General features: G+C 40.6%; 50 protein-coding genes and 1 tRNA gene. 41 read left to right on the forward strand and 10 right to left on the reverse strand.

Translation table 11 applies throughout. From position 1 onward, the window contains the following. Positions 1 to 134: 134 nt before the first annotated feature. The 36 genes from B3O12_RS06035 (at position 135) to B3O12_RS06210 (ending at position 37,142) form a co-directional block, all read left to right on the forward strand. Entirely contained in the window at positions 135 to 1,916 is a 1,782-nt protein-coding gene (locus tag B3O12_RS06035) for an ABC transporter ATP-binding protein (RefSeq protein ID WP_286755656.1), read from the forward strand. A gap of 6 nt (positions 1,917 to 1,922) precedes the next feature. Further along, positions 1,923 to 2,510, forward strand: a complete 588-nt coding sequence (locus tag B3O12_RS06040) for an acyltransferase (protein ID WP_286755657.1) — start codon at positions 1,923 to 1,925, stop codon at positions 2,508 to 2,510. Next, positions 2,507 to 3,457, forward strand: coding sequence for a Gfo/Idh/MocA family protein (locus B3O12_RS06045; RefSeq protein WP_286755658.1), 951 nt, complete (start codon positions 2,507 to 2,509; stop codon positions 3,455 to 3,457). The genes B3O12_RS06040 and B3O12_RS06045 overlap by 4 nt, the downstream gene beginning before the upstream one ends. Positions 3,458 to 3,472: 15 nt before the next feature. Further along, positions 3,473 to 4,459, forward strand: coding sequence for an NAD-dependent epimerase/dehydratase family protein (locus tag B3O12_RS06050; protein ID WP_286755659.1), 987 nt, complete (start codon positions 3,473 to 3,475; stop codon positions 4,457 to 4,459). After that, a complete protein-coding gene (locus tag B3O12_RS06055; RefSeq protein ID WP_286755660.1) occupies positions 4,459 to 5,601 on the forward strand; it encodes a DegT/DnrJ/EryC1/StrS family aminotransferase in 1,143 nt (380 codons plus the stop codon). The genes B3O12_RS06050 and B3O12_RS06055 overlap by 1 nt, the downstream gene beginning before the upstream one ends. Beyond that, positions 5,601 to 7,478 carry an asparagine synthase (glutamine-hydrolyzing) gene (gene asnB, locus B3O12_RS06060; protein WP_286755661.1) on the forward strand — a complete coding sequence of 626 codons (1,878 nt, stop codon included), beginning with the start codon at positions 5,601 to 5,603 and terminating at the stop codon, positions 7,476 to 7,478. The genes B3O12_RS06055 and asnB overlap by 1 nt, the downstream gene beginning before the upstream one ends. Then, positions 7,447 to 8,520, forward strand: a complete 1,074-nt coding sequence (locus B3O12_RS06065; RefSeq protein ID WP_286755662.1) for a DegT/DnrJ/EryC1/StrS family aminotransferase — start codon at positions 7,447 to 7,449, stop codon at positions 8,518 to 8,520. Before asnB ends, B3O12_RS06065 begins: the two co-directional genes overlap by 32 nt. Next, on the forward strand, positions 8,495 to 9,520 hold the full coding sequence (locus tag B3O12_RS06070) for a peptidoglycan bridge formation glycyltransferase FemA/FemB family protein (protein WP_286755663.1): 1,026 nt from the start codon (positions 8,495 to 8,497) through the stop codon (positions 9,518 to 9,520). The genes B3O12_RS06065 and B3O12_RS06070 overlap by 26 nt, the downstream gene beginning before the upstream one ends. After that, complete coding sequence (locus B3O12_RS06075; RefSeq protein ID WP_286755664.1) at positions 9,517 to 10,278, forward strand: methionyl-tRNA formyltransferase; 762 nt, start codon at positions 9,517 to 9,519, stop codon at positions 10,276 to 10,278. The genes B3O12_RS06070 and B3O12_RS06075 overlap by 4 nt, the downstream gene beginning before the upstream one ends. Positions 10,279 to 10,283: 5 nt before the next feature. Further along, on the forward strand, positions 10,284 to 11,465 hold the full coding sequence (locus B3O12_RS06080) for an N-acetyl sugar amidotransferase (RefSeq protein ID WP_286755665.1): 1,182 nt from the start codon (positions 10,284 to 10,286) through the stop codon (positions 11,463 to 11,465). Further along, positions 11,462 to 12,088, forward strand: coding sequence for an imidazole glycerol phosphate synthase subunit HisH (hisH, locus tag B3O12_RS06085; RefSeq protein ID WP_286755666.1), 627 nt, complete (start codon positions 11,462 to 11,464; stop codon positions 12,086 to 12,088). Before B3O12_RS06080 ends, hisH begins: the two co-directional genes overlap by 4 nt. Then, entirely contained in the window at positions 12,075 to 12,857 is a 783-nt protein-coding gene (locus tag B3O12_RS06090) for an AglZ/HisF2 family acetamidino modification protein (protein ID WP_286755668.1), read from the forward strand. The genes hisH and B3O12_RS06090 overlap by 14 nt, the downstream gene beginning before the upstream one ends. Continuing rightward, positions 12,850 to 14,103 carry a glycosyltransferase gene (locus B3O12_RS06095; RefSeq protein ID WP_286755669.1) on the forward strand — a complete coding sequence of 418 codons (1,254 nt, stop codon included), beginning with the start codon at positions 12,850 to 12,852 and terminating at the stop codon, positions 14,101 to 14,103. Before B3O12_RS06090 ends, B3O12_RS06095 begins: the two co-directional genes overlap by 8 nt. A gap of 281 nt (positions 14,104 to 14,384) precedes the next feature. Beyond that, positions 14,385 to 15,527: a glycosyltransferase family 4 protein gene (locus B3O12_RS06100; protein WP_286755670.1), complete on the forward strand. Its 1,143-nt coding sequence runs from the start codon at positions 14,385 to 14,387 to the stop codon at positions 15,525 to 15,527. A 5-nt stretch (positions 15,528 to 15,532) separates the two neighbouring features. After that, entirely contained in the window at positions 15,533 to 16,345 is an 813-nt protein-coding gene (locus B3O12_RS06105) for a glycosyltransferase (protein ID WP_286755671.1), read from the forward strand. Continuing rightward, positions 16,342 to 17,235, forward strand: a complete 894-nt coding sequence (locus B3O12_RS06110; RefSeq protein WP_286755672.1) for a glycosyltransferase family 2 protein — start codon at positions 16,342 to 16,344, stop codon at positions 17,233 to 17,235. The genes B3O12_RS06105 and B3O12_RS06110 overlap by 4 nt, the downstream gene beginning before the upstream one ends. Beyond that, entirely contained in the window at positions 17,232 to 18,284 is a 1,053-nt protein-coding gene (locus B3O12_RS06115) for a glycosyltransferase family 4 protein (protein WP_286755673.1), read from the forward strand. Before B3O12_RS06110 ends, B3O12_RS06115 begins: the two co-directional genes overlap by 4 nt. Beyond that, complete coding sequence (locus B3O12_RS06120) at positions 18,274 to 19,026, forward strand: cytidylyltransferase domain-containing protein (RefSeq protein ID WP_286755674.1); 753 nt, start codon at positions 18,274 to 18,276, stop codon at positions 19,024 to 19,026. Before B3O12_RS06115 ends, B3O12_RS06120 begins: the two co-directional genes overlap by 11 nt. A 49-nt stretch (positions 19,027 to 19,075) precedes the next feature. Next, positions 19,076 to 20,116 (forward strand): N-acetylneuraminate synthase family protein, encoded by a 1,041-nt coding sequence (locus B3O12_RS06125; RefSeq protein ID WP_286755676.1) that lies wholly within the window; start codon positions 19,076 to 19,078, stop codon positions 20,114 to 20,116. A gap of 109 nt (positions 20,117 to 20,225) precedes the next feature. Beyond that, on the forward strand, positions 20,226 to 20,603 hold the full coding sequence (locus B3O12_RS06130) for a GxxExxY protein (RefSeq protein WP_286755677.1): 378 nt from the start codon (positions 20,226 to 20,228) through the stop codon (positions 20,601 to 20,603). Positions 20,604 to 20,718: 115 nt separating this feature from the next. Continuing rightward, positions 20,719 to 21,207, forward strand: coding sequence for a KdsC family phosphatase (locus B3O12_RS06135; RefSeq protein WP_189630650.1), 489 nt, complete (start codon positions 20,719 to 20,721; stop codon positions 21,205 to 21,207). 119 nt (positions 21,208 to 21,326) lie between these two features. Then, positions 21,327 to 22,526: a polysialyltransferase family glycosyltransferase gene (locus tag B3O12_RS06140; RefSeq protein ID WP_286755678.1), complete on the forward strand. Its 1,200-nt coding sequence runs from the start codon at positions 21,327 to 21,329 to the stop codon at positions 22,524 to 22,526. Positions 22,527 to 22,547: 21 nt separating this feature from the next. Beyond that, complete coding sequence (locus B3O12_RS06145; protein WP_286755679.1) at positions 22,548 to 23,564, forward strand: N-acetylneuraminate synthase family protein; 1,017 nt, start codon at positions 22,548 to 22,550, stop codon at positions 23,562 to 23,564. Next, positions 23,551 to 24,720 (forward strand): UDP-N-acetylglucosamine 2-epimerase, encoded by a 1,170-nt coding sequence (gene neuC / locus B3O12_RS06150; RefSeq protein ID WP_286755680.1) that lies wholly within the window; start codon positions 23,551 to 23,553, stop codon positions 24,718 to 24,720. Before B3O12_RS06145 ends, neuC begins: the two co-directional genes overlap by 14 nt. Positions 24,721 to 24,730: 10 nt before the next feature. Then, entirely contained in the window at positions 24,731 to 25,510 is a 780-nt protein-coding gene (locus B3O12_RS06155) for a hypothetical protein (protein WP_286755681.1), read from the forward strand. Positions 25,511 to 25,536: 26 nt separating this feature from the next. Then, positions 25,537 to 26,226, forward strand: a complete 690-nt coding sequence (locus B3O12_RS06160; RefSeq protein WP_286755682.1) for a cytidylyltransferase domain-containing protein — start codon at positions 25,537 to 25,539, stop codon at positions 26,224 to 26,226. Positions 26,227 to 26,308: 82 nt separating this feature from the next. Further along, complete coding sequence (locus B3O12_RS06165) at positions 26,309 to 27,769, forward strand: hypothetical protein (protein WP_286755683.1); 1,461 nt, start codon at positions 26,309 to 26,311, stop codon at positions 27,767 to 27,769. A 148-nt stretch (positions 27,770 to 27,917) separates the two neighbouring features. Continuing rightward, positions 27,918 to 28,772 (forward strand): glycosyltransferase family 4 protein, encoded by an 855-nt coding sequence (locus tag B3O12_RS06170; protein ID WP_286755684.1) that lies wholly within the window; start codon positions 27,918 to 27,920, stop codon positions 28,770 to 28,772. A 303-nt stretch (positions 28,773 to 29,075) separates the two neighbouring features. Continuing rightward, positions 29,076 to 29,300: a hypothetical protein gene (locus B3O12_RS06175; protein WP_286755685.1), complete on the forward strand. Its 225-nt coding sequence runs from the start codon at positions 29,076 to 29,078 to the stop codon at positions 29,298 to 29,300. Next, a complete protein-coding gene (locus B3O12_RS06180) occupies positions 29,297 to 30,439 on the forward strand; it encodes a glycosyltransferase family 4 protein (RefSeq protein ID WP_286755686.1) in 1,143 nt (380 codons plus the stop codon). Before B3O12_RS06175 ends, B3O12_RS06180 begins: the two co-directional genes overlap by 4 nt. A gap of 217 nt (positions 30,440 to 30,656) precedes the next feature. After that, the gene (locus B3O12_RS06185) at positions 30,657 to 31,802 is read left to right on the forward strand and encodes a hypothetical protein (RefSeq protein ID WP_286755687.1); all 1,146 of its coding nucleotides are present in this window, start codon (positions 30,657 to 30,659) and stop codon (positions 31,800 to 31,802) included. Then, complete coding sequence (locus B3O12_RS06190) at positions 31,780 to 32,922, forward strand: glycosyltransferase family 4 protein (protein ID WP_286755688.1); 1,143 nt, start codon at positions 31,780 to 31,782, stop codon at positions 32,920 to 32,922. The genes B3O12_RS06185 and B3O12_RS06190 overlap by 23 nt, the downstream gene beginning before the upstream one ends. Continuing rightward, positions 32,915 to 33,523, forward strand: coding sequence for a sugar transferase (locus tag B3O12_RS06195; RefSeq protein WP_189630822.1), 609 nt, complete (start codon positions 32,915 to 32,917; stop codon positions 33,521 to 33,523). The genes B3O12_RS06190 and B3O12_RS06195 overlap by 8 nt, the downstream gene beginning before the upstream one ends. Next, positions 33,520 to 34,128: an acetyltransferase gene (locus B3O12_RS06200; protein ID WP_189630660.1), complete on the forward strand. Its 609-nt coding sequence runs from the start codon at positions 33,520 to 33,522 to the stop codon at positions 34,126 to 34,128. Before B3O12_RS06195 ends, B3O12_RS06200 begins: the two co-directional genes overlap by 4 nt. Next, a complete protein-coding gene (locus B3O12_RS06205; RefSeq protein ID WP_286755689.1) occupies positions 34,115 to 35,257 on the forward strand; it encodes a DegT/DnrJ/EryC1/StrS family aminotransferase in 1,143 nt (380 codons plus the stop codon). The genes B3O12_RS06200 and B3O12_RS06205 overlap by 14 nt, the downstream gene beginning before the upstream one ends. Continuing rightward, a complete protein-coding gene (locus B3O12_RS06210) occupies positions 35,247 to 37,142 on the forward strand; it encodes a nucleoside-diphosphate sugar epimerase/dehydratase (protein WP_286755690.1) in 1,896 nt (631 codons plus the stop codon). Before B3O12_RS06205 ends, B3O12_RS06210 begins: the two co-directional genes overlap by 11 nt. Positions 37,143 to 37,285: 143 nt before the next feature. Here the strand turns inward: B3O12_RS06210 and B3O12_RS06215 are convergent, their stop codons facing one another. From B3O12_RS06215 to sucC, 3 genes are all read right to left on the reverse strand, one after another. Continuing rightward, positions 37,286 to 38,239, reverse strand: coding sequence for a hypothetical protein (locus B3O12_RS06215; protein ID WP_189630663.1), 954 nt, complete (start codon positions 38,237 to 38,239; stop codon positions 37,286 to 37,288). A 124-nt stretch (positions 38,240 to 38,363) separates the two neighbouring features. Further along, a tRNA-Arg gene (locus B3O12_RS06220) sits at positions 38,364 to 38,437 on the reverse strand. Between the two features lie 23 nt (positions 38,438 to 38,460). Then, on the reverse strand, positions 38,461 to 39,672 hold the full coding sequence (gene sucC, locus B3O12_RS06225) for an ADP-forming succinate--CoA ligase subunit beta (protein WP_189630664.1): 1,212 nt from the start codon (positions 39,670 to 39,672) through the stop codon (positions 38,461 to 38,463). Positions 39,673 to 39,788: 116 nt separating this feature from the next. On the opposite strand from sucC, the gene B3O12_RS06230 reads away from it, so the two are divergent. Beyond that, the gene (locus B3O12_RS06230) at positions 39,789 to 40,457 is read left to right on the forward strand and encodes an ABC transporter ATP-binding protein (protein WP_189630665.1); all 669 of its coding nucleotides are present in this window, start codon (positions 39,789 to 39,791) and stop codon (positions 40,455 to 40,457) included. On the opposite strand, the gene B3O12_RS06235 is transcribed toward B3O12_RS06230, so the two are convergent. Together B3O12_RS06235 and B3O12_RS06240 are read right to left on the reverse strand one after the other, a co-directional pair. Then, entirely contained in the window at positions 40,441 to 41,313 is an 873-nt protein-coding gene (locus B3O12_RS06235) for a hypothetical protein (RefSeq protein ID WP_286747495.1), read from the reverse strand. The genes B3O12_RS06230 and B3O12_RS06235 overlap by 17 nt on opposite strands. A gap of 60 nt (positions 41,314 to 41,373) precedes the next feature. Beyond that, positions 41,374 to 41,817 carry a peroxiredoxin gene (locus tag B3O12_RS06240; RefSeq protein ID WP_286755691.1) on the reverse strand — a complete coding sequence of 148 codons (444 nt, stop codon included), beginning with the start codon at positions 41,815 to 41,817 and terminating at the stop codon, positions 41,374 to 41,376. 38 nt (positions 41,818 to 41,855) lie between these two features. Here B3O12_RS06240 and B3O12_RS06245 point away from each other — a divergent pair, with 38 nt between their 5' ends. Continuing rightward, complete coding sequence (locus B3O12_RS06245; RefSeq protein WP_286755692.1) at positions 41,856 to 42,716, forward strand: DMT family transporter; 861 nt, start codon at positions 41,856 to 41,858, stop codon at positions 42,714 to 42,716. Further along, entirely contained in the window at positions 42,697 to 43,491 is a 795-nt protein-coding gene (locus tag B3O12_RS06250; protein WP_286755693.1) for a PhzF family phenazine biosynthesis protein, read from the forward strand. Before B3O12_RS06245 ends, B3O12_RS06250 begins: the two co-directional genes overlap by 20 nt. A gap of 45 nt (positions 43,492 to 43,536) precedes the next feature. Here B3O12_RS06250 and pulA read toward each other — a convergent pair whose 3' ends face one another. From pulA to B3O12_RS06265, 3 genes are all read right to left on the reverse strand, one after another. Next, the gene (gene pulA / locus B3O12_RS06255) at positions 43,537 to 45,528 is read right to left on the reverse strand and encodes a type I pullulanase (protein ID WP_286755694.1); all 1,992 of its coding nucleotides are present in this window, start codon (positions 45,526 to 45,528) and stop codon (positions 43,537 to 43,539) included. A gap of 12 nt (positions 45,529 to 45,540) precedes the next feature. After that, a complete protein-coding gene (locus B3O12_RS06260) occupies positions 45,541 to 46,839 on the reverse strand; it encodes an MFS transporter (protein WP_189630670.1) in 1,299 nt (432 codons plus the stop codon). Between the two features lie 122 nt (positions 46,840 to 46,961). Next, on the reverse strand, positions 46,962 to 47,876 hold the full coding sequence (locus B3O12_RS06265; protein ID WP_189630671.1) for a chromosome segregation protein SMC: 915 nt from the start codon (positions 47,874 to 47,876) through the stop codon (positions 46,962 to 46,964). Between the two features lie 92 nt (positions 47,877 to 47,968). Between B3O12_RS06265 and B3O12_RS06270 the strand changes: the two genes are divergently transcribed. Further along, a complete protein-coding gene (locus tag B3O12_RS06270; protein WP_286755695.1) occupies positions 47,969 to 48,589 on the forward strand; it encodes a methyltransferase domain-containing protein in 621 nt (206 codons plus the stop codon). Here B3O12_RS06270 and B3O12_RS06275 read toward each other — a convergent pair. After that, positions 48,558 to 49,328, reverse strand: coding sequence for an O-methyltransferase (locus B3O12_RS06275; RefSeq protein WP_286755696.1), 771 nt, complete (start codon positions 49,326 to 49,328; stop codon positions 48,558 to 48,560). The genes B3O12_RS06270 and B3O12_RS06275 overlap by 32 nt on opposite strands. Before the next feature lie 2 nt (positions 49,329 to 49,330). Next, positions 49,331 to 49,720, reverse strand: a complete 390-nt coding sequence (apaG, locus tag B3O12_RS06280) for a Co2+/Mg2+ efflux protein ApaG (RefSeq protein ID WP_370299093.1) — start codon at positions 49,718 to 49,720, stop codon at positions 49,331 to 49,333. 181 nt (positions 49,721 to 49,901) lie between these two features. On the opposite strand from apaG, the gene ung reads away from it, so the two are divergent. Beyond that, positions 49,902 to 50,564 carry a uracil-DNA glycosylase gene (ung, locus tag B3O12_RS06285; RefSeq protein WP_286755697.1) on the forward strand — a complete coding sequence of 221 codons (663 nt, stop codon included), beginning with the start codon at positions 49,902 to 49,904 and terminating at the stop codon, positions 50,562 to 50,564. The last annotated feature ends 178 nt before the right edge of the window (positions 50,565 to 50,742 follow it).

The raw sequence follows: 50,742 nt of genomic DNA on the forward strand, positions 1-50,742 counted from the left end.
GGCTACGGTAATTATGGTGGAGGCTACTATTCGGATGAGGATAATGTAAAAGGAAAAAAGAATCTATTTAGGTTGATTAAAAAGTCTTAGGTTACATTTTTCTTGTGATACAAATCGATTGTTAAACCTGCGGAGTGAGAAAACTTCATCTAAAAATATTTTTCAAAATAGTCGGATTTCGGCTGTTTTTGATGCTTATCGCTAGTGTTCTGGTTGGCTTTCTCGATGGTTTAGGGCTGACAATGTTTCTACCTTTAATAAGCCTGGCCGATAATGGCAACCCCTCCAGTAGTACGAATGAGTTAGGGGATTTAGAGTTTCTGGTAAACTGGATGGAGCGGGCAGGCCTATCCTTTGATTTAGTAACCATATTATTGGTTATATGCTTTTTCTTTTTAACTAAGGGCTTTTTTAAGTTTTTGGAAGCAGCTTATAAGGTTGTTGTTTTTCAGTACTTTATTCGAAAACTTCGGCTAGAAAATATTGACCTGCTTTCCTCTCTAAATTATCGGGCATTTGTGAGCATGGACGCGGGTAGAATTCAAAATACTTTGAGTGGAGAAATGGCTCGAGTGTCTTCTGCATTTGGCTTTTTTCAAAGTGCGTTACAGTCTGCTACCATGTTGACTGTTTATATGTTTCTTGCTTTCTTAGTTAATGCTCAGTTTGCTCTTTTAATATCCTTGGGAGGGCTTCTATCCAACTTAATTTTTCGGTTCATTTATAAAAGAACAATTGAACTTTCTAGAAAAATAACCTCTGTAGGTCATGAATATCAGGGGTTGTTAATTCAGGCTGTTTCTTTCTTTAAATACTTGGTGGCAACCGGCCAAATGAGTATCTATTCCTTGAAACTTAAAGATTCTGTGGAAGATTTTGTAAGGAATAACAAGAAGGTAGGTTTTTATAATGCTGTCTTGTTATCAGTAAGAGAGCCCGTGGTCATTATTGTAGTGCTAGGGGTTATCCTAATTCAGGTTAAGTTCATGGGACAAAGCTTGACACCAATTCTACTGGCTCTTCTCTTCTTTTATAGAGCTCTGAATTATGTAATGAATCTACAAACGCAATGGAATGGATTCTTAAATTCGGTTGGAGCCTTAGAGAATGTTAAAGAGTTTCAAGAGTATTTATCGGATAATAAGTCAAACTATGTTGATACAGAATTCGATAGGATTAAAGGCGATATTCTATTAAAGGATATCAGCTTTAGCTATGGCAATAATCCTCTTTTGCGAGGTGTTAACCTAAGAATTCCTCATAAAGAAACAGTGGCTATAGTAGGTGAGTCAGGTTCTGGAAAAACCACATTGGTTAATGTAATAACTGGGCTTCTCCACCCCGACCAGGGAATGGTTATGGTAAATGGAAAGCCACTTGAAAGCCTCAATTTGAGTTCGTATCAAAGAAGAATAGGTTATATTACTCAAGAGTCTATCATTTTTAATGACACGATATTTAATAATGTTACTTTTTGGGCTAAGAAAGACCAACTAAGCGTTTCTCGTTTTTGGGAAAGTGCAGAACAGGCCTCTATTGATGATTTTATAAAGGGATTAGATCGGGCCGAGGAGGCATTATTGGGAAACAATGGGATAAACCTAAGTGGTGGACAAAAACAAAGAATATCGATAGCCAGAGAGCTTTATAAGGATATTGACCTTTTAATCATGGATGAAGCAACTTCTGCCTTGGATTCAGAGACAGAGGAGGCTATAAAGAGTAATATCGATAAACTTAAAGGTAAATACACTATCGTCATGGTAGCGCATCGTCTTTCAACAATTAAGAATGCTGATGTAGTGGTTTTGATGGAGTCAGGTCGCGTGGTTGATTTTGGAGCTTATGATGTGCTACTGGAGCGTTCTACAAGATTTAGAAGAATGGTTCAATTACAAGAACTTGTTACCAATTGATTGACAATGAAGACCAAGGAGATGGAGTTTTTTGCCCACGAAACAGCAATAATAGATGAAGGCTGTACTATTGGCTCTGGGACTAAGATTTGGCATTTTTCTCATATAATGAAGAACTGTGTGATTGGAGAGTCTTGTAATTTGGGGCAAAATGTGGTGGTCTCGCCAGGGGTGGTATTGGGAAGAAATGTAAAAGTACAAAACAATGTCAGTATCTACTCGGGGGTGATCTGTGAGGACGATGTGTTTTTGGGTCCCTCAATGGTCTTTACTAATATAATCAACCCCAGGAGTGCAATTGTCAGACGCGATCAATACACCCAAACCTTGGTGAGAAAAGGAGCTTCTATTGGGGCCAACGCTACAATAGTTTGTGGGAATGAGATTGGAGAATTTGCCCTAATCGGGGCAGGGGCTGTGGTTACAAAACCGGTCGCGTCTTATGCATTGTTTGTAGGTAATCCGGCCAGGCAGATCGGCTGGGTGAGTGAATATGGTCATAGATTGATATTCAATGATGATGGGTTGGCTGATTGCCCTGAATCACAACAGAGATATCAATTAAATCAGGGAAGAGTTAGAAGGGTATCATGAAGAAGTTTGCATTAATAGGAGCGGCTGGCTATATAGCTCCCAGACATTTTAAGGCTATTAGAGATACAGGTAACGAATTAGTGGCTGCTCTGGATAAGTTTGATAGTGTAGGTATCATTGATTCCTATTTTCCTCGGGCCGATTTCTTCACGGAATTTGAAAGGTTTGACCGTCATTTAGAGAAAAAAAGGCATAACAATGAAAAAATAGACTATGTAAGTATTTGTTCTCCTAACTACTTACATGATGCTCACATAAGATTTGCTCTTAGAAGCAATGCAGATGCCATTTGTGAAAAACCCCTGGTGCTTAATCCATGGAATATTGATGCTCTTGAAAAAATCGAGACCGAAACACAGCGAAAAGTTAATACAATTTTACAGTTGAGGTTACACCCTTCGGTAATTTCACTGAAAGAGAGAATAGAGACCCAGCCTAAAGGTCATAAGTATGATATAGATTTGACCTATATTACATCTCGTGGGCATTGGTACTTCATCTCGTGGAAAGGCGATGTGTCTAGATCGGGAGGAATTGCTACCAATATTGGGGTACATTTTTATGACATGTTGGGGTGGCTTTTTGGCAGGGTTCAGGAGAATATTGTGCATATCCACGAAGCAGATCATGCCTCAGGCTATTTGGAGTTTGAGAAAGCCAGGGTAAGGTGGTTTTTGTCCATTAATTCAGAACATTTGCCAGAAAGTGCCAAATCGCAAAATTTAACTACATACCGCTCTTTGACTATAGAAGGTGAAGAGTTTGAATTTTCAGGAGGCTTCACAGAGCTTCACACAGAATCGTATAAACAGATACTTGCCGGAAATGGTTTTTCATTGGCTGAGAATAGACAAGCCATTGAAATCGTACATCAGATTAGGGATAAGAAAACGGTTTCTTTAACAGGAGACTATCATCCTTTGGCAGGAAAATTTGGCAAACATTAAATCAATTTACATCAAGTGAATAATCTTAAGGGTTCAAAAGTATTGGTAATCGGTGGGGCTGGCTTTATTGGGAGCTTCGTAGTAGCTGAATTACTCAAAGAACAGGTGGCAGAGGTTGTTGTGTATGACAACTTTGCCAGAGGTAAAAAAGAATACCTTGCCGATCAGTTAAAAGATCCGCGCTGCTCTATATTTCCTATTGGAGGAGACATCCGTGAAATCGATATTCTTAATGAGGCCATGAAAGGCAAAGACTATGTAATTAGTCTGGCTGCCATGTGGTTGTTGCATTGCAAAGACTTCCCACGAACTGCCTTTCATGTAAATATTGAGGGGACATTCAATGTGCTTGAGGCCTGTGTTAAGAATAATGTAAAGAAGCTGATTTGGTCATCTTCTGCCTCGGTTTATGGTGATGCGGTTGAATTGCCCATGACCGAATCGCACCCTTTCAACAACAAGAATTTCTATGGAGCTTCTAAGATTGCCGGAGAGGCTATGGCTACGGCCTTCAACGATAGATATGGACTGGAAGTTATTGGGCTAAGGTATATGAATGTCTATGGGCCTCATCAAGACCAGACAGCTGCTTATACTGGGGTAGTGCCAATCATGCTGAATAAGATTGAAGCCAACGAATCTCCTGTTATCAATGGAGACGGTAGCCAGGCATATGATTTTATTTATGTAGAAGATGTGGCCAGGTGTAATGTGGATGCTCTAAAGAGTGATACAAAGTTTGGGATGTATAATGTGGGGACTGAAGTACAAACCTCTATCAAAGAGCTATGTGACACAATTCTGGATTTAAAGAAATCAGATTTGAAAGTAATCTATAAGCCCTATTCTGCCGATGATGCAAGAGCCCTTGTTCAAAACAGAATTGGTTCTCGCAAAAAAGCCGAGAAAGAACTAGGTTTTAGGTATAAATATGAGTTGAGAGAAGGGTTGCAAAAGTTAATTGATTGGCGTATTGCTACGGGAGTAGATAAAAGGAAATAATGGAAAAAAGAAATATACCGATCTCCCTTCCCGTAACAGGGGAAGAAGAATGGCAAGCCACTAAAGAGCCCCTTATGTCTGGTTGGCTCACATCGGGTCCCAAAGTAAGAGAGTTTGAGACTGCCTTTGCTCAAAGACATCAGGTAAAGCATGCGCTGGCAGTAACCAGTGCTACCACGGCTTTGCACCTAGCTTTAGTCGCCCTTGATATTGGCCCTGGGGATGAAGTGATAGTTCCGGCATTTACCTGGGTTTCAACGGCCAACGTAGTGTTACATCAGGGAGCAGAGGTTGTTTTCTGTGATATTGATCCGAAAACCTTTAACATAGATCCGACTCAGTTAGCAGATAAAATCACCTCCAGAACCAAGGCTATTATGGCCGTACATCTTTTTGGACTCTGTGCCGATATAGATGCGATTAAAAAAGTGGCAGGAGATATTCCCATTATAGAAGATGGCGCCTGCGCAGCCGGAGCAGCTTATAAAGGCATTCCAGCCGGTGGTTTGGGAGCCATGGGCTGTTTTTCTTTTCACCCCAGAAAGTCAGTAACTACTGGCGAAGGTGGCATGATTACAACCAATGATGATGCCCTGGCAGAGAAATTGGGTATTCTTAGAAATCATGGTGCTTCTATTTCAGAAGAACAGAGACATCATGGTCCAAGGCCTTATATCTTGCCAGATTTCGATGTCTGTGGTTATAATTATCGAATGACAGATTTGCAAGGAGCGGTTGGAGTTGTTCAGTTGGCAAAGTTGGATAGGTTCATCAATGAGAGAGAGAATTGGGCACAGTACTACAGAAATGAACTCTCCGACATTGAATGGTTAAGCCTTCCGCAATTCCCTGCTGACTATAAACACGGTTGGCAGAGTTTCGTCACCTTAGTCGATGAAAGTAAAGCTCCTTTTTCCAGGAATAAGATTATGGAGAAGCTTCAGGAGATGGGAATCTCTACACGCCCGGGCACACACGCAGTCCATATGTTGAATTTCTATAGTCAAAAATACAATATCAGGCCAGAAGACTTTCCTGGGGCAAGAATAGCCAATGACCATTCAATGGCCATTCCCTTGCATAATAGAATGACAAAAGAAGATTTTGAATACGTGGTTCAGAGTCTCAAGCAAATTTTCTAATGTGCGGCTTAGCTGGAGTATTTAATCTTAATCAAAAGCCAGTTACAGTACAGTTGCTTAGGCAAATGGGCGAGGCAATAGCTCACCGTGGCCCCGATAGCAATGGTACCTATCTGGCCGATAATATGGGTCTGGTTCACCAGAGATTGGCCATACTGGATACTTCCGACAAAGGAGCCCAACCCATGTCATCCAAAGACGACAGGTACGTAATTGTATTCAATGGTTGCATCTATAATTTCCTGGAACTGAGACAAGAGCTCAGGGCTAAAGGACACACCTTCCATTCCAATACCGATACAGAAGTAATTGTGGAAGGGATTAGTGCTTTCGGTGTTGGCTATTTGGAGAGGTTAAATGGGATGTTTGCTGTTGCCTGTTGGGATAAAAAAGAGAAGAAACTATATCTATCCAGAGATAGATTCGGCATTAAACCATTGTACTATTGGTTTAATGGAAAGAGTCTTGTTTTTGCTTCGGAGATTAAGGCCATTTTAAAACATCCTGACTACCAGATGGGAATAGATCTTGGGGCTTTGAACGAGTATTTTACCTTTCAAAACCTATTTACCTATAGAACTCTGTTTAAGGGAGTCACCATGCTGCCACCGGCCAATACGGTGATAATCGATAAAGATTCGCAGGTAGTTAAACATAAATCTTGGTGGGATTATGATTTTACTAAGCCTGATAAATCCATGACATTTGAAGAAGCCAAGCAGGAGACCGAAAGGTTGATGGAACAGGCTGTAGCCAGACAGATGATAGCCGATGTACCGGTAGGTAGTTACCTTTCGGGAGGAATGGACTCAGGCACTATTACGGCCATTGCCTCAAAGTATGTCCCCCGAATTTCTACTTTTACTTGCGGCTTTGATATGAGCGAAGTTACCGGAGTAGAAGCCAACTACGATGAACGGAGAGACGCAGAGTTAATGGCTAACTATTTTAAAACCGAGCACTTTGAACAAGTGATGAATGCCGGTGATTTGCGTTGGTCATTACCCAAATTGGTTTACCATTTGGAAGACTTAAGGGTGGGCATGTCTTACCCCAATTACTACATAGCACGATTGGCTTCCAAATTCGTTAAGGTTTGTTTGCAAGGTACCGGTGGCGATGAACTCTTCGGTGGATATCCATGGAGATATTATAGGATTTTTGACTCGATAAGTCAGCAGAATTTTTTTGATCAGTACTATGCTTTTTGGCAGAGATTGGTACCCGATGAGGATAAGACCAACTTGTTTCAGCCTGATGTACTTTCACGAGTTAACCTGGAAGAGCCAAGAGAGGTTTTTGAACGAGTGTTTACCTTTAACAAGACCCTTCGGTACGACAGTCCGGAAGCTCATATTCAGAATTCATTATACTTTGAGGCTAAGACCTTTCTTCCCGGGCTGTTTTTGGTGGGAGACAAGTTAGCTATGGCTAGTGGGCTGGAAGAACGTTTTCCTTTTATGGATAACGATCTGGTAGACTTTGCACAAAAAATTCCAGTCAAATACAAACTGGGTAATCTTTCAAAAGAGATTAATAGGATTGATGAGAATACCTCAATGAAAGCGAGGTATAGAAGTTTTGATGACGGAAAAAAAATACTTAGAGAGGCTATGAAGGACTATATTCCTTCTAAGATTATTGATCGTAAAAAACAAGGTTTTTCGGCACCTGATGAGAGTTGGTACAGAGGAGAAAATGCTGGCTATGTCAAGGAACTTCTTTTGAATCAAAAGGAAACTGTTTCTACGGAATTTATAAGCCCAGCTTTTATTGAACGGATAGTAAAGGAACATACAGACCAGCATATTAATCATCGGTTACTTATATGGTCTCTTATGAACTTTGAATGGTGGTGTAGAAACTTTTTGGATTAAGAAGTTTAGAAAAGTAATGGTTACGCACTCACGAACAACTATAAGCAATGAAGATAAAATTTCAGTGTTCAAATGTCTTGAATCAGGCAATCTAACTGCAGGTGAATTGAATAAATCCTTTTCTGTTGAGTTTGCTAAATTCATTGGAGTGAGAGGTGTTAGGCTTACTGTTAGTGGTACAATGGCTTTTTATAAAATACTTCTTGCTTATGGTATAAAAGCTGGAGATGAAATTGCTATTCCTGATTATATCTGTAATACACTTCTTGGCCCAATTAAAGTGCTAGGTGCCATTCCAAAAATTTATGATAACGCTCCTTTTTCTTGGAACAGCTCAATTGAAGAAATTTTAAAGGTGGTGAGTCCAAGAACAAAAGTGGTATTGGTAAATCATACTTTTGGTTTTCCTTTTGAAGAAATTGAGTGCTTGAAGAAGAAGCTTGGTGGTCATATTAAAATTGTTGAAGATAGCTGTCATAGAGTGGTGCCAAGAGATTTTGATGATAATACGGTTTGCGAGTTTAGCGATTGTGCATTTTACTCCTTTAATTCAACTAAATACCTCTCAACGGGTGAAGGTGGGGCTATTGCTAGTAATGATATTTATTTTCTTGAGCAATTGGATCAGTTCTATTTAGGAGATCAATTAAGTGATCTAAATTGTGCTTTGGGCCTTTCTCAACTAAGAAATGTTTCAACATTCATTGCTAGAAGATTAGAAATTGCCACGGTTTATCTGGATAATTTCTCAAACTACCTGCCTATGTCTTATCGAGAGTTATGCGGCTGCTATTTTAGATTTCCAATTCTAGTTGAAGATGATACCCCATTCATGGGTAATAGAAAAGTGGCTTACAGAAAAGGAGTAGATTCACTTCTATGCCAAACTGTTGAGGAGCCATATCTTCCTAATTCCAGAAAGCAACTCATGAAAACTATTTCATTACCTATCTACCCAAGCTTGTCCGATGACGGTTTGAACATGGTTGTCAAAGAAACATTGAAAATTTTAGAGAATGGAAATCAAATTTCTCACTTCTGAACTACATGATGAATACGAAGAATTTGTGAGTAATGACCCTAACTCATTGATCTACCATTCTGTGAAGTTCAAAAGGTTTTTAGAGTCCTTGCTAGGGTGTAGGGCTCACTATATTGTGGCACTTGATAAAAGGAAGGTTGTAGGTGTTTTACCATTAATGGTGGCAAATGGACCTCTAGGTAAGGTGGTTAACTCTTTGCCGTTTTATGGTAGTAACGGAGGAGTTCTTGCTAAAAGTGTAGAGGTTGCAAATGAACTAATTGAGAAATACTCACACTTTTTAGTAGAAAATAATATTGCTGCATCTACAATAGTAGAAAACCCGTTGGATAGAGAGTATAACTATCTTCAGCTTAAAGCTGATGAGAATGATTATAGGATTGGGCAATTCACAAAAATTGAGGGCATGTTTAATGATCTTGAAGAATTAATGACTCTTTTTCACTTCAAGACCAGAAATACAATCCGCAAATCTATTAAGAGCGGTGTTTTTGTTGGTGTAGAAAATGATGCCTTTCAGTTTTTAGAGGAGACTCATAAAGAAAACATGGTATCTATTGGAGGTTTGGCTAAGCCACCGAAGTTTTTTCAAACTATTCAGGAAGTCTTTGAATCTGATAAAGATTATCGAATCTATATTGCACGATATGAAGGTGCCCCCATTGCAGCACTTCTAGTGCTTTATTACAATCAATGTGTTGAATACTACACACCAGTCGTGGTTAAAGAGTTCAGACATTTACAAGCACTTTCTTTAATTATATGCACAGCCATGCTTGATGCCTCAAAAGAGGGTTTTGAAATGTGGAATTGGGGGGGCACTTGGCCTTCTCAGGATGGGGTTTATCAGTTCAAATCTAGGTGGGGTACTGAAGACTACCGTTATGATTATTACATCAATATTAGAAATATGGATATCTATAAAGCGGATCGGAAAATGCTCTTGGAAGAATACGCGGGGTTTTATGTTCTACCATTTGATAAACTGTGTTCGAAATGAAAGTAGTTTTTATGTCGGGTGGTGCTAGAGAATTAGCTTTAAAACATTTGTTAGAAAATAATGTAAATATTGTTGCTGTAGTTACACCTAAACCAACCAAGAGTAATAGGAGATTTTTCAATATAATTATTACTGCTCACGAACATGGAATTCCAGTTTATTGTATCGATAAAGATCAAGTGTTCCAGACTCTAGAGAAACTGGATTTTGATATATTGTTAAGTTGCGGTTTTAGTTATGTTATTGATGAAAAATGTATTAAAACAGCAAAAAGGATTGCAATTAATGTACACCCAACGTTGTTGCCAAAATATCGAGGATATAGAAGTGGGCCTTATATAATTATCAATGGTGAAGAAGAAAGTGGGGTGACGATTCACGAACTTGTTCCAGAAATGGATAAAGGGGATATTCTTTTGCAAAAGGCTTTCCCTGTAACACCGTTTGATACAACTAAGAGTGTTTTTCGCAAAGCTAGAGAAGTTGAGCCAGAGATGATTTTAGAGGTTATTCATCAAATTGAAAAAGGAAAGGAAGTAAGAATTCCACAAAATGAAGCTGAGGCAACGGTATATAATAAAATCAGAACTCCAAATGACTCTGAAGTTGATCCTAAAAAAAGTTTATTGGAATTATATAATGAAATCAGAGCCTGTGATTATGACGATTATCCAGCATTCTTCAAAATCGCTGGAGAAAAACTCCTGATTAGGATTACTAGAGAGAAAAAACCTATTGACGAACATGATTTAATTTAATTGGAATGGTGAATAAATATCTCGGAAGAGATTTAAAAAAGGAAGGATTGCAAGTTTGCAAGAGATGCATTTACGATGAAACAATATCGAATATTTCATTTGATGAATACGGAATTTGTAATTACTGTAAGTTGGTTGAGGATTTAAGTTTGCAATATGGAACCGGAACAGATTCTGGAAAGTCGAAGTTCGACACGATAGTAGAGGAGATAAAGAAGTCTGGTAAGGGGAAAAAGTATGACGTTGCTGTAGGTGTTAGTGGAGGTACAGACTCATCATATATGCTTTACCTAGCAAAGAAATATGGATTAAGACCTTTGGCAGTGCATTATGATAATACTTGGAATACTGCTATTGCCACAGAAAACATTAGAAAAGTAACTTCAAAATTAGAAGTAGATTTATACACGCATGTTTGTGACAATAAGGAGAGTGATGATATTTTCTTGTCTTTTTTTAAAGCAAGTGTGCCTGAAATTGATGGGCCAACGGACATAGCGCTTGCTGAAGTTATGTACCGAGCAGCAGCGAAGTATAATATAAAGTATGTTTTTGAAGGTCATTCTTTTATTGCCGAGGGTGTTTCTCCACTAAGTAAAGCTTATGTTGACGGTGGCTATATCAAAAGCGTTCACAAGAAGTTTGGAAAGTTAAAAATGAAGACATTTCCTAATATGACTTTTTGGAAATTCCTCTATTGGACCGTTTTTAAAAGAATCAGAAAGATCAGGCCATTATGGTATCTACAATATTCAAAGGAGGATGCCAGAGCATTCTTAGAAAATGAGTTTGACTGGGTTTATTATGGAGGACACCATTTAGAGAATCGAATGACAGCCTTTCATCACAGTTATTATACACCAAATAAGTTTCAACTCGATCAGCGCAATAATAGCCTGTCAGCTTCTGTAAGGAGCGGCAAAATGTCTAGAGAAGAAGCTTTGAAGGAATACGCCTCGAAGCCAATTTTAGAAGATTCTTTATTGGACTATTTTAAAGAAAGAATGGGGCTTTCTGATCAGGATTTTATCGAAATCATGAATAGGCCACCAAAAACTTATAAAGACTTTAAAACCTACAAACATAAGTTTGAGCGCTGGAAACCTCTTTTTAAAATACTTGCGAATAAAAATTTAGTCCCTATGAGTTTTTATCTGAAGTATTGTAATAAGTCTGAAATGGCATGATAACAATTGTCGATTATGGAATGGGCAATTTAGGCTCAGTGCTCAATATGCTCAAGAGAATAGGTGTACCTGCAAGGATTAGTGAAAAACTGGAGGATATAGATGATTCAGATAAACTTATTCTACCCGGGGTTGGAGCTTTTGATATGGCTATAAAAAGAATTGACCAAACTGGTTTGAGAGAAGTCCTGAATCGTAAGGTTTTAAAAGAAGGTACTCCAATCTTAGGTATATGTTTAGGGATGCAACTCTTGACCAATTCTAGCGAAGAAGGCGTACTTCCGGGCTTAGGTTTTATCGATGCAAATACAGTCAAATTCAATAAGGAACTAAGACTAAAGATACCTCATATGGGGTGGAATGAAGTAACTAAGTCCAATCCTTCACCTCTGACTCAAGATATAGAAAACGTCTCTGAGTTTGATGAGAATGCACGTTTTTACTTTGTTCATAGTTATAAAGTACTCACCAATAATCCTGAAGATAGCATTCTTACCTGCGTTCACGGAACACAAAAGTTCGATGCAGCAATTCAAAGGGGGCATATTTATGGAGCACAATTTCACCCTGAAAAAAGCCATAGATTTGGGATGAAGTTACTTGAGAACTTTGCCAAAATCTGATATGTTAAGAACCCGAATTATCCCTTGCCTTCAGCTTCTCGATCAAAACCTGGTAAAAACAATACAATTTAAGAGACCTTCCTATATCGGTGATTTTGCCAATACAGCCAGAATTTTTAATGAATTAGAAGTTGATGAACTTTGTTTGTTAGGAATAAGAAATACAAGGAACAAAACCACCCCTGATTTTAAAGTACTAAAGCAAGTGGCCAATGAATGCTTTATGCCACTCTCGTATGGAGGAGGAATTCAAGACTTTGAAACGGCAAAAAGAATTCTGGCTATGGGATTTGAAAAGGTTGTTTTGAACTCAGCTAGCTTTCGAAATCCTCAACTGATCACTAAAATCTCTGAATACTTTGGTTCTCAAAGCCTGATTGTTTCGATTGACGTAAAAAAGGGTCTGTTTGGTCGAGAGAGGGTTTATTCTTGTTCTGGAACCAGAACAGAAAGATACTCTGCTTTGGAATGGGCTAAATCAGTAGAAGAAAAAGGTGCAGGTGAGATTCTGCTGACTTCAATAAATCAAGAAGGAACCTGGGAGGGCTTCGATATTGGTTTGGTTAGTAGAATAGCCAACGCAGTAAATATACCTGTAATAGCTCATGGCGGTGCAGGGTCTATTAAAGATATATCGGCTGCCGTAAAGGATGCAAAAGCTTCAGCTGTGGCTTTAGGAAGTATGGTGGTATATCAAAAGAAGGGAATGGGGGTTTTAGTCAATTTTCCAGATCGAACGGAATTAAAGAAGTACTTATCAAATGAGTGAGTTTAAGATTGCTTGTATCGGTAACATGAATAATAATAATTTTAGTCTTGTCCGGTTTTTACGAGATCGAGGTTATAATGCACATTTGTTTTTTCTCAATGAGATCGATCATTTCCATCCTCAGAATGATACGTTTGACATAGAGTATCAGTCTTTTTCCACTTACTTGGATTGGAGACAAGAAAAAATATCTGAAGTTTCAAAAGAGTTAATAAAGCAACAATTAGATGGGTTTAGTTTTGTCATTGCTGAAGGGATTGGAATGGCCTTTTTAAAGAAAGGAGAGATAAACGTAGATATTTTCATTCCATATGGTTCAGATCTTTATCTACTTCCATTTTGGACTCCCCCTAAAGGTGTAAAAGCATATTTGTTCCAATTGTTTAAGAGAAAAATTCTGGGTAAAGATGCCCTTACTAACAAGGTTGAATTTACAAGACTCCAAATTGAATCAATTAAGAGTAGTGGTGCAATTATTTGTGGAAACAAAGAACTGGAGACTCCGATTTCTAAATTATCTGTGAATAACAAATGGGAAAAAGTAAGTGCTCCAATTGTTTATAATCGTTTATTCAACCCAAATACTATAGAGCAATATTATAACTCAAGTCATTGGCTAAGGTTGTTAAAGGGGCTTTTAAAGAATTCCGACTTTGTAATAATGTCCCATGTAAGACAATACTGGGTTTCAAAGGGCAATGAATCAATTGACCACTACTCCCTAAAGGCTAATGATCGATTAATCAGAGCTTTTAGTAGGCTGGTAAACAAGTATAGTTCTAAAAGATTCAAAGCAATATTCTTAGAATATGGTCCTGATGTCTATCATTCCAAGGCTTTGATCGAGAAGTTAGGAATAAGTAGTAATGTGATTTGGCTTCCTAAATCATCTAGAAAGGAGTTAATGGTCTGTATGAGTCTGGCTGACTTAGTGGCAGGTGAGTTTAACTTGAGTTCTTTGGGTAGTGGAGTAGCATATGAGGCAATGGCAATGGCGAAACCTCTTTTGGGTTATAGAGAAGATTCTAATTATTCAAATGAGTTCGATAAGCTTTATCCGCTGCTTAATGCAACTACTGAGGATCAGATTTATAATAGATTAGAATGGGCTATTAACAATTCAGAATCACTTAAAAATATTGGATTAGAAGCTTCGGAGTGGTACCAAGAATATGTGGTTGACAGATGCATGGAATTTATTACTTCTCAAATCGAGGAAAAGAAAAAAAAGATTTTGAATTCCTGATTATTGACCTTAAAGCAACGGTCAATAACTCTAGTTATATCCTTAGACAACTGACAAGGTTTCAAGGAGGAAATAAGGGGGACCATATAGAGTTCTTGTTTTTTAATACAGATTACGATCTGTCTGAATGGAAAAATGGTTGATTACTGAAATTATATAATCTAAATATATATGAGTTGATTTAGCTCCTATTATGAAAACTAAATGGAGTCCAGCACTGGCCTTTTCATGAAGTTTAAAACCTCAACTGTCTTTTATATTTTGTATTTATTCAATTTGAATTGTCTCCTATAATTTTTTTTGTACCCAATCTCACATTTGGAGGGATTCAAACTCAGGTTTATTATTTAGCAAGGTACCTGAGGTTGGCGTATGGTTTTGAAGTTGTTATTTACGGATTTCTTACCAGGGATTCGCAGTATACGGCCTTACTGGACGAGGTTGGAATTCAACATAAGTTTAGGCCAAAGCTAGGCAAGCGTATTTGGTCTTATGAGTCCAAGGGTATTTTCGGTAAGTCTTTAACCTGGTTTCTACTTTGGAGTTTCTTAATACGACAAGGAAGGGTTGTACTGTTACCATACACTAAAAACCTCGACACATTCATTAATCCATTAGTGTCCTTTACTCTTATAAGAGGTACGTTTAGCTTTGAAAGAGGGGGGCATGTGAATCCCAGAAAGCAGTCAAACAGCCTAATTAACCGATTAAAGAGAAAGGCGAACCCAATTTATGTAGCGAACTCTTTTCATGGAAAACGCGCGATTCATTTAATGAAAGGAGTGCCTTTGGATCAAATAAGCGTAATACCCAATGGGATTGACCTTAGGAAGTTTTCGGCATGCTCCAGGTCGGAAACCGGGCCTTTGGTAATTACAATGGTGGCTAACTATTTTCCTGAGAAGGAGCATGAGTTTGTGTTACAGGCTTGGTCCAGAATGCCTCAGAAACTTCAGTCGCAAGTAAGACTAAAATTAGTTGGACTTGGAGGTGGGGATATGTGTGTAACCAACTTTGAGAAGGCCCGGTTGTTATCAGAGCAATTAGGACTCAAAGCAAATGTTGAATTTATAGAAACAACCAATGATGTAGTTGATCTATTAAAGAAATCAGATATCGGTCTATTGGCTACTAAGTCTGAGGGGTGTCCTAATGTCATATTGGAATATATGGCCATGGGGCTACCCATTGTGGCCAGTAAGATACCCGGTATCGAAGAAATAATTTCCGACCAAAACAGAGAGTACTTGTTTGAAAGAGATGATGAAGTGGCATTCATCAGTAAACTAGATATACTGGTTAATAACCAACACATAAGAAAGGAATTGTCTACTGCTAACCGTTTACATGTATGCAACAATTTTTCGATTGAAAAAATGGGTGAAGCTTATATTGGTCTTCTAAGGAAATTTAATCTGTATTAACCGTCTTGAACCACTTTTTAATTACTCGCTTCAACATTAGGGTAGATGATTGGACCACTACCAGAGATGGATATCAGGTGAATCAGACAGATTGGCTTGAGCATAGATTCAGACTTTTTATGGACTATTGTTGGCCGTCAGTACTTAACCAGTCTGATCAGAACTTCACTTGGTTGGTATTCTTTGACACAACCACTCCGGAGCAGTTTAAGGCTTTGAATGAGAATTTGGTGTTAAAATATCCCAAGTTCTGTCCCATATATGTGGATGGAATTCGATCTTTTCTTCCTTCTTTAAGAAGAGAGCTGATGGAACGAACTAATACCGACTACCTCATTACCTCAAGAATCGATAATGATGACCTTATTCACAGAGACTTTATAAAACGAGTTAAAGAGGAGGCCAAACCTTCGGGCCAATTGGTAATTGATATGCAGAGAGGTTATCAGCTAATCAATAAATCTAAAATCTTCGAAGTGAGGAACTATATCCATTACTTCAATCCATTTATATCGCTCATAGAGTCTTCTTCGGGTGCAAGAAGTGTTATGGATAGAAATCATCGGGACTGGAGTACGGCAGAGCAGGTGGTTGCTGTAACCGATAAACCATACTGGATAGAGCATGTGCATGAAAGGAATAAACTGAATGCTGCAAGAAACCAATTAACACTTGTTAGGAAAACAAACTGGAAGGAGTTTGGCTTGGATCAGCCCATAAGAACGTACTCTCTGCACAAAGTCTTGTCCACCAATCTGTTTATCAAACTCAAAAGACTTATTGTTAAACTCAAAAGGCTGCTTGGTAGTAAAAATTGATACGTACACCCCCTAGAATAAGTGTTATAATTCCCGCGTTTAATCGAGAAAGATTAATTCTGGAAACGCTTAAGTCTATTGCTGATCAAACGTTCTCAGATTTTGAGTGTTTAGTTGTCGATGATGGTTCTTCTGACCGCACCAAGGAGTTGGTTAAGGATTTTGCGCTCAAAGACGAACGTTTTTGCTTGTTATGCAGGCCTAACACTTATGCCAAAGGTGCTCCAAGTTGTCGTAATTATGGCCTTCATTTAGCAAAAGGAGAGTTCGTTCAGTTCTTCGATTCTGATGATATACTTTTGAGAGAGGCACTGTCAGACAAGGTTCAGGAACTGGATGCGGATAAGGAACTACAGTTTGTAGTATCTAAGACCGCTTTTTTGTTGAGTGATGGCCAACTGAGTTATCCTGACCAGCGGTTGTTTTATCCGCAAACATTTGAGGAATTTTTAGAGGAAAAATCCATTTTCTTTACCCCAGGCCCGATGTTTCGGTCTGTTTTTTTAAAAGAACAGAAATTGGCATTTGACCCGAGTTTGGAGAGACATCAAGAGTTTGAGTTCTATACACGTTTAATGTCCGGAATGCCGAAATTCAAAATTTTGGATAAGGTTCATTGCCACTATCGTATGCATACTGCAAGCATTAAGTCTAAGTCTGACGAAGCCGGTAATTTATATTATCGTAGAACGAAACTAAAGGCTATTGAACGGATTAATAAGAACAGCGAGTATACATATGTGTTAGCCTTGCAAAGAGTTTTCCGGCCTTATGCAATAACTACATTGAAAGTGGCAGTTTATCAGCGAAATCTGGCCATGATTTGGTATACTCTGTCATGGATGATCAGGTTCTATGCGGCAGGCTCTATAAGACGTTTACTTAAGTGACTAAAATAAAGGTTTTTTTAGGGGGCTTTATTAATCAGACCAATGCCCAAAACTTAAACTGTAGAGAACTAGCTGTTCATTTGGATAAAAATAGATTCGAGGTATACACTCTGTCCATAAAGCATGGAAATCTCGAGACGATATCTTCAAATGGGTTAAGGGTTTTTCAGTGTTCCTATCCGGTTAAGTTAACAGGTCTTCTGGGGTATGTTTGGGGTATATACAAGTCTGACGTAGTGTATTTGCCTAGGGCCGATTTTCTCAGGTGGCAATTGTTTTTGGTCAGACTTTTTAAGCGTAAGAGTTTTAAGACTATCGAGAATATAATTGATGAAGTGGGTTTGAAGACGGCTCTTTCAGTACCAAGAAAGAAGCTAAAGAATGTTCTTGATTACTATAGATATTGTGATCAGAATCATCCAATCACAAATTTTGTAGGAGAGTATAATTTTAAGCATCATAAATTGACCTACGATAAGCCTATATTACCTGTTCCCACAGATATTCGCTTCTTTTCATCTAACTACAGAGTTAGGAGTGAACTTAAGAAGCTTGTTTTTATAGGCAATGACTTTCATCGCAAAGGCTTGAATGAGTTTATCGATTTAGCAAATAAGTTCCCCCATTTGCTCTTTAAAGTAATTGGAAAAGGAGATTTTAAACAGTATGAGGAAAAGCTAAAAACCAATAATGTAGAATACATAGGCATGGTAAATCATGACGATTTTCATGATGTTCTACAAGACGTAGATCTCCATTTCTTTCCTTCCAGGTCAGAGGGTTTTGGAAAGGTGACTATTGAGTGCGCAGCTCTTGGAATACCAAGCATAGTATACGACTCCTATGGCGCTAAGGAATGGATTAATCATACTGAAGGTTTTGTAGTTTCTTCTTTTTCAGAAGTGGTTTTCTGCGTGGAGAAGTTGTTGAACGACTCGATTTTACTTGAGAGAGTATCGAAGAGTTGTGTTCACTTGGCTAATCGATTCTCTTCAGAAGAGGTTGTTCCACTGTATCAGCAGGTAATTGAAGACCTTTATGCCTCATAATCTCATAATTATACAAGCCAGAACGTCCTCTACCAGGCTTCCCGGTAAGGTGTTACAGCCAATATGGAAAGGAAAGAATCTGCTGGATTTGCAGCTCGAGAAATTTCGGAGATTAGGTACTCCTTTAGTTGTGGCTACCACTGTAAATCCATCGGATGATGCCATTGTCGATTGGGCCAAAAGGAACAACGTAGAGGCTTTTAGGGGAGATGAGCAGAATGTACTAAAGCGTTTTATCGATTGTGCCAGGCAATACCAGGCTAAGAACCTGATCCGTGTTTGTTCTGATAATCCATTTATTCAGTCCGATCAGGTTCCGTATTTTCTGAATTCCTTAGCACAGGGGGTAGACTATATTAGTTTTTGTAACCATTCTGGTATTCCGGCTATAAAAACCCATTGGGGACTTTTTGTAGAGGGAGTAAGGTTAGGTGCATTGGAAAGAGCTTCGGAAATTCTTGAAACCCATGCTGAGGAAAAATTCTATTCAGAGCATGTGACTAACTTTATTTACGGAAATTCTGAACAATTCAAGATAAAGCTCGATCAAGCTCCTGAGACTGTTGTTTCACGAAGCGACCTTAGGTTTACTATCGACACGCCAGACGATTTCCAAAATATGCATAGCTTGCTCCAATTAGCTGGTTCAGAGGCTAATCTCGAGCAATTAATTGAATTAGTTGACGCTAACCCCAATATTAAATCGGTCATGCGTCAAGGAATTGATCAGTTCAATAAGTGAGTGTTTAATAATATGCTCATTGAACGTTAAACATTGAACATTTTAGAATATGCCTCATACTTACTTAATCGGTGAAATAGGACAGAACCATAATGGCTCTGTAGATTTAGCCAAACTCTTAATCGATAAAGCCGCTCAACCTGTTAAGGATGAACTCTTTGGCTTGGAATTAAAACCTTGGGATGCCGTAAAACTGACCAAGAGAGATTTGGCAGAAGAGCTATCCGCTTCGGCCATGGCAAAACCCTATAATAGCCCACATAGCTTTGGAAAGACCTATGGAGAGCACAGAGCCAAGCTTGAGCTCAATGATGAGCAGCATTTTGAATTGTATCAGTATGCTAAAGAAAAGGGGCTGGATTTTGTAGAGACGCTCTGCGCTATTGGCTGTTTAAGCATGCTTAAGCTATTTACCCCTGACAGGCTGAAAGTAGCAAGTCGTGACCTTACCAATCTGCCTTTACTCAATGCTATGGCCGAAACCAAAATTCCAATGGTTATTTCTACAGGCATGGGTGGAGTAGAAGAGATAGACGATGCATTGGAGGTAATTACTAAGCATCACAATAAGATAACCATCTTACATTGTTTGTCGCAGTATCCGAGTGAATACAAAAACATCAACCTCAATAGCATTCATTATTTAAAGGAACGCTATGCAGGCTTTGAAGTCGGTTATTCCGACCATAGCATAGGAATAGCCATACCTTTAGCCGCGGTGGCCATGGGAGCCACTACCATAGAAAAGCACATTACCTTGGACCGAACCATGAAAGGGACAGATCAGGCCGGCTCGTTGGCTCCGGATGGAATGCGTAGAATGGTTAGAGATATCCGAAACCTTGAAATGGCTTTTGGTGAAATGAAGAAGGAGAGAAGTGAAGCCGTAGAACTGGCCAAGGTGAAGTTGGAGAGAAGCATTGCTACCAAAAGAAATATGAAAAAAGGAGAAGTGGTGACAGAGAATGATGTACACCTGCTTAGTCCTGGAGATGGATTTCAATGGGCTCAGAAGAACGAGGTACTCGGAAAAGTACTCACTCAAGATGTGCCAGCCGATGAAGTGATTTATAAAGAAATGCTTTTTTAAGTTCACGCAGAGATCGCAAAGAAAAATGCATGCAAAGAACACAAAGTACTTAAGAATTCTTAGCGCTCTTAGCGTGAAAAATTCTGCAGCCTTTGCGTGAAATAAGCACATGACAGAAAATGAAATTTCATATAAGATAATCGGTACAGCAATAGACCTGCATAGAAATGTAGGTCCTGGTTTGTTAGAATCAGCTTATGAAAATGCACTTGCCTATGATCTCCGGGAATCGGGCTTGGAGGTAAAACAGCAGCTACCTTTGCCATTTCATTATAAAGAGGTTAGAATGGATGTAGGCTATAGGGTTGATTTGTTGATAGAAAATAAAGTGATTGTAGAAGTCAAATCAGTCGAAACCTTAGCACCCGTTCACTATGCTCAGTTATTGACTTATTTAAAATTGTCCGATAAGAAGCTGGGTCTATTGATCAACTTCAATTCAAAGATCCTCAAAAACGAAATTCACCGTGTGGTGAATAATTTATAAATGTTTCTCGTAGAGGCCGCAAAGAAAAGTATACGCAGAGAACGCGGATAATTCTCAATGAGCTTTGCGTAGCAACCTTAGCGCTCTTTGCGTGAAATAATTAACTTCCTAAACTATGCTCCCTAAGCTTATACTCACCGATATCGATGGCGTCTGGACAGACGGAGGCATGTACTACGACCAGACAGGTAATGAATGGAAAAAGTTCAACACCTCTGACAGTGCCGGAGTACTTTTTGCCCGAAAGTTGAACATCCCCGTGGGGATTATAACCGGTGAGGACACTCAAATAGTAGCTAAAAGAGCCTCTAAGCTAAAAATTGATTTGCTCTTTCAGGGAATTCAAGATAAGGTGAAGGTGGCTCAGGAATTGGTAGATGATATGGGTATAGACCTTACAGATGTTGCCTACATTGGCGATGATCTGGGAGACCTGCAACTTCTTAAAAAAGTAGGTACTTCGGCTGCTCCAGCCAATTCACCAGATTACATAAAAAAACATGTACATTATGTGACCAATAAGGCAGGCGGTGAAGGCGCTTTTCGAGAGTTTGTAGAGTGGATAATTCAGCAAAGTGGAATAAATATCGAAGACCTACTTTAATCGATTATCGTCACCATAAGCCCGTCTGCAGGTAGTCAAGTGCTTGCAATCGTCTTTTGCTCTGTAAGCAATACCCTCCCTCAGCGTGACGAAAAAATGAACTTGATTACTATTTCTAAATGCCAAATAAGTTGGTGAAGGAGAAAAAACATTTCTTAGTCATTTGGCCCACCATTAGGAGAGACTGGGTAAGTACATTTTATAAACTTGAAGACCAGTTTCGGTTTACATTCATTCCTTCAACTTTTCCTCAAGAACCAAATTTTGCCGATTGCTTTGAATGTCGGTATTGGTCAGAGTTTAGTTCTGTTCAGGAGCTCTTAGATGAGGTTAAACCTGATGGAGTGATATTTATGTCCATAGAGTCTGGCTTGAGCATGGCTACTAATTATCTGGCTCAAAAAAGAGGAATTCGAACCATCATTCTTCAACATGGTATATTTACTAACTATAAAGATTACAGGAATAGAGAAAAACTTTGGAGAAAGAATAGCCTCGCCAGGGAAACCAAAGACTCCCAGGCTCAAAAGGGATTTAGTACTTTGAGATTTCTAAAGAAATCGTTTATAGGCACCGATCGTTTCAAACTTTTATCAATAGCAATTTATACTAAGTTACAACAAAAGGTTGGACCCTATTGGGCAGCAAAACATTTGCCTCTTTCTATTAAAAAGGCCAACCAATACATCTGCTATAGCCCATTTAATGCCACAATACATAGAGAAACAGATAGGGTTTCTGAACATGAAATAAGCTATGTAGGTAGTCATGAGCTAATGAATTATCTGAGAAAAGAAGAGCCTTTGACGGACAAGCCCTTTTACCTTCATATTGATCAGGCCCTGGCCCAGAATTCGTTTGGAGAAGAGACTGTTAGCAGAGAAGCCATGATAGGATTCTACCAAAAACTCAATGATTATTGCCTGAGCCAACAAGCATCCTTGTACATCAAACTTCACCCAGAATCATATAAGTCTGATTGGCTACCGAAGCATGATAATATCCATTACATTCGGCATGTAGATAACTTCAATCAGATTATTCAAAGCGCGTTGGGCTGTTTTGGGTTTTACTCGACCATGGTGATACCGGCTGTTTATTGGAAGCCAACCATTTTATTTAAAATTACCTATTCCGGTTTGCAAGAGTCTATCAGCGAAGAATTCAATATTACCGTTCTAAATTTTTGGTCATTTGATCATATGGATATAAACTTTAGTAGTTTGAAAGATAAAGATGGTTTTGTTAAAAGATATATAAAGCCTGATGGAGTAGGTGAGGATAGCCTTCAAAAGATACTTGCGGAATTCATCACCTGAACTGATAAAACACAAATAGGAATGCATATAAATAATGATTATCTCATCATTGCAGAAGTAGGGCAAGCGCATGATGGAAGCCTAGGGATTTTACACTCTTACATTGATGCGTTGGCAGAAACCGGAGTAAATGCAATTAAGTTCCAAACACACATAGCCTCTGCAGAAAGTAGCCATTTTGAAGAATTTCGTATTCCGTTTAGTTATGAAGATAAATCTCGATTTGATTACTGGAAGAGAATGGAGTTTTCTCACCAACAATGGTGTGAGATAAAAAAGCACTGTGAAGAAAAGGGAGTAACTTTTATGTCTTCACCTTTTTCTATTGAAGCACTGGAACTCTTAGAAAGTATTGGTACAGAAGTTTATAAGGTTGGCTCTGGTGAAATGACCAACTATTTGTTGTTAGACAGGTTAGCTCAGTTAAATAAGCCAGTTATATTGTCCTCAGGGCTAAGTTCATTAAACGAAGTAAGAGAGGCTTGTGCAAGGTTTGATCAAAGTCAGTCTAGCATATCCATACTTCAATGTACCACTCAATACCCTACACCCACCGACCAAGTTGGAATAAATGTAATCACGGAGTTCAAAAGAGAATTTCCTAATTATGCCATTGGCCTATCAGATCATTCGGGAGAAATTTATCCCAGTATTGCGGCAGCTACCCTAGGAGCTCGTGTTTTTGAGTTTCATGCTGTTTTTGATAAGAGGATGTTTGGTCCTGATAGTACATCTTCACTAACCATTGACCAAATAAAAGAACTTGTTCGAGCATTAGGGTTGGTGAAAAATATGTTGGAGCACCCAGTTGACAAAAGCCTCAATACCCCGTTGGCTAGGTCCAAGACCTTATTTGGGAAGTCTTTAGCACTTAGACAAGACTTGCCAAAAGGAAGTATCTTGAGAATTGAACACTTGGAGACCAAAAAACCTAGTGGTTTAGGTGTTGACGCCAGTGAGTATCAAAGTGTTTTGGGCAAGAGACTGAAAAAGAGCTTAACAAGGAATAGTTTTCTAAAGATTGATGACATTGAATAAAAGAAGAATATGTGTGGTCGTTACAGCTAGACCAAGTTACAGTAGAATCAAAACTGCAATGCTGGCAATGAAGGAGCACCCTGAAATTGAATTACAAGTCGTCTTGGCCGCATCCTCTTTGCTTGAACGATATGGAAATGCCTCAAGAATCATTGAGAAGGATGGGTTTGATATAGCAGCTCGAGTATACAATGTTTTAGAAGGAGAGAATTTAACGTCCTCTGCACGTACAACTGGTGTTGGGATAATAGAGCTGGCATCAGTTTTTGAGCGATTATCGCCACATGCGGTGGTCACAATAGCTGACCGTTTTGAAACAATGGCTACCGCAGTTGCAGCATCATATATGAATATTCCGTTGATCCATATTCAAGGAGGGGAGGTTACAGGAAACATTGATGAGAAAGTTCGTCATGCAGTATCAAAACTGTCAGATGTCCATTTGGTAGCTTCTGAAAATGCGAGGGCCCGACTAATAAAAATGGGAGAAGATCCAAAGATGATTTTTAATACAGGATGTCCCTCGATTGATATTGCCCGAATGGTGTCCGAATGTAATGTTTCAGGATTAGTCAATGGTTTTGACGCTAAGTATGGTGGTGTGGGTAAGCCTGTAGACTATAAGTCACCTTATGCGGTTGTTATGCAACATCCTGTTACAACTGAATATGAAAAATCAAGAAGTCAGGTTGAGCTTACCTTAAATGTCATGGAATCTCTAAACATTCCTGTTATCTGGTTCTGGCCTAATGTTGATGCGGGTTCGGATGGCACCTCGAAAGGAATTAGAGCATTTAGGGAAAGGTCAAGTCAGAATAAGTTTTACTTTCTAAAAAATATGGAGCCAGTAGATTTTCTTGCTCTACTTAAGAATTCTATGGTACTAGTTGGCAACTCTAGTGTGGGGATTAGAGAATGTGCCTACCTTGGAGTTCCGGTCGTTAATATAGGAAGTCGACAGAACGGAAGAGTAAGAGGAACTAACGTTATTGATGTAGAGCATGATTTTGAGTCTCTAAAAAGCGCTATTTTAAAACAAATAGCACATGGGCCTTACTCCGCTTCACATCTCTATGGAGATGGTTATTCCGGACAGCGAATAGCCGAAATACTTGCAAAAGTGGATTTAACTATAAACAAACAAATCACCTATTAAACCCAAATTAATGAAGGACCAGAGTTTAGAGGAGTACTTTTATCGCGAAAAACTTGACCAATACATTAATGAGCCTCAGAGTGATACTCGGGATGTTTTTGATGCGGTTACTGGAGGAATCAATGAGCCAATTCCTCCCAACTTAGAAGATATTGTAAGACTACACCAAATGATTAGAAAGAACATGTCCTTTACTGTTCTGGAGTTTGGAGTAGGCTTTTCTACACTCATTATTGCTGATGCATTAAAAAAGAATAAGAATGATTGGGGTGCTTTGCAGTCAAAACCACGGGTTAGAAACCGGTACATGTTTAAGTGTTTTTCGGTCGATTCTTCAAAAAAATGGATAAACAAGACTTCAGCTCGTTTACCAAACGAATTAAGCTCAATTGTTGAGTTTTCGTTCAGTGAGGTTTCTATTGGAACATATCAGGGTCAACTATGTAGTTACTACGATAAGCTGCCTGACATAGTACCAGATTTTATTTATTTAGATGGGCCAGACCCAAAGGCCGTTAAAGGAAGCATAGGTGGACTTTCGTTTCAATGTGATGAGCGCACCGTGAATAGTGGAGACATACTTCTAATGGAGCCGACTCTTTTACCCGGAACTACGATTCTGGTTGATGGGAGAACAAATAATGCACGTTTTTTGGCTAATAATTTTAAACGAAATTTCTCCATGGAGTGGGATAGAACAGGAGATATCACAATTTTTAAATTGAATGAAGAGCGCTTAGGCAAGTACAATGTTTTGGGTAGTGACTTTATTAGGAACCCTACTGTTTAGATAAAGCTTGCTATCATTTTACTCTAATGAAAATTCTAACGATAATACCTGCTAGAAAGAACTCCAAAAGATTACCAGGGAAGAACGTAAAGGAACTTTGTGGTAAGCCTCTGATAAACTATACCTTGGAACTTGCTAATCAATTCACCTTCAATACTAAAGTTGTCTTAAGTTCAGACGATCCTCAGGTATTGAGGTTTGGTAGGAATTTCGACAATATTACCCCTCTTGAAAGGCCTAGTTATCTGGCAGAGGATAATTCTTTAGCAATTGAATATGTTCAACATGCTTTGTTGAGCTGTAAAAACGAAAGTTTTGATGCGGTTTTGATTTTACAAGCTACTTCCCCTTTCACTATTATGAAAGACGTGCAAGATTGTCTAGAGCTTTTTGAAAGTAAAAGGCCGGATAGTGTTGTTAGTGTGGCACAGGTAGCTTTCGAGTTTCATCCATCTAAGTTTAAGAGATTAACGGAAGGAGGGGGGCTGAAGCCCTACTTTGAAGAAGAGAAGGCTATGGAATACCAAAACCTACCTAAAGCTTATACACGAAATGGCTCCATATATCTAACAAGCATTGATTGCATAAATATGGGGAGGGTTATTGGCGACAATTGCCTGGGTTACGAGATGCCAACTATTCGCTCAGTTGATATCAACGATATGTTTGATTTTGCCTTTGCAGAATTTTTGGGTAAGAAATATCATGGATTATAGAGGGTTCTTACGTTAAAATGATTTTATGAATGTAGTCTATGCTTTGTCTCACCTAGAAGATTGGGTTGGGTTTGCAAAAGAAATGAAGAAGAGGCTTAACTGGGAGCCACGCTACTGGGTTTGTACTTGGGTCACGGAAGGTAAAATACTAAAGCATTTTCCAGACTGTTATACGCATTATTACTTAAGCATAATTAAAGGTGAGAGTGTTGGTGAATTGGATTTGTTTGCTCCAGCAGGAATAGATGAAGACCTGATTCGTGAATACGCGGTCGAAATGGATTTGGCCATGAAAATGATGGATAGGCTAGATTCAGGAGATGGGTTTTCGTACAATGAGCGAAAGTTTTTCTTTCTGAAGCTTTTGAATTACGCTCATAACGTTCTGTCCAAATTTGAACCAGAGTTGGCGATTTTTACCGAAATCCCACACCATGTTGCACAGTATGTTTTATATGTGGTACTGAAAAAGAACGGTGTAAAAACATTAATGTTTAAACCGAATACCACCTTGGGGGTGAGACTACTTATCTATAATGATATTTACGATGACCCTATTGCTACAATGGGGCAGTTTAAATTTAGTCAGGAAGTTGACAGCCATGCAAAAACAGCCATTTCTGAATTTATAGAATCCAAGAGAGGAGACTATTCTCGAGGTATTCCGGATACAATAAAATCGTTACATAACCAATCTAGCCAAACAAGAGCTGTTTTTGCGACCTTAAAAAGGCTTCTAAACGCCATGGCTTTTTTTAGAATTTTTGACAAGAGCAAGTTTTCAACTGTTAGGAAGCTAAGGGGAGTCCCACTGGAAGAATCAGAAATTAATAAGGCACAGTTGTACTGGCTTAAATGGAAAGGGTTTAGAAAGCAAAAGAAACTAAGAAGAAAGTATGATGTTTATTCTACTTATGATATAAACTTCGATGAGAAATTCATCTATATCCCGTTGCACTATCAACCTGAGCGAACGACCTCTCCCGATGGAGGTATATATGTTGAACAACTAATCATGATACAACTTTTAAGAAGTTGTCTACCCAGAGAAGTCACATTGGTAGTTAAGGAGCATAAATCCCAGTTTATACCTAAAAGAGAAGGACATTTATCTCGCTTTGAGTTTCACTATAAGGCCTTAAAAGAAATGAGCGGAGTAAAGCTTGCTCCACTGGAAACCGACCCTTTTGTATTGCTTGACAAATGCTGGTTTGTGGCAACGGTTGTTGGTACAGCTGGTCTCGAGGCAATAGCAAGGGGTAAACCGGCAATAGTTTTTGGTGGAGGTTGTTGGTATAGGTCATTGGAAGGGGTTTTTTATGTGAAAAATAGAAGGGAACTGAAAGTTGCAATTGATAGAATAATAAATGGGGTAGTAATACAGGAAGACTCTGTTAAAGAGTTTATGATGGAGTTTTATCAGAAGTCATTTGCTGGTGTAATTCTGCCTACCTTTAGAAGGAATCAAACAGAAGAAAACAATGTGAAATTGATGGCCGACTCCGTAGAGAAATATGTAAGGCATGTATTCCATTGGGTTTAGAAATAGCGTACTTATTGTAAGGGATGATAGGTCTGGGTGGAGTATGCGGAGATACTCTACTCTTTGTGAAAAGGTATTGGGTGTAGAGACAATTAGGATACCAGCTAATACGAGAGGCTTTAAAACTCTACTGTACAAACTTTTTATTTTGCCTTGGAAAATTTATAGCCACAAAACAAGAGTCGTTTTGCTCCCGTCAGAGAAGTTGGTCTTTCTTACTTTTCTCGTTCCGAATAAAGCATATGTCTTAGTTTGTCATGATTTACATGACATAATGAATGGTCGATTGTCTAAAGTCAGACTTTGGTATGAGAAAATACTTTATAGAAGGATAAGTAAGGCTGATCGAATAATAACGGTTTCTCAAAATACAAAAAAAGAGCTTTTAAATTTCTTAGGAGTAGACAATAGTCTTAAGGTAGACGTAATTCACAACCCCGTGGAAGACTCTTGGTTTGATCGAATTGGAGAAGATAGGTTACACGAAGTCTCTAACGTAAAGGGCAACTTTCTTTTATTGGTTGGAACCAATGCTTGGTATAAGAATCTAGAGTGGGCTTTTAAGCACATCTCTCGGTTAGGGTTACCAATAGTAAAAGTGGGCCCTCTTCCGGAGGAATTCAACATTGATAGCTTTAATCAACCACTTGTACATTTACCTTTTATTGATGAAGAAGAACTTCAGTGGTTATATCAGAATGCTTTGTGCTTACTATTCCCTTCAATTCATGAGGGGTTTGGTTGGCCAGTTTTAGAAGCTATGGCCTCAGGTTGTCCTGTAGTTGCTGCGAGAAACTCGAGCATAACGGAAGTTGGGGGGGACGCTATTTGCTATTTTGATAATGGAGATGAAAACCAAATGCTCGAATGGATTGAGAAAATTAAGAATGCCCCGTCATTTAGAGCCAAATTAAGTCAGTCAGGAGTTGAAAGAGCAGAGAAGTTTAGGATGGAGACCTTTAAAGTGTCTTGGCAAGACATATTAACTCCATTGGTGGTGTAGCGAGTTCATATAGTATGTTAAACTCTAAGTATTGTCAATTTTAGGTTTGCTTATGTTCATCTACAAATAGTTCAATAGTAATAGGCGGATCAATCCATTACTTTGAAGGTTGAGAAACGTATTGCCTTACCACGAGTATTTTAACATTACCTGGTATAGTAAGCAGACTTTAGTGTAGAGTATGGTTCTATTATAATTTTAAGTGAGCAGATTCTCGACCAAATATTATGCTTTTTAACTCCTTTGATTTTGCCATATTTCTGCCAGTAGTTTTTCTTCTGTATTGGTTCGTATTTAATTTTGATGGTACAATCCCCAATAGACTCCACCTATTTTGAGAATATACTTAATAATGATGAAGTGGATAGTCGTTTTAGTGGTCTGGGGAACTACATTAACTTTAGTCGGCTAATGAAACTGCACTATAAAGAAGACCTTTATGACCTGCATCATTTAAAACAAAGCGGTGTGGAGAAGTTCAACAAGGTTTTGATTGAAACTTTAATGGAGGAAGGGTATTTGAAGTGAAAATTCTATTTGTTCAAAAGGAGGGAGGCATATTTGGCGCAGAGAACTACCAGCTCAAAGTAATTCCCGGGCTAATGGCTAAAGGAGTTGAAGTGGAGTTCCTTAGACTATATACAGATTATCAAGGTGGCAAAGGAGGAGTATTTATCGAAAGGCTAAACGCTTTAGGTGTCAAAACTTTTGAAGTAAACATTGGGAAATACCCAACCCCACGGGTACTTAAGAAGATAAAGAAAATTGCCAACGATGGTAACTACGATATCGTACATACCCATCTGATTCACGCAGATTTACACTTAGCGCTTATAAAGACCTTTATGAAGTTAGAACCCGCGTTGGTTTCAACCAAACATGGGTATGATAACACCTTCACGTCTAAGTTTGGTTTTGATGCTTCTAAACAATCGAGCACCCCGTATTTTCTTATAAGCAAATGGGCCGAGAAGCGAATGTGTGCTTCGTTTACAATTTCGAATGGTTTACGAAATTTCTTTATTGCCACGGGATTAACCAAACCCGAGAAAATGAGGCTAATTCATTATGGCTTTGATATGCCTGATAATTATCTGTATAAAGGTAAAAAAGAGTTTAAAAAAGCCTCCAAGCAGGTGATTATTGCCGGTAGGCTAGTAGCCTTTAAAGGGCATACGTTTCTTATAGAGGCCATGAAGATGGTAGTTAGGGTTTTTGGATCTGAGGTTAAGTTATTGATTGCAGGTACGGGAGCTCTGGAAGCTACTCTTAAAGAGCAAGTAGAAATACTTGGGCTATCTGAACATATCGATTTTCTGGGGTATAGTACAGAAGTTGGGGCATTGATGGCTAACTCCGATGCAGTAGTAGTACCTTCTATTTCAGAAGGATTCGGTGTGGTGTTTCTTGAAGCCTTCTCGGCCAAAACGCCTGTGATCGCGTGGGATGTTCCTGCAGGTAATGAGTTGATGGAGCATGGTAAAACAGGATATCTCGTTCAACCTTATGATGTGACCAGTCTGGGTCAGCAGATTATAAGCGTTTTGAACGACCCTGAAGGACAAACCTCCGTTACAGAAGCTGCTTATGAAAAGCTAAAGTCTTATTTTAACCTGGAACGAATGGTGGATGAAACTATTTCCTTCTATAAAGATGCTCTTAGTTGAGTAACTGGGTATTGATAGCTGTGCTGCAATTACCTGTAATCACATAATGATGCTATTGATTCGAAAGGAAAATCATAAGTTTAACCAGTTAACTAACCCTCTAATTAACTAGTCTTTGGCTCCATTTGAGATACCGGGTTTAATTATTTCGATAGTCTTTTTTTCATTGATTATCTATTTCGTTGGTCAGCGTAACATACCCGGCCAGTTCCATAATATGATTCTTAATTCAGTTTTGATAAGGATTTTTGGAGTATTGGCTTATGCGTCCGTTGTTTTTATTATTTACGGTGGAGCGGGCGACCCAGTAGTATATTTCCGATGGGGACAACGTTTTGCTGAGTATTTCAGGCAATTTGATTTATCACCTTTTTTCGATAGAGATGTTTGGAGAGGACCGGCTTTCACAGGGACAAACTTTGTAGGATACCCTTCTGCAATAATGATTATGCTGGTTGGGGAGAGTTATAGAGGCACATGGCTTTTGTACTCTGCGTTATGTCTAGTTGGATTGTTTTATTTTGCCAAAGTGTTCTACAGGGCCTATGGCGGAGCAGAATACAAAACATACCTCTATATTCTTTTATTGTACCCTTCACTTTGGTTTTGGACAGCTAATGTGAGTAAAGACACTTGGATGATATTTGGCGTGGCAGTCTTCCTCACCGGCATGGTAGATAAAGGCAGAAAGCAGAACATTTATGTAATGGCTTTCGGCCTTTTGTGGTGCTATCTTGTTAGACCACAGTTGGCAGCTATGCTTGCTTTTGCTCTAGCCGGAGCATACTTCTTAGGAACCTTGAAGAAGCTAACCTTTAAAAATGTTTTCATTCTTGTTCTCTCGGTAGTGGGAGCGTTTTATTTTCTTTCTGTGGTAGGAGTTGAAGACGTTACCGAGGTAACTGATTTTGCTGAGCAAACGCAAAGAAAATCGTCCTACGGAGGGAGTGAAATTTCTCTGTCACAGGGGCCATTAAAGTTTATTCAGGCTCCTGTCAATATTTTGCTCAGACCCTTCCCTTGGGAAGTAGGAGGGTTTCTTCAGATAATAAGCTTTTTCGATGTCTACTTCATATGGTATCTGGCTTTTAGGAATTGGCGGGCAGTAAGAAGATCCTTTTCTATGATCCGAAAGGATAGACTGATTGCGTTCTGTTTTATTTTCATAGGTCTTTTTGCTGTGGGTGCGGGTTTAGCACTGGTGAACTTAGGGCTAATTGCACGGCAACGTATTATTCTATATCCGTTTATGTTCATGATTATATATGCTTACAGTGATAAACGGATTGCCTTTTTGAGAAAGAAAAGAAGAGAAGAGCAAGAAAAACGATATCAGGAAATTGCAGAACTTCAGAAAGCCTAAATTTTTACTTATTGGAGGCTTTGCTTCCTCCTTAATCAATTTTAGAGGGCCATTGCTCAAAAGGCTGGTACAAGACTTTGAAGTGTATGCAGCGGCCCCTTTTATAGATGAAGATACTCGAAGTAAGGTAGAAGCCATTGGAGCAAAATGCGTATCTAACTCTTTTGAAAGAACAGGCCTAAACCCCATAAAAGACCTGAAGGCATTAATGGCCTTTAGAAAGCAGGTTAAAGCAATAAAACCTGATTATGTGCTGGCCTACACTATCAAGCCCGTTGTTTTTGGGTTAAAAGCCGCTAAGTTCAGAAACGTGAAACGATTTGCCCTAATAACTGGTAAAGGGTCTGGTTTTGATGAGAGTAGTTTCAAGTCCAGAACCATTGCCAGGTTGGTCAAAAAATTGTACCGAGATACCTTGAAATCGGTTGATGGAGTGATATTTCAAAACAAGGACGATAAAGATTTTTTTGTTCAGCATAAACTGGTCGGTCATGTAAACAGGGTGGAGGTAATTGAAGGAACAGGAGTAGACCTAGAATACTATCGTCTAAAAAGTAAGCCCTCCATACCTGAAAAGGTTAAGTTTCTTTTTATTGCTCGTTTGATCAAAGAAAAAGGAATACCGGAGCTTGTTGAGGCAAGTGAGATTTTGCGTAAAAAAGGACATGCTTTTGAGGTACAGCTCTTAGGCTGGATTGATCCTAATCCCGGAGGAATATCCAAAGCAGAGATCGATAGCTTACACAATTCTGGAGTTATAAATTACCTGGGCACCACCAGTGACGTAAGGCCATTTATTGAAGCGGCTGACGTTTTTGTGCTACCCAGCTATTATAATGAGGGGCTTCCAAGAACCATTCAAGAAGCCATGGCCATGAAAAAACCGATTATTACTACAGATCATCCCGGTTGTAGAGAAACAGTCGAAGAACACAGAAATGGATTTCTTGTCCCCGTAAAGGACGCAAAGGCTCTAGCAAATGCTATGGCTTATTTTATGGAACAACCCGATCAGGTTCTGAAAATGGGAGCGGAAAGCTATGAAATAGCGAAAGAAAGGTTCGATGTCAATAAGATTAATGAGCGTTTGCTTAACTTCATGGAGTTAAATGATGTATAGGCATTTTTTTAAAAGAGCTTTTGATTTTGTGGCTGCCCTGGCAGCCTTTTTATTGCTGAGTCCTGTTTTTATACTCACCACCGCGCTGCTAACTCTAGCCAATGCCGGAAAACCCTTCTTTTTTCAACTTAGGCCGGGTAAAAATGGCGAAGTATTTCGCATCTATAAGTTCAAAACCATGAACGATAAGAAAGACTCATTCGGGAATTTATTACCCGATGCGCAACGGCTTACCAAAATTGGCCAGTTGGTGAGAAAACTGTCTCTTGATGAAATCCCACAGTTGCTTAATGTAATAAAAGGCGATATGTCGCTGGTTGGACCAAGACCTTTGCTGGTAGAGTATCTGCCATTGTACAATGAACAGCAGGCAAAAAGGCACAATGTAAAACCGGGTATTACAGGGTGGGCACAAGTGAATGGTAGAAATAGCCTCGATTGGCCGGCAAAGTTTGAATTAGATGTTTGGTACGTTGAACATCTATCCTTTTGGTTAGATATTAAAATCCTATTTTTGACTGTCAAGAAGGTTTTTGTGAGGGAGGGAATAAGCTCCAACAGCTCAGTGACAATGGAAAAGTTTAAAGGAAACGAATCATGATTCTTATAGGTGCCTCAGGCCATGCAAAAGTAATCATCGATATTCTTGAGAAGAATGACGAGGCAGTTGAGTATTTGCTTGATGCCAATCCGAATATAAAGGAGTTGGCGGGCTACGAAGTTATAACAGATACTGGCCACAACTATGCTTTAGATAAACAGTACATCATTTCTATAGGTGCGAATAGTATCCGGCAAAAGATTGCCGGCCTTCATAACTTGACCTATGGGTGGGCCATTCACCCTTCGGCAATTCTAGGCGATGATGTTTCTATTGGACAAGGTACGGTTATAATGGCCGGGGCCGTGATCAATTCCTCAACACAGATCGGGAATCATGCCATTATTAATACTTCTGCTTCGGTAGATCATGATTGTAAGATTGGTGATTATGTTCACATCAGTCCAAATGCCACCCTTTGTGGAACAGTGGAGGTGGGAGAGGGCACACAGGTGGGCGCAGGTGCAACTATAATCCCTAACCTTAAAATAGGTAAATGGGCTACTATTGGAGCAGGAGCGGTAATCATCAGTAATGTGCCAGACCATGCTGTGGTAGTAGGTAATCCGGGACGAGTGATTAGATTGAATAATGGAGAAGAGTAAGATTTGGCTGTCATCTCCCCACATGGCCGGGAATGAACAGAAGTATGTGGCATCGGCTTTCGAGTCTAACTGGATTGCTCCGTTAGGGCCTTTGGTCGATAAGTTCGAAGAAGTCTTGTCTGGTTATGTTGGGGTGGCTCATTGCGCAGCCCTTAGCAGTGGTACAGCGGCTATTCACCTGGCCTTAGAGATATTGGGCGTTGGCCCTGGCGATGATGTAATTGTGCAGTCCTTTACCTTTTGCGGATCCATAAACCCTGTGTTGTACCAAAAGGCCAATCCCGTTTTGGTAGATAGTGATCCCGAAACCTGGAATATGGACCCTGAATTACTGCGTGAGGTAATACTGCACCGGATTAAGACGACCGGAAAGCGACCTAAAGCCGTAATTCCAGTGCACTTGTATGGCATGCCGGCCAGAATAGATGAAATCGTAGAGGTTTGTCGTGAATTTGAGATTGCCGTAATAGAAGATGCAGCCGAGGCACTCGGGTCAAGCTATAAAGGACAAAAACTCGGCAGCTTTGGCGACTTTGGTATACTGTCGTTTAATGGGAATAAAATTATTACTACCTCAGGAGGAGGCGCTTTGCTGTCACCTAACAAAGATCGGATTATTAAGGCCCGTTTTTTATCAACCCAGGCGCGCGATCAGGCAGTACACTATCAACACAGTGAGTTGGGATATAATTACCGTCTCTCCAATGTACTGGCCGGAATAGGCGTAGGGCAAATGGAGTTATTGGAACAATTTGTAGCGCTCAGGCGCAAGAATTTCAACTTCTATTGCCAGCTTTTTGATGGCAGCCCGGTCACGGTTCATAAAGAGAGTTCAGACCAGTCATTTTCAAATCACTGGCTAACCACTGTGGTTTTTCCCAAGGACCATGAAAAATTGAACAAAGAAGTTTTCATGCAAGCATTTTTGGAAGAAAATATTGAATCGAGGCCTTTGTGGAAACCAATGCATATGCAACCCCTCTATAAAGGAGCCGAAATGCATGGTGGTGCTGTATGCCACGATTTATTTCAACGCGGATTATGCTTACCTTCAGGTTCTAATTTAACCAATGCCGATCGCGATAGAATAGCATCAGTAGTTCGAAAAGTGTTGAGAAATGCTCAATAAGTTTAAAACCCTTAATGTTCTGCCAAGATGGATTATTGTGATGATCGATCTTACCATATTCTCTTTGGCAGCACTTATTGGGTACTTGCTTCGACTCAATTTTCAAATTGATGAACTTTATGAGTTCGACTTTTTGCGTGGTATAGCCATTTACACCATTTCCGGCCTTATTGCCTCGCTGCTTACCCGTAGTTTTGCCGGAATTATCAGATATACCGGTATTCAGGATACTTTAAGAGTTCTATATGCCAACCTGGTTTCTTTGCTCATTGTATTTGCCATTAATTACCTTTCTGAAAATGCCCTACCATATTCAGTTGCACTCATAGCTTTTCTTGTTTCACTGGTTATATCCATTAGTTATCGTTTACTGGTTAAAGAACTGTTCGCCTTTTATAGAACAGTGCCCAAGAGCCAGCGTAAAATACTTATTATGGGAGCCGGCCGATCCGGTATGATTACCAAACAACTACTGGATAATGACACCCGGTCTAATGTTAAAGTAGTGGGCTTTCTGGAAGACAACCCCAGAAAAATTGGTAATATAATTGGCGGGGTAAGGATTTTTTCAGCCAAAGATGAGTTCGAAAAAGTAGTGATTAAACATAATCCCACAGAACTAATATTGGCAGCTACCAAGCTTTCGTTGGAGCGTAAAAACGATTTGGTAGACCGTTGTCTGGAGTTTGGAATTAAGGTTACCAGTGTTCCTTCTGCCGACCAATGGATTGGTGGAGAGTTCGATATCAACCAGATCAAAGAGGTGAAAATTGAGGATTTGCTGGGCAGAAACGCCATTGTGCTCAAGAATAAGTTCATTAGCAAGCAGCTCAACGATAAGTGTATCCTCATTACCGGGGCTGCAGGCTCGATAGGAAGCGAAATTGTCCGTCAGGTTGTACGTTATTCGCCTGCCAAGGTAATTTTGCTCGACCAGTCTGAAACCGGTTTGTTTGAAATCGAGAATGAGATTAGGGGGCTCAAGAAGATGGGTGAAGATCTTATCTCGTTTGTGGCGGACATCACCAATACTAACCGGCTTAAGGAATGCTTTTCACGCTTCAGACCTCAGGTAATCTTTCATGCTGCAGCCTATAAACATGTGCCCATGATGGAGCTAAATGTTCCGGAGGCTGTATGTTGCAATGTGCTGGGTACCAGAAATCTGGCAGACCTCTCGGTTGAGTTCGATGTGGAAAAGTTTGTGATGATTTCAACCGATAAGGCTGTTAACCCCACCAGTGTAATGGGAGCCACCAAACGAGCGGCAGAGGTATATGTACAAAGCCTTAATGAATTTTTGGTAAGTATAGATTCCGGTTCAACAAAGTTTATTACAACGCGATTTGGTAATGTGCTGGGGTCAAATGGATCGGTAATTCCCATATTCAAAAAACAGATTCAGGCTGGCGGACCAATTACGGTTACCCATCCTGAAATTACCAGGTATTTTATGACCATCCCGGAAGCTTGTAGCCTTGTGTTGGAGGCTGCTACCATGGGAGATGGAGGAGAAATTTTTGTCTTTGATATGGGTAAGTCCGTTAAGATTGTTGATCTGGCCAGGCGTATGATCCAGCTTTCCGGGCTAGTAGAAGGCAAAGACATCGATATAGTTTTTACCGGCCTAAGGCCCGGAGAAAAGCTCTACGAGGAGCTACTCGATGATAACGAGAACAACCTGGCCACTCATAATCCCAAAATAATGATCGCCCAAACCCGTAAACTGGACTTTAAGATGGTTAAGGAGTGTCTTGATCGTTTGGACGAATTGGCAACATTTAGCGAAGGTTATGCCTTCAGTGATGTGGAAATAGTCCGTGTTCTTAAGTCTATGCTCACCGAATATAAGAGTAAGGCCTCTAAGTTTGAATCACTGGACTAAGACACTATTTCCGACACCATTCAACCTCGCAAGGGTATCTGTCATAGCTAAAGCCCTCTATTCAACAAAGCACAAACAATCTGGCGCGGAGAATAATTGATCTGATGTCCGGCCCGATTTCCAGGGCTGGCCGCGCGAAAAGATTATCTAAACTTAGGTTTCTTTCTGGAGGGGGAGAAGAGTTCTCCAAGGAAGTTATCAGGTAAGTACATTTCCAATCTTAACGAGAAGATATAATAAGCATCGTTGTTTTCTCTACCTCTTATAGCCCCTTTCTGCCGGGCTGTATAACCACCTTCAACCGATCTGTCATATACCTGAACAGCAATATCTGCCATTGGTGAGCCCGGACCACCATTCCATTCTATGATTTCATCTCGGCTCGGATAAAAGGTTGCCACATCGTCAAGGTAATCAGTAAAGGTAAACCTTCTGGCACCTTCAATAAGAATATCGATGTACTGGTTGGCTTTTAACCTAACTCCAATACCAAATGGAATTACGGTTACATTTTTAGGATAAGAACTAACTGGTGCAGCTTCTTCTGTTTGAATTTCCCAAAGCCTTACGGTGTAATTGCCTTCTTCTCCGGGAAGAAATGTCTTAGGACGGTTAGTAGAACGCCCAATACCAAACATCAGGTAAGGGTTAATAATTGGTCTTCTGGTATAACTTCCGTCAACAGGAATTAGGTTGAAAATGGCAAGGGCAGAAACTTCTAAGTTTTGCGATCTGAAATTCAGGTTTCTGATGTAGCGGTCGTCTTCATCTCCAACATCGGTACGATTACTGATTCGCTTTGAAATGAACCCAGACTTGCCTTCAGCATCACTTCCGCCTATCTGATACCAGTTTACGTCTACACGCAGTGAGAGCTGCGAACCGAACTTCTTTCTCAGGCCAACACCTAAACTTGGGCCCAGGGCAGACTGAAGACCATCGTAAAAAACATCGTGCATGTCGCCATGATAGGTAGAAAAGCCTACGCCATAGGAGAACATCCATGTGCGATCTCTACGTCTGGAATAGAAGGATTGGGCGTTTGCAAGTTCAGTAAACGCTAAGATAATAAGTAAAGTGAAAGTGACCTTTTTCATCTTAAAGCTTATAGTAAAGCTAATTAACTTCTTATTGGGTTACAAACTATCTTAGCTGAGGCTCTACAAATTTATGATTATTTACTGTAAACGAAAAATCTCCAGCCAAATGACTGGAGATTTGTACACCCGGAAGGAGTCGAACCCTCAACCTCTGGAGCCGAAATCCAGCGCTCTATCCAGTTGAGCTACGGGTGCCTGCGCTTAAAAGAGTGCTTCTATTAAGCCAATGCCTGCTGCACTTTGGCAGCAGCATCTTTCAATAATATAGCCGATTCTACCGCCAAACCACTTTCATTGATGATCTGCGCAGCTTCTTCTGCATTAGTTCCTTGTAGTCTTACAATGATTGGAATGTTGATGTTGCCGATTTTCTTGTAAGCCTCAACCACTCCGTTGGCTACACGATCACAACGAACAATTCCTCCAAATATATTGATCAGAATGGCTTTTACGTTAGGATCTTGCATAATTATTCTAAAGCCTGCTTCCACAGTTTCTGCGTTTGCGGTTCCCCCAACATCCAGAAAGTTAGCCGGTTCACCACCGGAAAGCTTAATAATGTCCATAGTTGCCATGGCAAGTCCTGCTCCGTTCACCATACAGCCTACGTTACCATCTAACTTCACATAGCTCAGTCCGTACTTGCCTGCTTCTACTTCTGCCGGATCTTCCTCCGTTATGTCTCTCAGTTCGGCAAGATCTTTATGTCTGAAAAGTCCGTTATCGTCCAGGTTAACTTTGGCATCAACCGCCAAAATCTGGTTGTCAGATGTTTTTAGTACCGGGTTAATTTCAAACTGAGAGGCGTCAGAATCTTCATAGGCTTTGTAAAGGGCGTGAATGAATTTCACCATTTCTTTAAAGGCTTGTCCTTCCAGACCTAGTTGAAAGGCTACTTTTCTCGACTGAAAGCCTTGCAAGCCCACTCGTGGGTCTATCCACTCCTTAATAATTTTCTCTGGAGTTTCTTCGGCTACAGCCTCAATGTCCATTCCACCTTCAGTAGAAGCCATAATTACATTGCAGCCTTTGGCTCTGTCTAACAATATAGACAAGTAGTATTCTTTGGGCTCAGAATCGCCAGGATAGTAAACGTCCTGAGCGATCAATACTTTGTTTACTTTTTTACCCTCTGCTCCGGTCTGGTGAGTTACCAAAGTTCCTCCCAAAATGGCTTCAGCCTTAGGGCCAACCTCATCGAGGCTTTTGGCCAGTACCACACCATTAGAGCCAGTTTCTTGTATCTTACCTTTCCCACGGCCTCCCGCATGAATCTGAGCTTTCACCACGTACCAAGAGGTTCCGGTTTGTTCGTTGAGCTTTTTAGCAGCCTGAGTGGCTTCTTCTGGCGTGTTTGCAACTATGCCTTCCTGAATTTTTACCCCGTATCCTTTAAGTAATTCTTTTGCTTGGTACTCGTGAATATTCATGATGCTTTTAAATTTGGTGCGAAGCTAAATCTTTGGGCCTATAATAACAAGTGAATTTCGTTTATTAGAAGTTTGTTGCTGCTCTGTTTAGATTCGATTCATTATGTTTGGGATGTATGGCAGAAATTATCCTTAAGGCACAGAATATTTCCAAGGCCTATAACAACCTTCAGGTTCTCAAGAAGATCGATCTGGAGATTGCCGATCGAGAAGTGGTTTCCATTGTTGGTGCCTCGGGAGCGGGCAAAAGTACCTTATTGCATATTTTGGGCACCTTAGATAGGCCCGATCAGGGCACCTTGAATATAGTAGGACAAAATGTACTAGCTCTTTCTGCCGCCAAGCTGGCCAGGTTTAGAAACAGCGAGATTGGGTTTGTATTTCAGTTTCATAATCTGCTGCCTGAATTTTCGGCTTTGGAGAATGTATGTCTTCCCGGTTTTATTTCCGGTCTTTCTGAAAAAGAAGTGAGGCAGCGAGCGTTGAACTTGCTAGAAATACTGGGCTTGGCCGATAGGGCTACACACCGACCTTCCGAACTTTCGGGGGGTGAACAGCAGCGAGTGTCTGTGGCTCGTTCGCTCATCAACGACCCCAAAGTGATTTTTGCCGATGAACCAAGTGGTAACCTTGATTCTAAAAATGCGGAATCATTGCATAAACTGTTTTTCGACCTTCGCGACAGGTTCAAAAAAACGTTTGTGATTGTTACACACAACCAAGCTTTGGCTGAATTATCTGATCGGCAGATCGAGATTAAAGACGGACTTATCGCGTCATCTTAATTACCTTACAACGGATTGATGATTTACCGTATAGCGATTTAGGTAAATAGAATCCCAAACGAAACCCAATCCTAAGGTATGAGTCGTTGCCGCCATCACCTCGGGGAGTGCCTGCCGCAACGGGAGCCACGGGAGGGTTAAGCGCGGCCCTTGGGTCGGACAGTAATCCGAGGGTGTTGGCATCTACACCATTGGTTTCTGAGAAAGAAGAAGGGTCTCGGTATACCGTACTCACATCGTCTAAATAGCCCGTCATGGTAAGTGTATATTGGGCTTCTATTTGTAGATCTACATTTCTCGACATAAAAAAGTTGAATCCAAAACCAAGTGGAATAGCCAAGGCCAAACCTCCATACTGAACGCCTTCCAGCGAAAGGGGGCGAAGATCATAGGTGGTTCCCGCAAGTTCTGTTTTGGGGTTGTTGCTGGTAATGCCTATGCCCAAATGCAAGTAAGGGTTGGCAAAGGCCCTGTCTTTATACCCGGAGGCAGGGTGCCTGAAGGCGTAGTACAAGGCCTGGACGGTAAATTCTACGTTGGTAGCTTTGAAACTAAGGTTTCTCGTTTTGTTGGCCGGAAGTGGAGATAGAGAATCGTCAGCTTGAATTTTATATATGCTCAGGTTAGTTCTTATGGCAATCTGGTCGGTAAACAAATGTTCGTAACCTATCGTAGCGCTCAGGCCCGTCTGAAGCTTTGGGTCTTGTGCCCTTCGTAATTCTCCGAAATAGGTATTTAAACCAAAGCCAACAGAGGCTTTTGACAGTCGGTCAAAATCGCCTGTGGTTACATATTGTTGAGCGTGAATGCTAGTGTGAAGGCAAATGACCAACAGCAGCGGAACGAAAAATCTCATATTCTTCCGAAATGACAGGTTAGGACACAAATTTATCATTCGAACGTAGAAAATCGAGTTTTATTCGGTTTTTAATTGTGCAATCATATGCTCTATATGTTTTCGAGCCCCGAACAGGTCGGAATAGATGGCTGCAACTTGTTGTTTTGAGTCAATCAGGTAGGTTATTCGTTTGGGTATATTCACAATAGGCATGAGCGCACCATAGGCTTTACAAACATTTCCTGAAGGGTCGGAGAGAAGCTCAAAGGGTAGGTCGTGCTTTGCCCTGAATCTTTTATGAGTAGCTGGCGAATCTTTACTTATGCCAAATACATGAATGTTGAGGCCTTTGAAAATGTGATGTTGATCTCTGAAGCTACAGGCTTCTTCGGTACATCCGGGGGTAAAATCTTTCGGATAGAAGTATACAATGCAGGGTAGGTTTTCCGGTAGGCTAACCAAAACGTTCTCGCTATTCTTCAATTGGAAGGAAGGTGCTTTTTGACCAACTTTTAATGCCATATTTTATCGTTCAAAATTGAATAAGTGCATCTTTGTGCATGTTTTCAAAAGGGGTAATTTACATGATGTTGGCCACATTCGTTTTTGCTGTCATGAATGTGTTGGTAAAATATCTGCCTAACATCCCCGCAATAGAAATCATTCTTTTCAGGTCAATTGTTTCGTTTTTTATGTCGGGGGTAACCTTGCGAATCAAGAAAGTGCCTTTGTTGGGGAATAACAGAAAAGTTTTGCTCATCCGTGGTTTGGCCGGAGCCTTAGCTCTGATGATGTTCTTTACTACTTTGCAGGAAATACCACTGGCCAGCGCGGTAACTCTTATGTTTCTGGGGCCAATTTTTACCACGCTTATTGGTATATGGGTGGTCGGTGAGAAGGTGAGCCCCATTCAGTGGTTATTCTTTGCCTTGTCGTTTGCCGGAATAGTTATGATTAAAGGGTTTGACCCAAGGGTGTCTCCATTTATGGCCTTGCTTGGGGTTGGCGCAGCATTTTTCTCAGGTGTGGCTTACAATATGATTCGAAAGCTCAAAACATCTGAACATCCGTTGGTAATCATCTTTTATTTTCCACTGGTTACTTTGCCTATAGTGGGGGTATACTCTGCTTTGCATTGGGTTCAACCGGAGGGTATCGAGTGGCTTCTTTTGCTTGGGGTAGGGGTATTGACTCAAATTGCCCAGTATTTCTTAACAGTCGCCTATCAGTCAGAAGAGCTGTCTAAAGTTTCGAATATTAATTTTATTGGTATTATCTATGCCCTCGGTTTTGGGTTTTTTCTGTTCGATGAAACCTTCAATGTATTGACTTACCTTGGCATGACGGCCGTAATGGCCGGGGTGGTATTAAATGTAATTTTCAAAAGCAAAAAGAAAAGCCATGAAGCTGTACCAAATTGATTCTTTCACCCAGACTGTTTTTGGTGGAAATCCTGCCGGTGTATGTGTTTTAACCGAACCCTTAAGGGAGGATGAAATGCAGGCTATTGCCTCAGAAATGAATTTGTCTGAGACGGCATTTGTGGTGAAAAAAGAAGGTAGGTATGACTTGCGATGGTTTACTCCGGCTCGCGAAGTACCACTTTGCGGACATGCTACTCTGGCCTCGGCCTTCGTACTGTTTTCAGAAGGTTTTCATACAGCCGATGCTCCCATTGTGTTCGACACGCTGAGTGGTGAATTGGTAGTTAAACAGATGAGCGATGGTGCTCTGGAAATGAACTTTCCTTTAACAATGCCTTCGAGCTACAGCGGAGACCAACAGCATATCATTCAGTCTACATTTGGTCCTTCGGTGATTGATGTACTTGAGGTGCCCAACGAATTGATAGTAATTGTTGATTCTGTTCAAACCTTGGTGGGGTTAAACCCTTCAATGGATAATGTGGCTAGGCTGGCGGTAAATGGAGTTATGGTTTCAGCATGGGATGAAACAGGTACTTACGATTTTGCTTCGCGATACTTTGCTCCCAATCTGGGTATAAACGAAGACCCGGTTACCGGATTTATCCATACCATATTATCGCCTTACTGGGCTGTGAAAAAGGGACAAACGCAGTTCAAATGTTTGCAAGCCTCAAAAAGAAGGGGAGAACTTTTTGTTGAAACACTTAGTAACCGAACACTCATAAGAGGCTTTGCGGTCAAAGTTTTTGAAACGGAGCTTGCTATGTAAAAATGGCAGCTTCTTTATAGGTCAATTTCCAACACGAATAGAAATTCAATCCTTCTTAAGAATAAAGGCTGTGCTGGCCGGGATGGTCATTACCCGACTGCTGCTTTTAAGGCCTTGTTCATTCACTTGGTTGCCATCGGCCACGAGTGTCCATTCACCGTCTGGGAGCTCAATGGTTTTGTTAAGTCCACTTCCGTTGAGTAACACCACTATCGTATGCCAGTTATCTCCATTAGCATTATTTTTTAACTGATAGGCCAGAAAGTTTTCTCCCTCGTAAGGCAAAAACTCAAGGTGTGCTTGAATTTGCGCGGTAGAGGTCATGCGAAAAGCCGGATGATTTTTTCTCAAGGCTATGAGTTGTTTGTAGTATTCAAAAACCTCTTTATACTTTTCTTTTCGCCTCCAGTCGAGCTGGTTGATGGAGTCAGGAGAGTTGTATGAGTTTTCTACTCCCTGTTTAGTTCGGAGAAACTCCATGCCGGCATGGAGAAACGGTACACCCTGAGAGGTGAGCACAATAGTTTCGGCCAGTTTGTGCATTTTAATACGCTCTTCTTCGCTGGCTGTAGGGTTAGAAATTTCTAGCTTGTCCCAAAGGGTATGGTTGTCATGGCAAGAAACATAACTAATGGTTTGACCGGGTTCTGCGGCCCATGGTGCCTTAGAGTAATTCACTTGAGAATAATCTATCTGAGGATGTTGGGTAGATGCTACTATACCAAATTTAATGCTCTCCTTTAGTCCGGCCCGCTGACTTACAAAGCCACCTTCTTCATGTTCAAAGACGCTTCCTTTTAGGCCATCGCGCAAGTCATCGCTAAATGCGGCCACATGATTTAGCTTGTATGTGTTTGCTTTAATTGCCTGTTGATCCTGAGGCAATGGTGATGCTCCGGCCGTCCATCCTTCGCCATAAACAAACAAGCTGGGGTCTATGGCCCTTACGGCTTCACTTACAGCATTCATGGTTTCAATATCATGAATGCCCATAAGATCGAAACGGAAGCCATCGAGGTGATATTCTTTGACCCAATACTGAACGGATTCAACAATGTATTTTCGCATCATGGCCCGTTCTGAGGCTGTTTCATTGCCGCAGGCAGAGGCATCGGAGAAGCCTCCTTCCTCATTTTGTCTGTAGTAATAGCGCGGAACAAGTTGGTTGAAGTTAGAATCTTCTGTTTCACCGGTGTGGTTATAAACAACGTCCAGAATAACCCGAATGCCATTTTGGTGGAAGGCCTGCACCATTTCTTTAAATTCTTTGATACGAACAGCTCCGTCATAAGGATCGGAAGAAAAGCTACCTTCGGGCACGTTGTAATTGAGCGGATCGTAACCCCAGTTGTATTGAGGTTCGTTTAGTCGTGTTTCGTCTATGGATCGGTGATCGAAGGTGGGTAGCAGATGTACATGTGTAACCCCCAGTTCTTTTATATGGTCTAAACCGGTGGTCAGCCCCTGAGGGCTACGGGTTCCGGTCTCTATTAGCCCGGCATATTTACCCGGCCGACCGGATCCAGAAGAGGGGTGTATGGTCATATCGCGGATGTGCAACTCATAGATAATAATATCGGTGTAATTATTGAGAGCAGGTCTTTTGTCTAAGTCCCAGCCTTCCGGATCAGTTTCGTCCAGATCAACAATCATGCTGCGCCTTCCGTTTACCCCTACCGCAACGGCATATAGGTCGGGCTTTTCTTGCATCCATTGGCCTTCCTGATTCACCTGATAGGTATAGTATTTCCCTTTGAGGTTTCCCGAAACACTAAAGGTCCATGTTCCTTTTTCAGCCCGTTTCATGGCATAAGTGGCTTCAAGATTATCGCCATTACCCGAACTATATATCTTTAGACGCACCTCTTTTGCCGCAGGCGACCACAGCCTGAAGTGAGTAGCCGATTCGGTATAAGTGAATCCAAGGTCGCTACCTTCGTATACCGGATAGTCGGTTAGGTGTTCATAATGAGGTTGTTTTTCGCAAGAGAACATAATTAGAAAAATGCCGATGAGGAGGAAAGTCTTTGAGTACATGGATGAATAAATTTAATGGGCGGTTTCTACCTCATTTTGCAATGAGGCTTCAGTGGTTTGGTCTTTTACTAAAAGCCACAGCGCGGCCGAAATGCCCAGGCAAATGGCACTAATAATGAAGATTACGTTTTTATTTTCGGACTGATCTATAAAGCCACCTAAGTAGGAAGCCACCAGCTGAGGTAACACTACCGAAAGATTAAAAAGCCCCATATAGAGCCCCATTTTGTTTTGATCTACGGTTTCGGACATTATGGCAAAGGGCAAACTAACTACCGCTGCCCAGCCAATGCCCAATACAACCATAAACCCAAAGAGTGCGGCTTGTGTATGACCAAACATAACAATAAGGAAGTAGCCCATAGCCATAATGGCTATACATAGCATATGTGTTTTTACACGCCCAATACGTTTGCTTAATGGTTCTAATACCAGTGATGGCAATAAAAAACCAACAGTATTCAGTACGGCAAATGATACCCCGGTAATAAAGCCAATTTCATTGTTCTGAGCATCGGTTAGTTGATCGAGGGTAGCAAAGCCCATTATATTCTCTTTTATGTAAGAAAAGGTGTAAATAAACATGGTTTGCACACCAACCCAGGTAAAGGCATGGGCTATACAAATTTTAAGAAAGGCGAGTGAATTAGTCTTTTTTCCGGTATTGTTCGTTTCTATTACCTCATCTTCCGGAATGAGCTTTTGAGGCTCTTCGATAAAAAATGTGGGTATAATGGAGAATAGGAAAACCAAGCCGGCTCCCAGATATATGAGTATATAGTTGCTCACAAATGCTCCTATGAGATAGGCTACAACTCCAAAAAAACCGGATATGGTTTGCATCCAGGTATAGCCTTTGGTACGCACATCTCCACGAGGTGTAACATCGGCAATAACCGAACGCGTTGGGTTAAAACTAATGTTGATGGCCAAGTCTAGCGAAAGAGCTACGGCAATGGCAACCCCAATCATTTCTTCTATGCCCAGGGCTTTGCCTATGATATCGATATTCGGTAAGGCCAGAAGCATTAGTGCTGCTATAGTGCCACCTACAAGGATAAAGGGTCTTCTGCGACCTCCCCAAAACCAGACCTTATCGCTTATTAGTCCAACAATTACCTGTCCTAAAATGCCGGCAGCCGGACCGGCAATCCACACGTAGCCAATCTCTTCAAGATTGAAGCCGAATTTGGTATTCAGTATCCAGCTGAGAGCAGCAATTTGAACGGAGAGGGCAAAGCCCATTGCCGTGGCCGGTAAACTGAGTACTATGAAGAAGGGTTTGGTGAGTTTTTTCTGAAAGCTAAGCATGTCCAAAAGCGGTTATTAACGAGTAATATACCGGTTTCCTTCCGTTTGGCTTATGCCAACGTTTGCATGCTGTTTTTTCCCAAAAAAGAGGGGCCAAAAGGTGGTCGGATGAACCGGCTCGCTTATCTCACATTGAATGTAGTACGGCCTATTTCGTAGTTATCGGCCCAGATTACTACTTTATGGTCGCCTTTCTCAAAGTCAGTGCCCTTGTCATAAACAAAACTTAAGGCCTGCTGAGAGTTGTCGAAAATTATTTCTTGAGCGGCAGTGAAGTAAATCTCTCGTCCGTCTACGGTAAACGACCCGGAACCTCTGGCTACATCGAATATTACATTGCCGGCAGGGTCTATTACCTGAATCAAAATACGGTGAGCTCCAGCCGGAGCCACTTCATTCTCAGCCAGGTTAAAAGTAACTTTTACCTTTTGTGCCTGTCGCTGTCGGAAGTCTCCTTCGCGTTCGCGCCCACGGTCGTTTACGTTATAAACCTGAATGTTTTCGGCTTTCAATTTGGCGGCCAGGCCAATGCGTTGTTGAAGTTGCTGTTGCTTTTGCTGCGCTTCGTTGATGGTTTTAGTAAGCTCGTTTTGCTCTTCTTTTAACTCATTATTTTCTACCAGCAACTGAGAGTTAATGGCTTGAAGATGAGCTATTTCTTCATCTTTGGCTAAAAGGAGTTCTTCGTAGCCGGTTACCTTTCGGTCCAATCGTTGTATGAGTGCTTTGTTGGCTACACGCGTACGTTGAAGCTGATCTCTTTCTGCTGTAATGGAGTCTTTTACAGCCACCAGCGAGTCGATATCTCCTCCCAATTTGGCAATCTCAGAAATCTTATCGCTCAGCTCAGTAGATATGCTGTCCAGTTTAGAGGTGAGGAGCGTTCGGGTAGCATCGTATTCTGCTTGCAAGGCCTTTTTCGCCTGTTGGTCGGTATAAATCTTATAGCCAGACCCTAATACAACCACGGCAATAGCAACGATTAGAATAATCCGGATTTTGTCTTTTTTACCTTTTTCTGAAGGTGCCTCACTCATTTTTTGTCTCTTTAAATCAACTTTTTAACGACCTTTCGGCCAAAATATGGGCGAATTACCTAAACTTTTTTTAATAATTCAAAGCAGCACGTATGGAGCTTGGGGCCGACTATTGGGATAAAAGGTATGAGACTGGTGCAACCGGATGGGATATTGGTCATGTTTCTACACCTCTAAAGGTTTATTTCGATCAGTTACAGGATAAAAGCTTGCAGATACTTATACCGGGGGCGGGGAATGCCTATGAAGCAGAGTATCTCTGGCATATGGGTTTTAAAAAAGTATTCGTAGTAGATATTTCCGAAAAGCCATTGCGGAGTTTTGCCGAACGGGTAGGGGATTTTCCGAAAGATCAGCTCATTCATGCCGATTTTTTTGCGCTGAATGGAGAGTACGATGTGATCGTTGAGCAGACTTTCTTCTGCGCTCTTAGCCCCGACTTAAGGCCTGCCTATGTAACGCAATGTGGTCGGTTGCTGAAAAATGGAGGTAAACTGGTAGGGCTTTTATTTCGCACAGCCATGAATTCGGACAGGCCTCCTTTTGGAGGCTCTAAAGAGGAGTATGTGGAGCTTTTTTCGGAGAGTTTTATACTCGAAACTATGGAGTTGGCGGTTAATAGTATTGAGCCAAGAGCTGGCAATGAGCTGTTTATCAAACTGTTGAAAAAATGGCCGGCAGCTAGAAGTGGAGTATGTAGTGCCCGCGAGTGAGGCCGGGATCTAAAAACAAAAGACCTGCTTCGAAAAGGTCGATAGAGACAAAAATTTCGTCTTTCTTTCGAATGGTATCCCAGGCATGGCTCATTTCTTTAGACCAGTGAATATCGTCAATCACAATAATGCTTTTGTGATGGCATGCGGCCAATACGGATTCATAGTAGTGGAGGGTGGGGGCATACCTATGGTTAGCATCCAGGTAGGCCATGTCTATTTTGGGCAATCTATGAAGAACGAGTGGAAGGGTCTCATCAATTGGGCCTTCAATAAGCTCAATGTTCGACCGGTTGAATTGGTCGAAATGGCTCCTGGCCATGTGGCAAAGGATGGGGTCGCCTTCGAAAGTGGTGAGATGAACCTCCGGTGTAGTACTCATGTAAAGGCTGTTTAGTCCCAATGAGGTGCCCAACTCCAGCACCTGTGCCATATTAAATTGCCCGATAAGGGCATGTAATAGTGCTGAGAATTTTGGTGGGGTGCTGGCATGTTTGGCCAAGGAAGAAACTGTGCGCTGTTTGGAGGAACTAACTCTGGAGCCTGCTCCAAAATCGGTGAGCTGTATGGATCGATGGTTATTGAGCAATTGTTGTCTTAGCTGTTCAACAGAGTTAATGCGGAACGACCGGCAGGGCTTGATTAATTCGCGGTATAGCTTGTATACGAAAGGAGAATGCAGCGAGTGCTCATCGGCTTGTTGTAGCCAGTAGTTTATAAATGCTAAAACCTGAAACAAGACTAGTTGAGTAAGAAGGGCACAATCATGTTGAACTCCGGAATCCTAACTTCAAATTCCTTGCCGTCCACAATGCGTTCCATTAGGTAAGTACCGTACATTTTCCCGTAACCGGATCTTAGGTTACAGCCGGAAACATACTCGTGTTTTTGTCCGGGCTCCAGAATGGGTTGTTGCCCTACTACTCCTTCGCCCTCAACTTCTCTTACCGTATTGTTAGCATCATGGATAAACCAATGGCGTCTATGCAACTTAATGGTATAATCTGCATTGTTCTCTATGGTAATGCGGTAAGTAAACACAAAGTGCAACTGAGCCGGGCTGGAATACTCGGGTTGATAACTGGTTTCAACACAAACCTTAATGCCTTTTGTGGTTGCTGTAACAATCATTTAATTCTCTCTTGTTGTTCTGATTTTCAGTGGCTGGCAGCCGAAGAAGCCTAATTACAAGGAAACTTCAGGTACTTAAGTTCCTTGCTAAACCTCTGGATTAGTAAATCAAACAACTTAATATTGAGTTTTAAAGTTAGAGATTACTTTCAAAATTGCTAATTCAGTAATTGAAAATTCAATGACAGTAAAAATTGAAGAGAGTTGGGGTAGGGTGCTAAGCCCTGAGTTTGAAAAAGACTACTTCCGTGAGCTAACCGATTTTGTGAAATCTGAATACGCAACACATACGATTTACCCCAAAGGAAAGGACATTTTTAGAGCTTTTGATGCCTGCCCTTTCAACGATGTAAAGGTGGTTATTCTTGGGCAAGATCCTTACCATGGTCCGGGGCAGGCCAATGGTTTGTGTTTTTCTGTACATGAAGGGGTGACCTTTCCGCCCTCTTTGGTCAATATTTTCAAAGAAATTAGAAACGACCTGGGTAAAGAAATTCCTCCGAATGGTTCACTGGAGCGTTGGGCCAGGCAGGGAGTATTACTACTCAATGCAACCTTAACAGTGCGAGCACACCAGGCAGGTTCTCATCAAAATAAGGGGTGGGAAACTTTTACCGATGCTGTTGTAAAGGCATTGGCATCTCAGAAAAAAGGCTTGGTATATATGCTCTGGGGTAGCTACGCCCAAAAGAAGGCTTCAATAGTCAGTGCTAATGAAAATCTGGTACTCAAATCTCCTCACCCCAGCCCACTTTCTGCTCATAGAGGCTTCTTTGGTTGCGGCCACTTTAGCAAGGCGAACCGGTATTTAGAGGAGAAGGGTTTAGGCCAGATTGAGTGGTAAGTTGGTGCACTTCCTCTGCGGGTTGTTTTTCTCTTTTATACCTGTTCAATTTGCGTTCACAGGGGGGCATTAATTAATGATTGGGATGTTAATTCGATAGGGTTACTCATTTAGATCGCATTTGTTAGATCCAGTATACTAGCCACAAGCTGTATTCTCACAGCGTCTTTTAACAGCC

This window comes from Roseivirga sp. UBA838 (genome assembly GCF_002296035.1).
Lineage (GTDB): Bacteria > Bacteroidota > Bacteroidia > Cytophagales > Cyclobacteriaceae > Roseivirga > Roseivirga thermotolerans.

What these genes read in the sequence shown, in the direction of transcription:
- B3O12_RS06040 (WP_286755657.1), top strand. Translation starts at nt 1,923, where the DNA reads ATGAAGACCAAGGAGATGGAGTTTTTTGCCCACGAAACAGCAATAATA.
- B3O12_RS06045 (WP_286755658.1), top strand. Translation starts at nt 2,507, where the DNA reads ATGAAGAAGTTTGCATTAATAGGAGCGGCTGGCTATATAGCTCCCAGA.
- B3O12_RS06055 (WP_286755660.1), top strand. Translation starts at nt 4,459, where the DNA reads ATGGAAAAAAGAAATATACCGATCTCCCTTCCCGTAACAGGGGAAGAA.
- asnB (WP_286755661.1), top strand. Translation starts at nt 5,601, where the DNA reads ATGTGCGGCTTAGCTGGAGTATTTAATCTTAATCAAAAGCCAGTTACA.
- B3O12_RS06070 (WP_286755663.1), top strand. Translation starts at nt 8,495, where the DNA reads ATGGAAATCAAATTTCTCACTTCTGAACTACATGATGAATACGAAGAA.
- B3O12_RS06075 (WP_286755664.1), top strand. Translation starts at nt 9,517, where the DNA reads ATGAAAGTAGTTTTTATGTCGGGTGGTGCTAGAGAATTAGCTTTAAAA.
- B3O12_RS06080 (WP_286755665.1), top strand. Translation starts at nt 10,284, where the DNA reads ATGGTGAATAAATATCTCGGAAGAGATTTAAAAAAGGAAGGATTGCAA.
- hisH (WP_286755666.1), top strand. Translation starts at nt 11,462, where the DNA reads ATGATAACAATTGTCGATTATGGAATGGGCAATTTAGGCTCAGTGCTC.
- B3O12_RS06095 (WP_286755669.1), top strand. Translation starts at nt 12,850, where the DNA reads ATGAGTGAGTTTAAGATTGCTTGTATCGGTAACATGAATAATAATAAT.
- B3O12_RS06120 (WP_286755674.1), top strand. Translation starts at nt 18,274, where the DNA reads ATGCCTCATAATCTCATAATTATACAAGCCAGAACGTCCTCTACCAGG.
- B3O12_RS06125 (WP_286755676.1), top strand. Translation starts at nt 19,076, where the DNA reads ATGCCTCATACTTACTTAATCGGTGAAATAGGACAGAACCATAATGGC.
- B3O12_RS06130 (WP_286755677.1), top strand. Translation starts at nt 20,226, where the DNA reads ATGACAGAAAATGAAATTTCATATAAGATAATCGGTACAGCAATAGAC.
- B3O12_RS06135 (WP_189630650.1), top strand. Translation starts at nt 20,719, where the DNA reads ATGCTCCCTAAGCTTATACTCACCGATATCGATGGCGTCTGGACAGAC.
- B3O12_RS06140 (WP_286755678.1), top strand. Translation starts at nt 21,327, where the DNA reads ATGCCAAATAAGTTGGTGAAGGAGAAAAAACATTTCTTAGTCATTTGG.
- B3O12_RS06145 (WP_286755679.1), top strand. Translation starts at nt 22,548, where the DNA reads ATGCATATAAATAATGATTATCTCATCATTGCAGAAGTAGGGCAAGCG.
- neuC (WP_286755680.1), top strand. Translation starts at nt 23,551, where the DNA reads ATGACATTGAATAAAAGAAGAATATGTGTGGTCGTTACAGCTAGACCA.
- B3O12_RS06155 (WP_286755681.1), top strand. Translation starts at nt 24,731, where the DNA reads ATGAAGGACCAGAGTTTAGAGGAGTACTTTTATCGCGAAAAACTTGAC.
- B3O12_RS06160 (WP_286755682.1), top strand. Translation starts at nt 25,537, where the DNA reads ATGAAAATTCTAACGATAATACCTGCTAGAAAGAACTCCAAAAGATTA.
- B3O12_RS06165 (WP_286755683.1), top strand. Translation starts at nt 26,309, where the DNA reads ATGAAGAAGAGGCTTAACTGGGAGCCACGCTACTGGGTTTGTACTTGG.
- B3O12_RS06175 (WP_286755685.1), top strand. Translation starts at nt 29,076, where the DNA reads ATGGTACAATCCCCAATAGACTCCACCTATTTTGAGAATATACTTAAT.
- B3O12_RS06185 (WP_286755687.1), top strand. Translation starts at nt 30,657, where the DNA reads ATGATTCTTAATTCAGTTTTGATAAGGATTTTTGGAGTATTGGCTTAT.
- B3O12_RS06195 (WP_189630822.1), top strand. Translation starts at nt 32,915, where the DNA reads ATGTATAGGCATTTTTTTAAAAGAGCTTTTGATTTTGTGGCTGCCCTG.
- B3O12_RS06200 (WP_189630660.1), top strand. Translation starts at nt 33,520, where the DNA reads ATGATTCTTATAGGTGCCTCAGGCCATGCAAAAGTAATCATCGATATT.
- B3O12_RS06205 (WP_286755689.1), top strand. Translation starts at nt 34,115, where the DNA reads ATGGAGAAGAGTAAGATTTGGCTGTCATCTCCCCACATGGCCGGGAAT.
- B3O12_RS06210 (WP_286755690.1), top strand. Translation starts at nt 35,247, where the DNA reads ATGCTCAATAAGTTTAAAACCCTTAATGTTCTGCCAAGATGGATTATT.
- B3O12_RS06215 (WP_189630663.1), bottom strand. Translation starts at nt 38,239, where the DNA reads ATGAAAAAGGTCACTTTCACTTTACTTATTATCTTAGCGTTTACTGAA.
- sucC (WP_189630664.1), bottom strand. Translation starts at nt 39,672, where the DNA reads ATGAATATTCACGAGTACCAAGCAAAAGAATTACTTAAAGGATACGGG.
- B3O12_RS06230 (WP_189630665.1), top strand. Translation starts at nt 39,789, where the DNA reads ATGGCAGAAATTATCCTTAAGGCACAGAATATTTCCAAGGCCTATAAC.
- B3O12_RS06235 (WP_286747495.1), bottom strand. Translation starts at nt 41,313, where the DNA reads ATGAGATTTTTCGTTCCGCTGCTGTTGGTCATTTGCCTTCACACTAGC.
- B3O12_RS06240 (WP_286755691.1), bottom strand. Translation starts at nt 41,817, where the DNA reads ATGGCATTAAAAGTTGGTCAAAAAGCACCTTCCTTCCAATTGAAGAAT.
- B3O12_RS06245 (WP_286755692.1), top strand. Translation starts at nt 41,856, where the DNA reads ATGTTTTCAAAAGGGGTAATTTACATGATGTTGGCCACATTCGTTTTT.
- B3O12_RS06250 (WP_286755693.1), top strand. Translation starts at nt 42,697, where the DNA reads ATGAAGCTGTACCAAATTGATTCTTTCACCCAGACTGTTTTTGGTGGA.
- pulA (WP_286755694.1), bottom strand. Translation starts at nt 45,528, where the DNA reads ATGTACTCAAAGACTTTCCTCCTCATCGGCATTTTTCTAATTATGTTC.
- B3O12_RS06260 (WP_189630670.1), bottom strand. Translation starts at nt 46,839, where the DNA reads ATGCTTAGCTTTCAGAAAAAACTCACCAAACCCTTCTTCATAGTACTC.
- B3O12_RS06265 (WP_189630671.1), bottom strand. Translation starts at nt 47,876, where the DNA reads ATGAGTGAGGCACCTTCAGAAAAAGGTAAAAAAGACAAAATCCGGATT.
- B3O12_RS06270 (WP_286755695.1), top strand. Translation starts at nt 47,969, where the DNA reads ATGGAGCTTGGGGCCGACTATTGGGATAAAAGGTATGAGACTGGTGCA.
- apaG (WP_370299093.1), bottom strand. Translation starts at nt 49,720, where the DNA reads ATGATTGTTACAGCAACCACAAAAGGCATTAAGGTTTGTGTTGAAACC.
- ung (WP_286755697.1), top strand. Translation starts at nt 49,902, where the DNA reads ATGACAGTAAAAATTGAAGAGAGTTGGGGTAGGGTGCTAAGCCCTGAG.